Origin of the sequence: Marinobacterium maritimum (assembly GCF_039523155.1) — a bacterium.
Lineage (GTDB): Bacteria > Pseudomonadota > Gammaproteobacteria > Pseudomonadales > Balneatricaceae > Marinobacterium > Marinobacterium maritimum.
This window is the reverse complement of the sequence record NZ_BAAAET010000002.1, coordinates 813,076-870,746: the sequence shown is the minus strand read 5'-3', so window position 1 is coordinate 870,746 and position 57,671 is coordinate 813,076. Positions and strand designations below refer to the sequence as shown.

Annotated in this window: 46 protein-coding genes and 1 pseudogene (2 of these 47 only partly in view); 15 read left to right on the top strand and 32 right to left on the bottom strand. The window is 58.2% G+C overall.

Features of this window, described 5'->3' with window-relative positions; all coding sequences use genetic code 11:
• Positions 1–1,032, top strand: the 3' portion of a protein-coding gene (locus ABD013_RS10210) for a pilus assembly PilX family protein (RefSeq protein ID WP_343805489.1). It extends 219 nt beyond the left edge of the window; only the last 1,032 of its 1,251 coding nucleotides appear in the window; its start codon lies off the left edge, out of view; the stop codon is at positions 1,030–1,032.
• Between the two features lie 379 nt (positions 1,033–1,411).
• Here the strand turns inward: ABD013_RS10210 and ABD013_RS10205 are convergent, their stop codons facing one another.
• A complete protein-coding gene (locus ABD013_RS10205; protein ID WP_343805487.1) occupies positions 1,412–1,786 on the bottom strand; it encodes a pilin in 375 nt (124 codons plus the stop codon).
• A gap of 427 nt (positions 1,787–2,213) precedes the next feature.
• Positions 2,214–2,316, bottom strand: a pseudogene (locus tag ABD013_RS10200) (prepilin-type N-terminal cleavage/methylation domain-containing protein); the annotation flags it as partial.
• Positions 2,317–2,624: 308 nt separating this feature from the next.
• On the opposite strand from ABD013_RS10200, the gene pilB reads away from it, so the two are divergent.
• Genes pilB through ABD013_RS10175 form a run of 5 tightly spaced genes read left to right on the top strand, consistent with a single transcriptional unit; the run spans position 2,625 to position 7,267 of the window.
• Positions 2,625–4,325: a type IV-A pilus assembly ATPase PilB gene (gene pilB / locus ABD013_RS10195; protein WP_343805485.1), complete on the top strand. Its 1,701-nt coding sequence runs from the start codon at positions 2,625–2,627 to the stop codon at positions 4,323–4,325.
• A gap of 12 nt (positions 4,326–4,337) precedes the next feature.
• Entirely contained in the window at positions 4,338–5,573 is a 1,236-nt protein-coding gene (locus ABD013_RS10190; RefSeq protein WP_343805483.1) for a type II secretion system F family protein, read from the top strand.
• Complete coding sequence (locus ABD013_RS10185; protein WP_343805481.1) at positions 5,573–6,427, top strand: prepilin peptidase; 855 nt, start codon at positions 5,573–5,575, stop codon at positions 6,425–6,427. The genes ABD013_RS10190 and ABD013_RS10185 overlap by 1 nt, the downstream gene beginning before the upstream one ends.
• Positions 6,427–7,050, top strand: coding sequence for a dephospho-CoA kinase (gene coaE, locus ABD013_RS10180; protein WP_343805479.1), 624 nt, complete (start codon positions 6,427–6,429; stop codon positions 7,048–7,050). Before ABD013_RS10185 ends, coaE begins: the two co-directional genes overlap by 1 nt.
• The gene (locus ABD013_RS10175) at positions 7,043–7,267 is read left to right on the top strand and encodes a DNA gyrase inhibitor YacG (protein WP_343805477.1); all 225 of its coding nucleotides are present in this window, start codon (positions 7,043–7,045) and stop codon (positions 7,265–7,267) included. The genes coaE and ABD013_RS10175 overlap by 8 nt, the downstream gene beginning before the upstream one ends.
• A gap of 108 nt (positions 7,268–7,375) precedes the next feature.
• On the opposite strand, the gene ABD013_RS10170 is transcribed toward ABD013_RS10175, so the two are convergent.
• The 4 genes from ABD013_RS10170 to ABD013_RS10155 are packed head-to-tail and all read right to left on the bottom strand — an operon-like array spanning position 7,376 to position 11,059.
• Positions 7,376–8,806 carry a cryptochrome/photolyase family protein gene (locus ABD013_RS10170; protein ID WP_343805475.1) on the bottom strand — a complete coding sequence of 477 codons (1,431 nt, stop codon included), beginning with the start codon at positions 8,804–8,806 and terminating at the stop codon, positions 7,376–7,378.
• A complete protein-coding gene (locus ABD013_RS10165) occupies positions 8,807–9,775 on the bottom strand; it encodes a YbgA family protein (protein ID WP_343805473.1) in 969 nt (322 codons plus the stop codon).
• A 13-nt stretch (positions 9,776–9,788) separates the two neighbouring features.
• Positions 9,789–10,442 (bottom strand): ChrR family anti-sigma-E factor, encoded by a 654-nt coding sequence (locus ABD013_RS10160; RefSeq protein WP_343805471.1) that lies wholly within the window; start codon positions 10,440–10,442, stop codon positions 9,789–9,791.
• Positions 10,439–11,059, bottom strand: a complete 621-nt coding sequence (locus ABD013_RS10155; RefSeq protein ID WP_343805469.1) for a sigma-70 family RNA polymerase sigma factor — start codon at positions 11,057–11,059, stop codon at positions 10,439–10,441. Before ABD013_RS10155 ends, ABD013_RS10160 begins: the two co-directional genes overlap by 4 nt.
• Positions 11,060–11,208: 149 nt before the next feature.
• Between ABD013_RS10155 and ABD013_RS10150 the strand changes: the two genes are divergently transcribed.
• From ABD013_RS10150 to ABD013_RS10130, 5 genes are read left to right on the top strand one after another with little or no spacing between them, the layout of a single operon-like run.
• Entirely contained in the window at positions 11,209–12,585 is a 1,377-nt protein-coding gene (locus tag ABD013_RS10150; protein ID WP_343805467.1) for an NAD(P)/FAD-dependent oxidoreductase, read from the top strand.
• Entirely contained in the window at positions 12,582–13,379 is a 798-nt protein-coding gene (locus ABD013_RS10145; protein WP_343805465.1) for a DUF1365 domain-containing protein, read from the top strand. Before ABD013_RS10150 ends, ABD013_RS10145 begins: the two co-directional genes overlap by 4 nt.
• On the top strand, positions 13,366–14,628 hold the full coding sequence (locus ABD013_RS10140; RefSeq protein WP_343805463.1) for a class I SAM-dependent methyltransferase: 1,263 nt from the start codon (positions 13,366–13,368) through the stop codon (positions 14,626–14,628). Before ABD013_RS10145 ends, ABD013_RS10140 begins: the two co-directional genes overlap by 14 nt.
• Positions 14,628–15,878, top strand: a complete 1,251-nt coding sequence (locus tag ABD013_RS10135) for an MFS transporter (RefSeq protein ID WP_343805461.1) — start codon at positions 14,628–14,630, stop codon at positions 15,876–15,878. Before ABD013_RS10140 ends, ABD013_RS10135 begins: the two co-directional genes overlap by 1 nt.
• A 53-nt stretch (positions 15,879–15,931) precedes the next feature.
• A complete protein-coding gene (locus tag ABD013_RS10130; RefSeq protein WP_343805459.1) occupies positions 15,932–16,495 on the top strand; it encodes a DUF3833 domain-containing protein in 564 nt (187 codons plus the stop codon).
• A 43-nt stretch (positions 16,496–16,538) separates the two neighbouring features.
• On the opposite strand, the gene ABD013_RS10125 is transcribed toward ABD013_RS10130, so the two are convergent.
• From ABD013_RS10125 to ABD013_RS10095, 7 genes are all read right to left on the bottom strand, one after another.
• The gene (locus ABD013_RS10125; protein WP_343805457.1) at positions 16,539–16,982 is read right to left on the bottom strand and encodes a nuclear transport factor 2 family protein; all 444 of its coding nucleotides are present in this window, start codon (positions 16,980–16,982) and stop codon (positions 16,539–16,541) included.
• The gene (locus tag ABD013_RS10120) at positions 16,979–17,758 is read right to left on the bottom strand and encodes an SDR family NAD(P)-dependent oxidoreductase (protein ID WP_343805455.1); all 780 of its coding nucleotides are present in this window, start codon (positions 17,756–17,758) and stop codon (positions 16,979–16,981) included. Before ABD013_RS10120 ends, ABD013_RS10125 begins: the two co-directional genes overlap by 4 nt.
• Positions 17,755–18,459 carry a DUF6134 family protein gene (locus ABD013_RS10115; RefSeq protein WP_343805453.1) on the bottom strand — a complete coding sequence of 235 codons (705 nt, stop codon included), beginning with the start codon at positions 18,457–18,459 and terminating at the stop codon, positions 17,755–17,757. The genes ABD013_RS10120 and ABD013_RS10115 overlap by 4 nt, the downstream gene beginning before the upstream one ends.
• Positions 18,460–18,534: 75 nt before the next feature.
• Positions 18,535–20,217 carry a methyl-accepting chemotaxis protein gene (locus tag ABD013_RS10110; protein ID WP_343805451.1) on the bottom strand — a complete coding sequence of 561 codons (1,683 nt, stop codon included), beginning with the start codon at positions 20,215–20,217 and terminating at the stop codon, positions 18,535–18,537.
• A gap of 88 nt (positions 20,218–20,305) precedes the next feature.
• Entirely contained in the window at positions 20,306–22,528 is a 2,223-nt protein-coding gene (locus ABD013_RS10105; RefSeq protein ID WP_343805449.1) for a heavy metal translocating P-type ATPase, read from the bottom strand.
• A gap of 306 nt (positions 22,529–22,834) precedes the next feature.
• A complete protein-coding gene (gene phbB / locus ABD013_RS10100) occupies positions 22,835–23,584 on the bottom strand; it encodes an acetoacetyl-CoA reductase (RefSeq protein ID WP_343805447.1) in 750 nt (249 codons plus the stop codon).
• Positions 23,585–23,792: 208 nt separating this feature from the next.
• Entirely contained in the window at positions 23,793–25,163 is a 1,371-nt protein-coding gene (locus ABD013_RS10095; RefSeq protein ID WP_343805445.1) for an MATE family efflux transporter, read from the bottom strand.
• A 217-nt stretch (positions 25,164–25,380) separates the two neighbouring features.
• On the opposite strand from ABD013_RS10095, the gene ABD013_RS10090 reads away from it, so the two are divergent.
• Complete coding sequence (locus ABD013_RS10090) at positions 25,381–27,069, top strand: arylsulfatase (RefSeq protein ID WP_343805443.1); 1,689 nt, start codon at positions 25,381–25,383, stop codon at positions 27,067–27,069.
• 47 nt (positions 27,070–27,116) lie between these two features.
• Positions 27,117–28,103, top strand: a complete 987-nt coding sequence (locus ABD013_RS10085; RefSeq protein WP_343805441.1) for a porin — start codon at positions 27,117–27,119, stop codon at positions 28,101–28,103.
• A gap of 60 nt (positions 28,104–28,163) precedes the next feature.
• Here the strand turns inward: ABD013_RS10085 and ABD013_RS10080 are convergent, their stop codons facing one another.
• The 6 genes from ABD013_RS10080 to ABD013_RS10055 form a co-directional block, all read right to left on the bottom strand.
• Positions 28,164–29,114: a helix-turn-helix domain-containing protein gene (locus tag ABD013_RS10080; RefSeq protein ID WP_343805439.1), complete on the bottom strand. Its 951-nt coding sequence runs from the start codon at positions 29,112–29,114 to the stop codon at positions 28,164–28,166.
• A gap of 437 nt (positions 29,115–29,551) precedes the next feature.
• Positions 29,552–30,451 (bottom strand): SphA family protein, encoded by a 900-nt coding sequence (locus tag ABD013_RS10075; RefSeq protein WP_343805437.1) that lies wholly within the window; start codon positions 30,449–30,451, stop codon positions 29,552–29,554.
• A 65-nt stretch (positions 30,452–30,516) separates the two neighbouring features.
• Entirely contained in the window at positions 30,517–31,056 is a 540-nt protein-coding gene (locus tag ABD013_RS10070; protein WP_343805435.1) for a flavin reductase family protein, read from the bottom strand.
• Between the two features lies 1 nt (position 31,057).
• A complete protein-coding gene (locus ABD013_RS10065) occupies positions 31,058–32,302 on the bottom strand; it encodes a styrene monooxygenase/indole monooxygenase family protein (RefSeq protein ID WP_343805433.1) in 1,245 nt (414 codons plus the stop codon).
• Positions 32,303–32,377: 75 nt separating this feature from the next.
• Positions 32,378–33,166 carry an SDR family oxidoreductase gene (locus ABD013_RS10060; RefSeq protein ID WP_343805431.1) on the bottom strand — a complete coding sequence of 263 codons (789 nt, stop codon included), beginning with the start codon at positions 33,164–33,166 and terminating at the stop codon, positions 32,378–32,380.
• Positions 33,167–33,178: 12 nt separating this feature from the next.
• A complete protein-coding gene (locus tag ABD013_RS10055; protein ID WP_343805429.1) occupies positions 33,179–34,414 on the bottom strand; it encodes a dienelactone hydrolase family protein in 1,236 nt (411 codons plus the stop codon).
• Positions 34,415–34,628: 214 nt separating this feature from the next.
• Here ABD013_RS10055 and ABD013_RS10050 point away from each other — a divergent pair, with 214 nt between their 5' ends.
• Positions 34,629–35,639, top strand: coding sequence for an AraC family transcriptional regulator (locus ABD013_RS10050; protein WP_343805427.1), 1,011 nt, complete (start codon positions 34,629–34,631; stop codon positions 35,637–35,639).
• 43 nt (positions 35,640–35,682) lie between these two features.
• Here the strand turns inward: ABD013_RS10050 and ABD013_RS10045 are convergent, their stop codons facing one another.
• From ABD013_RS10045 to antA, 7 genes are all read right to left on the bottom strand, one after another.
• Complete coding sequence (locus ABD013_RS10045; RefSeq protein ID WP_343805425.1) at positions 35,683–36,942, bottom strand: TRAP transporter large permease; 1,260 nt, start codon at positions 36,940–36,942, stop codon at positions 35,683–35,685.
• A complete protein-coding gene (locus ABD013_RS10040) occupies positions 36,939–37,487 on the bottom strand; it encodes a TRAP transporter small permease (protein ID WP_343805423.1) in 549 nt (182 codons plus the stop codon). Before ABD013_RS10040 ends, ABD013_RS10045 begins: the two co-directional genes overlap by 4 nt.
• A gap of 54 nt (positions 37,488–37,541) precedes the next feature.
• The gene (locus ABD013_RS10035; RefSeq protein WP_343805422.1) at positions 37,542–38,531 is read right to left on the bottom strand and encodes a TRAP transporter substrate-binding protein; all 990 of its coding nucleotides are present in this window, start codon (positions 38,529–38,531) and stop codon (positions 37,542–37,544) included.
• 64 nt (positions 38,532–38,595) lie between these two features.
• Positions 38,596–39,519 carry a catechol 2,3-dioxygenase gene (locus ABD013_RS10030; RefSeq protein ID WP_343805421.1) on the bottom strand — a complete coding sequence of 308 codons (924 nt, stop codon included), beginning with the start codon at positions 39,517–39,519 and terminating at the stop codon, positions 38,596–38,598.
• Positions 39,520–39,559: 40 nt separating this feature from the next.
• A complete protein-coding gene (gene antC / locus ABD013_RS10025) occupies positions 39,560–40,579 on the bottom strand; it encodes an anthranilate 1,2-dioxygenase electron transfer component AntC (protein ID WP_343805419.1) in 1,020 nt (339 codons plus the stop codon).
• Between the two features lie 44 nt (positions 40,580–40,623).
• Positions 40,624–41,112: an anthranilate 1,2-dioxygenase small subunit gene (gene antB, locus ABD013_RS10020; protein WP_343805417.1), complete on the bottom strand. Its 489-nt coding sequence runs from the start codon at positions 41,110–41,112 to the stop codon at positions 40,624–40,626.
• A 3-nt stretch (positions 41,113–41,115) separates the two neighbouring features.
• Entirely contained in the window at positions 41,116–42,501 is a 1,386-nt protein-coding gene (gene antA, locus ABD013_RS10015) for an anthranilate 1,2-dioxygenase large subunit (protein WP_343805415.1), read from the bottom strand.
• A gap of 256 nt (positions 42,502–42,757) precedes the next feature.
• On the opposite strand from antA, the gene ABD013_RS10010 reads away from it, so the two are divergent.
• Positions 42,758–43,765, top strand: coding sequence for an AraC family transcriptional regulator (locus ABD013_RS10010; RefSeq protein ID WP_343805413.1), 1,008 nt, complete (start codon positions 42,758–42,760; stop codon positions 43,763–43,765).
• Positions 43,766–43,871: 106 nt separating this feature from the next.
• Here ABD013_RS10010 and ABD013_RS10005 read toward each other — a convergent pair whose 3' ends face one another.
• The 6 genes in view from ABD013_RS10005 to ABD013_RS09980 are tightly spaced (at most 22 nt apart) and all read right to left on the bottom strand, a layout consistent with a single transcriptional unit that may run on beyond the window.
• Positions 43,872–44,612, bottom strand: a complete 741-nt coding sequence (locus tag ABD013_RS10005; RefSeq protein WP_343805410.1) for an efflux RND transporter periplasmic adaptor subunit — start codon at positions 44,610–44,612, stop codon at positions 43,872–43,874.
• An 8-nt stretch (positions 44,613–44,620) separates the two neighbouring features.
• A complete protein-coding gene (locus ABD013_RS10000) occupies positions 44,621–46,600 on the bottom strand; it encodes a preprotein translocase subunit SecA (protein WP_343805408.1) in 1,980 nt (659 codons plus the stop codon).
• A gap of 2 nt (positions 46,601–46,602) precedes the next feature.
• On the bottom strand, positions 46,603–48,747 hold the full coding sequence (locus ABD013_RS09995; protein ID WP_343805406.1) for a PqqD family peptide modification chaperone: 2,145 nt from the start codon (positions 48,745–48,747) through the stop codon (positions 46,603–46,605).
• A gap of 1 nt (position 48,748) precedes the next feature.
• Positions 48,749–50,524 carry a GAF domain-containing protein gene (locus ABD013_RS09990; protein WP_343805404.1) on the bottom strand — a complete coding sequence of 592 codons (1,776 nt, stop codon included), beginning with the start codon at positions 50,522–50,524 and terminating at the stop codon, positions 48,749–48,751.
• Between the two features lie 22 nt (positions 50,525–50,546).
• Complete coding sequence (locus tag ABD013_RS09985; protein WP_343805402.1) at positions 50,547–50,855, bottom strand: DUF3467 domain-containing protein; 309 nt, start codon at positions 50,853–50,855, stop codon at positions 50,547–50,549.
• A 21-nt stretch (positions 50,856–50,876) separates the two neighbouring features.
• On the bottom strand, positions 50,877–57,671 hold the 3' portion of the coding sequence (locus tag ABD013_RS09980) for a two-partner secretion domain-containing protein (RefSeq protein WP_343805400.1). Its footprint extends 4,482 nt past the window's final position; only the last 6,795 of its 11,277 coding nucleotides appear in the window; its start codon lies off the right edge, out of view; the stop codon is at positions 50,877–50,879.

Genomic DNA, 57,671 nt, shown 5'->3' with positions numbered 1-57,671 from the left:
AAGCTGACCGACTGGGGTAGCTACATCTGCAATCCCGGCGACACCCTGGTCAGCGCCGACCAAAGCAATGGCGATACTTTCACTTACAGCGTGAGCGTACAGGACTGCTCAGGTGAGACTACAAGCCTGCTAAGCACCGGTGGGGTACTCGGCACTCAGGCAACTCGCCTGCTAGCCTTTGACCTGACACGCATGGCACCGGGGCTGAACCCTCCTGCCTCCATCAGCTGCATCGGCGGCGCCTGCACCGTTGAAGCCGGCACCGGCAATGGCGCCAAGGGCGCCCCCATCGATGGACGTAACCACCCTGTGCCCAGCAAGAACTGCTCGGGCAACTCCTGTTGGGAGACAGCCTATGTCGGAGCTGACATGATCCCGTCCGTTTACCTTGCCGATTACAATAACAGCTCACTTTTATCTGGCAATGGCAAAGGTAAAGGAAAGGCAAGCAGCGGCAGCAACAGCGCCTGCACCTCCAGCACAAAAGGCTATTCTTTTGTTGGTCTGGACAACAGCAACTCAGGCAATTGCGTCATGGGCACAGATAAAACTACCGGAGCCGTTTGGACTGATAGTGATTTCACCAATAACCAGATGGCCGCGCCCGACTGGGACAGCTACTTCGGAAATGATTCACTGCTCGAGAGAATTCTGAATGAATCCAATGCTTTTGATAGCAACCTGGGCACACCTGACGCCCCCAAGACCACGATTATTACTTCCTACAAGAAAGCCACAGGCCATTTTGCAGGTTTTGTGGTCGTTGATGGCACCACCTTGGAACTACATGGCACTGGTTTCTTCTCGGGACTTATTATCCTGACCAACTGCGGCAAGGTCAGTGCAAAAGGCAATTTCCCAATATATGGCGCAATCATTGCTGACGCCAAGGGCTGCGGCAGCGGCTATTCCCCCTTTGCTGCAAGCGGCACACCCGACCTCAAGTACAGTTTGGATGCACTGACCAATGCCAATAACGCCCTACTGGCAGGCATTGTGGTTGATGATTGGTATGAAGTGATTAACCCGTAAGCCGTCCAATAGACCAAGCCTACTTCGGCTTGGTCTTAACCCCCAACATACATTCCCTAACAGGGTGGCGTAAGCCACCAACACCAATCCTGTGGACAACACCACCTATCAGTATTGGTGTAACTGACGCAGTGCATTCATAATTTAAAAACTTAAAAAACCAAGGCTAAACTGAGTCATGGCGGCGGAAGATAAAAACAGCTGACATGCCTTGAAAGAGGCAAAGTTAGCCTTACGACTTTACGCCTTACCATGCACACTCGACACAAAGACGTCGAGCCTTATTCAAAACGAAGGAGAAATAGAAACACCGGATCTGGTATCAGGATATCTAGACAGGTTGAACCGAAAACACGAGCCAAACAAGCAGGAAAAAACTTCAGCCGCCCTCTACTGTCGGCACAGTATCACTCAGAACACAGGACGTATCCGCATTCAGATTGCAGACCGTACCGGTATCACCAGGACTCTTGGGATAGCCTGTGATTGATGTTCCAATCGAAAGACTGGCTAAAGCCGCTGCATCGGTAATCCAAGCACAAGCGGAGGTTGTTGGTGCCGACACTGAGGACTTACCCTCTGCCACTGCCACCAGCACACTCATGGTATAGCCCTTCACTTCGGCCGAGCAAGCCCTGTTGGAAGCTTTACGGGTGTAATCTATATAAGCAGGCAATGCAATTGAAGCAAGAAGACCAATAATAGCAACCACCATCATCAGCTCAATAAGAGTAAATCCTTCTTCCCTACTCATATCCAACTCCCTTAAGAACGCGGACACTATTTATCTATCAACCACATCAACTACTCAAAAAATCTTTAAAGTTATTTCCGCTCAAATCAACTGCCGCCCCCACAAAGAGGCCCCGCCATTGCGGGGCCTCTTCAGCTTCAAATCAGGACAAAGCTACCCTAATCCCAATTTTACATTTTGTCGTGAGTACAAACACCGGTCTTATCAGAACCAGTTTTACATGTGATAGTTGCATCACCTGGAGTTTTAGCTTTAACTGACAGATCGGTTGTACCAACATCAGCAACAGTACCACCCGCTGTCGGGGAGTCACAGGAAACCCAAGTGAACGTCGGAGTAGTACCTGAGGTGCCTTTCTCTGCGTACTCAATCATTAGAGTATTAGCAAAGCCTTTCGCCTCACCCAAGCAAGCATTGTTCTTACTCTTACGTGTATAGTCTTGATAAGCCGGCAGCGCAATTGCAGCCAAGATACCGATGATCGCTACAACGATCATCAATTCGATCAGGGTGAAACCCTTCTGATTCATCTGTTTTTTCATGGGTTATCTCTCCAGCGAGTTAACATTCCGTATTGAATAGCCAGCCGACCAACATCCTGTGGCAGCCAACTGCTTCACATAGTAGACAGCGGCCATCCAGCTTGTCCAGCCTGAATGTGAACTGAACGCCAAATTAGCTTGAGCCTAATCAACAAAGCAGCGTTTTGCCAGTGCCCGTTTACACTTTGGCTGCGCCTGTGTTTTGATTGCAGTACCATAAACTTTATTTATTTCATTTAGTATCCACTCTGTACTGATGTCTACATACGGCGACAGGAGTTCCGGTGTCTCAAGGTATGCAACCCCTTACAGGCTTGGCCAAACGGCTGGTCAATGACGGTGTCTTTTCAGCCGAAGTGGCGCAGGATGCGGTAGCCCAGGCGCGCGAGGCCAATCAGCCCTTTATCCACTACATTATTAGTCACCGCTTGGTCAGCGCTCACCGCGCTGCCACCGCCGCATCCGAAGAGTTCGGTCTGCCCCTGTTTGATCTGGATGCGATCAGCGACGAAGCGATCCCCCGTGATGCGATATCGGAAGCATTGATCACCAAGCACCATGCGCTGCCGCTGATGCAGCGGGATAACCGCCTCTATATTGCCCTGGCCGATCCAACCAATATTCAGGCATTAGACGAGATCAAGTTCAGCGCCGGCAAGACCACCGAGGCAGTCATCGTTGAAGAGGACAAACTGACGCGCAAGCTGGAGCAGTACCTCGATGGCGCCAACGATGCCATGGACGAGCTGGAAGATACTGATCTCGATAATATCGAGCTGGGTGAAGACAAGCCTGCCGATGATAAGGACGATGCTGAAGAAGCCGCCAACGAGACCCCGATCGTTCGCTTTATCAACAAAGTGTTGCTGGATGCCATCAAGAAAGGCGCTTCGGATATTCACTTCGAGCCTTATGAGAAGAGCTACCGGGTCCGTTGCCGTATCGACGGCATGTTACAGGAGTTCCACAAGCCACCATTGAACCTGGCCAGCCGCCTCACGGCCCGCCTCAAGGTGATGTCTCGCATGGATATTTCCGAGCGGCGTGTCCCCCAGGACGGGCGTATCAAACTTAAAGTGTCGGCCAAGCGCTCCATCGACTTTCGTGTTAACACCCTGCCGACACTCTGGGGTGAGAAGATCGTACTGCGTATTCTTGACCCCGGCAGCGCCAAGATGGGTGTGGAAGCCCTGGGCTTTGAGCCCGACCAGAAGGAAGCCTACCTGACCACTCTGCAGCAGCCGCAAGGGATGATTCTGGTCACAGGACCGACCGGTTCGGGTAAAACCGTTTCCCTGTATACCGGCCTGAACATCCTCAATACCGAGGAGCGCAACATCTCCACGGCGGAAGATCCGGTCGAGATCAACCTGGAAGGCATTAACCAGGTCCACGTGAACCCCAAGGTGGGTCTCACCTTTGCCGAAGCGCTGCGTGCCTTCCTGCGTCAGGACCCGGATGTGGTGATGGTGGGTGAGATCCGTGACCTTGAGACCGCCGAAATATCCATCAAGGCAGCACAAACCGGTCACATGGTCCTGTCCACCCTGCATACCAACAGCGCGCCAGAAACCCTGACCCGCCTGCGCAATATGGGCGTACCCGCTTTCAACATCGCCACCTCAGTCAGTCTGATCATCGCTCAGCGCCTGGGACGCCGACTGTGTGAAAATTGCAAGCAACCAGCCAACCTGCCGGAGGCTACACTTGTGGAAGAAGGCTTTGCGCCCGAACAGATCCCCGGCCTGCAGCTGTACGAAGCAAATCATGATGGCTGCAGCCACTGTAACCGTGGCTACAAGGGACGAGTGGGTATATATGAAATGTTGAAAATGTCTGGCGAAATCGCCCAGTGCATCATGGAGAATGGCAACTCCATTGATATCATGCGTGTGGCACAGCAACAGGGCTTCCGCACGCTGCGTCAATCAGGCCTGCTCAAGGTAGCAGCAGGTGTAACCAGTCTTGAAGAGTTGAACCGGGTAATTAAAACCTGACAGGGATAGAAGATGGCAACGGCAGCAGCAAAGAAAGCCCCAAAACGATTCACTTTTGTCTGGCAAGGCAAGGACAAGAGCGGCAACATCAGTAAAGGCAAGATAGACGCAGAAAATCTGGCGGCCGCCAAGGCACTGCTGCGCAAGCAGGGCATCAACCCCAACAAGCTGGCCAAGGAAAGGGTTTCTGTCTTCAGCTCCAAGCACAAACCGATCAAGTCCATCGATATCGCCTTTTTCATCCGCCAGGAAGCGACCATGATGAAAGCGGGGGTTCCCTTGATGCAGGGTCTGGAGATCGTTGCCGAGGGGGCTGAAAAGGTCAAACTCAAGGAGATGATCCTCGAGCTTAAAAACGATGTAAACTCGGGCAGCGATTTTTCGCAGGCACTAGCACGCCACCCTGAACATTTTGATGATTTGGTATGCTCACTGGTCCATGCCGGCGAGCAGTCCGGTGCGCTGGAAACCATGCTCGACCGCATTGCCACCTACAAGGAAAAAGTCGAGTCGCTGCGCAAGAAGATCAAAAAAGCCCTGACTTACCCCATCGCAGTCATCGTGGTGGGGGTGATTGTATCTGCCATCCTGCTGGTTAAAGTGGTCCCCCAGTTTGAAAGTGTATTCAGCAGCTTCGGGGCTGACCTGCCGGTGTTTACCAAGTGGGTTATCGGCCTGTCGGAATGGGCACAGGAGTGGTGGTTTGTGGTCTTGTTGGCTGCCCTTGCGGCTGGTATCGCCTTTTCCAAGGCCCGTTCGAAGTCGCAAAAATTTTCCGATTTCGTGGATAGAGCGGTACTCCGGATCCCGATTATCGGCCAGATTCTGCACAAGGCGGCAATCGCTCGCTTCTCCCGTACCCTGGCCACGACCTTTGCCGCCGGTGTTCCGCTGGTAGAAGCGCTGGATTCGGCCGCCGGTGCCGCAGGTAACGTGGTATACGAGAACGCCATCATCCAAATCCGCAACGGCGTATCGACAGGCCAGTCGCTGCAAAGCGCGACTAATATGACCGGCGTTTTTCCCACCATGGCGGTGCAAATGATCGCCATCGGTGAAGAGGCGGGCTCGCTGGATATGATGCTGGACAAGGTTGCCAGCTTCTATGAAGAGGAGGTTGATAATGCCGTCGACAACCTGTCCAGCCTGATTGAACCATTGATCATGGCGGTGCTGGGCGTACTGGTTGGTGGCTTGGTCATTGCCATGTACCTGCCAATATTCCAGCTGGGTCAGGTTGTGGGTTAATGATCGAACTATTGAATTCTGAGCCGCTATTGGCGACACTTTTTGCTTTGCTACTCTCGCTGCTGGTAGGCAGCTTCCTCAACGTGGTAATTCTGCGCCTGCCGGTGATGATGCAGCGCGAGTGGGACGCCATGCTCAAATCAGAAGCTGGCGAAACCGTCGAGGAACAACCCGCCTTCAACCTGATGACGCCCCGCTCTCGCTGTGGTGAATGTGGTCATCAGATCCGCTGGTACGAGAACATTCCAGTGATCAGCTGGCTAGTGCTGCGCGGCCGCTGCAGCGGTTGCGGCACCGGTATCTCCTTCCGTTACCCCTTCGTTGAGCTGGTCACCGGCCTCGGTTCCGCCTGGATCATCTGGCAGTTTGGCCTGACTGTTGAAGGCATGGCCCTGGTGGCCCTGACCTGGGCATTGATTACGCTGACCTTTATCGATCTGGACCACCACCTGCTGCCGGATTCCATCACCCTGCCTTTGTTATGGCTGGGCCTGCTGATCAACACCCAGGGCGTGTTTACCTCGCTGGAGAGCGCTGTCTTGGGTGCCGCAGCGGGATATTTGATCCTCTGGAGCGTTTACTGGGTGTTCAAGCTGCTGACCGGCAAGGAAGGCATGGGCTATGGTGACTTCAAGCTGCTCGCGGCAATCGGTGCCTGGGGCGGTGTAAAGATTCTGCCACTGGTCGTACTTTTGTCGTCTGTGGTCGGCGTGGTACTGGCAATGCTGCTGATTGCTTTTCGCCGCCATCAGGCGCAGAATCCTTTGCCATTCGGCCCCTATCTGGCCATTGCCGGGTGGATTGCCCTGCTCTGGGGTGAACCGATTATCTCTGCATATCTTGGGAGTTTCTGATGCTGGTTGCAGGTCTTACGGGTGGTATTGGCAGCGGTAAAAGCGCTGCTTCTGCATGTTTTTCAGCTTTGGGTATACCGGTGATCGATGCGGATCTGGTCGCCCGCCAGGTGGTTGAGCCTGGTAGTGAAGCGCTGTTAAAAATTGCAGCCCACTTCGGTCAGGACGTGATCCGGCCTGACGGTACACTCGATCGCGCCGCCCTGCGCCGTATCGTGTTCGACAAGGAACGCGAGCGCAACTGGCTCGAAGCCCTGCTGCACCCGCTGATTCGCGACTCCATTCTTGATGCGCTGGAGCAGTTTGATGTCGACGGTCATCCCTATGCCGTACTGGCTTCTCCCCTGCTGCTGGAAACCGACCAGCACCTGCTGGTCAACAAGGTCGTTGTGGTCGATGTTCCAGAGTCGGTTCAGATCGAGCGCACCATGCAGCGTGATGGCGTTGAGGAAGCACAGGTTCGACAGATTCTGGCGGCCCAGATGACCCGTGACGAGCGCCTGAGCCATGCGGATTTTGTCCTCGATAACGGCGGCAGCCAGGGTCAATTGACCGCCGCCATCGAAGCTCTGCACCCTCAACTGCTGGCACTGGCCGCCCAAGAGGATGGACAGGATGGCTGACAACAGCGTAAAGATGGTGAAGTGTCCTCAATGCGGCTCGCCGTCGCCCTACAGTGAAAGCAACAAGTGGCGCCCCTTCTGCTCGGAGCGCTGTCGATTGATCGACTTGGGCGAGTGGGCCAGCGAAGGCTACCAGATCGCCGCCGAACCTTCACTGGACGATTTCAGCTCCGGCATGACGCCAGAAGAGATGGCGTTTACGCCAACCAAACATTAAGAGTCATCGCCTGATGACCATCGCCCGTTGAGTGGGTGCCTGCACAAGACACAATACGCCTGGCTTTTGTGGGTGAGTATTCCGTGCGCGATGGTTTTAGCTTTCTACTCAGCCATTGTAATCATCCAGCGCCGCCTGGCGTGCCTTTTTATAGTCGATGATCGGTGCTGGCCGGCCGTATTGCTGCCCCGCCCCCGGCTTGTGTCGAGCCTTGGGCTCCAGGTGACGCAGTTCCGGCAACCACTCGGCGATAAACGCTCCATTAGGGTCGAACTTCTCGCTTTGCAGTTGCGGATTAAAGATGCGGAAGTACGGCGCTGCATCGGCACCGACAGAAGCGCTCCACTGCCAGCCTCCCAGGTTGGACGCGAAATCACCGTCGATCAGCTGCGACATGAAGAAGGCCTCTCCTCGCCGCCAGTCCACTCGCAACAGCTTGGTCAGGAATGAAGCGACGATCATACGCAGACGATTGTGCATCCAGCCGGTGGCCAGTAGCTGCTTCATAGCCGCATCAACGATGGGGAAACCGGTCTCCCCGGCTTTCCAGGCCTCGAAGGCCTGATCGTTATCCAGCCAGGTAATACGCGCTTCCACTTCTGGCCGGAAGGGCTTCATCCGGTTCAGCTCGGGGAAGGACACCAGCAGGTGGCGGTAGAACTCACGCCAGATCAGTTCGTTAAGCCAGGTGCTCTGCTGCCAGCTTTCATCCTCATGGGCCTGTTTGAGCGCCGCCAGGCATTGGCGGGCCGACAGGGCGCCGATGGTCAGGGCCGCTGACAGGCCTGAAGTGGCGTTGCGTGAAGGAAAGTCACGCAGACGCTGGTAATCGGGCTCCTGTTCATGGATGAAGCGCTGCAGATGGGCATGCAAATTTTCATCATCGACCGCATGGCACGGATCGCCTGCAGGCAGGCTCCTACCATGTATCGAAGACTCCTCACTTGCATTGCCGGAAGCTGCCTTGCAGGCGACTGATTCGACACATGCCTCATCGAGGCCGGCATGCGCTCTTGCAGCCAATGGTGATGGCAAGGGCTCATGTGCAATCTGCAACAGATGTCTCATCCACGCCTTGCTGAACGGGGTGAACACCTTGAAAGGCGTCCCCTGCCCGGTCACAACCTGCCCGGGCGGGATAATCAGATCACCGTGATAGCCCCGCGCCTTAACCCCTGCTGCTTCCAGCAGTTCACAGACTGCTCGATCGCGGTTGCACTCGTTAAGCGGGTACTCGTAGTTGAAGTGCAGTGCGGTTGTACCCTGCTTCCGTGCCAGGTCCAAAATAGCCTCGGGGCAATCGGAAAAACGCTGCAGAGGTAGCCGGATCAGCTCTATCCCTCCTTCAGCCAAAGCCTTCTCCAGCCACTGCAGTCGTGCTTGCCAATAGCCGATGCGAGCGTCGGATTCGTTGTGCTCGGCCCATTGAACCGGCGTGAGGCAGACCAAAGCCTTGACCGGCTCACCGGCGGCACAGGCCGCACTGAGCGCCGGATTATCCACCAGGCGCAGGTCGTTCCGAAACCAGACCAGTTGCATTCAGATGTAGTTCCTTAAACCGAGTTCATGCGGATGGGGGTTAAGGTAGGTTTGCTGACGAATATAGTCCGTGCCGAACCGTTTGACGTAGTGTTTCAACAGCGTCAACGGCACCACCAGATGCACATGCCCCAGGCGATACTGCTCAATGCTGTCCAGCATCTCCTGCTTGCAGTCGCTGTCGAGTTCCCGCTTCAGATAGCCCAGAATATGTTGCAGTACATTGGTGTGGGTCTTGCGTGTGGCCTTGTGCGCCATGTGGTGCATGAAGCGGCCAAGATAATGCTGCTTCACTTCCTCAATCGGAGTGTCGTGTGCTTCGGCCAGGTAGCGCCCCAACTCGCGATAGCCTTCGTAATGATGCGCCATCAGCAGGTATTTCTGCCGGCTGTGGAACTGCAGAATTGCGTGGTAAGAGGGCTCAGACGCAATACTGTTCATCCAGTCATCGTAGGCAAAAACCCGGGCAATGAAGTTTTCACGCAGCACGGCATCATTCATCCGCGCCTCCTCTTCCAGCGGCAGCTCGGGATAGAACTCACGCAGGGCACGTACGAACACACCACGATCTGCGTGATGAGGCACACCGTTAGGATGATAGACCTTCACCCGCTCCATGCCGCAGCTGGGCGAACCTTTCATCAGGATAAAGCCGCGCAGGTGGCGGTGGCGCTCGACAAAGTCCTTACCCACCCGCATCAGGTCATCCGTGACGTCCATCTCCGGGTCGGTCGTGCCCACCGCACGCGGGTGCTCCCCCTCCAGGCCAACCAGACGAATGGGGTCACGTGGAATGCCTAGCCCAATCGCCACCTCGGGACAAAAGGGCTCGAATGCGAAGCAGTCTTCCAGCACATTGAGGCAGTAGCGCGACTGTTTGTGACCACCGTTATAACGCACTTTCTGCCCGGTCAGGCATGCACTGATACCAACCGGGATTTTGGGTTCGAGCGGAACTTGATCAGACATGAAATGACTCCTGTCAGAGACCGATAAACGGCTGCACCAGCCGTCCCATCAGGCCGGTAAACTTTAGTGGTGCATCCGTGGCGATCAGGCAGATGCAGTCTTCGTCAGTATCGACAATCGGCTGATGGCTCACCTCGCCATCCAGATCCGCCACGTCGCCACGACAGAAACGTCCCATTTCATCACTGTAGGAGCCTCGCAGGATCAGGGTCAACTCGCTGCCGCCATGAGTGTGATGTGGCACAGAAACGCCCGGTGAGATGCGCAGCAGTCGGGTTGCGCCAGGGCCTTCCAGTGCCAGATCGAGCTGGCGTACTCCGTAACCGATCCGCTTCCAGGGCAGTTCATCAATGGGCTTGTTCAGTAGCTGGCTAAGCGGGGCCGGCATCTCTCTACTATCAGAGGAGGATGCAGATTGAACCGCTGCAAACTCCTGCTCAGGTTCGTCCAGTCGAGCCAAAACGGCATTGAGAGCGTCTTCTTTAAGGACCACCGGCTCAAGAGTGTCCAGCATTGCACCACCTACGGCATCCGTTACACGGGTACGCTCGCGGCAGTGTGGGCACCAGTGCAGATGGCAGGCAACCAGCAGTGCCATGCCCTGTGGCAGGCTACCGGCCGAATAGGCCATCAGGGTGGCGTCGTCAAAATGATGGCTTATCTTCACGCGTCTTCTCCCCAGTGAGCCTTGAGCTTACTGAATGCTAACCTGAGTCGTGACTTCACGCTGCCCAGCGGAATGCCCAGTTGATCGGCGATTTCCGAATGACTTTTGCCCTCATAGTAGGACAGGTGCAGAACCTGAGCCTGGCTTTCCGGCAGAGTGGCTATCGCCTCTTTCATGCGCCCCTCAATGACCAAGTGCTCGCCCATGTCACGGTGATCCGGATCAGGCTCTTCCTCTGGCAACTCGTATAACGGCATCTTGTCCCGCCGCATCCGGTCGATGCTTTGGTTACGTGCCAGGGTAAATATCCAGGTGCTGGCACTGGCCTTGGCGGCATTGAACAGATGAGCCTTGCGCCAGACCAGCAGCATTGCCTCCTGGGTCACCTCATCGGCAGTTGCGTCTGGCATACCCAGACGTAGAATGTAGGCTTTTACCCGAGGGGCGAAATAGCCGAACAGTCGAGAGAATTCGGACCTGTCCCGTGTTTCGGCTAGGGCTGTGAGACAGGCACTCCATTCATCGCGCACCTGCTTTCTCCTCTCCTCGGCGCTCGTCTCCTGCTGAGTGATGGCGGCAGCGTTCACATCGCCTCCTTCGGCATCGTTTTTTTGCATTTGCTCTCCATACGCATTAGAAGCGACAAAGGATCAACGGTTGCACCTGATATTCTAGTTACAAGATTACATGATCGCCCCCGATGATCTATAGAAAGGATCATCAACGTAACAGGGACATAACGAATTCCAGACAGGACGACCCACCCATGAATATCAACGTGATCAGGCCTCTGAAAATCGCGGTTGTCGGCTCCGGTATATCCGGATTGTCTGCTGCCTGGCTGCTCAACAAGCAGCACCAGGTAACGCTGTTTGAAAAGGATGACCGGCCCGGTGGCCACTCCAATACGGTCAGTGTTGCCACGCCCGGAGGAGAACTGGCGGTGGACACGGGGTTCATCGTCTACAACCCGGTCAACTATCCCAACCTGGTCGAGTTTTTCCAGGCACTGGGTGTTCCGAGCCAGAAAACCGACATGTCATTTGGCGTTTCGATTGATCGTGGCGCTATCGAATATAGTGGCTGCGGTCTGGGTGGCGTATTTGCGCAGAAACGTAACCTGCTGCGCCCCAGTCACTGGAAGATGCTGTCTGATCTGCTTCGATTCTACCGCGAGGCTCCCGGCCTGATCGCAGATCCTCAGGTGCAGAATCAGACACTTGGCGAAATGCTGGCCCACCGAGGTTACGGCAAGGCCTTTATCCACCGCCACCTGATCCCGATGGGCGCCGCGATCTGGTCCACCCCGGCCGACCAGATGCTTGACTACCCGGCGGTCACCTTTCTGCGTTTCTGCCAGAACCACGGACTGATGCAACTTAAGGACCGCCCTCAATGGCGCACGGTCACCGGCGGCAGCCGGGAATATGTCGGCCGGATCTGCCATGAGCTGGGCGACAGCCTGCGCTTGAACAGCCGCATCCACAAAATCCACCGTCGCGACGGCAAAGCGGTGGTCGAATTTCTGCACGGCGGCAGCGAGACCTTTGATCATATTGTGCTGGCCTGTCACGCAGATCAGGCACTTGAACTCCTGGCCGAGCCTACCGCCGAAGAGCAAAGACTGCTGAGCGTTTTTCCCTATCAGCGCAACCGTGCCCTGCTGCATACCGATGAACGCCTGATGCCGCAGCGCCGCGCAGCCTGGGCCAGCTGGAACTACCTGACCGACAGTCACAGGTCGTGCGGGGAACAGCCCGATGCCATCTCGGTCACCTATTGGATGAACAACCTTCAGCACCTGCCACCGGAGCACCCTGTATTCGTAACCCTGAATCCGCTGGAAGAACCCGCCGAGGGCAAGATTCTGCGCAGTTTTCTCTATGACCACCCTGTGTTCAGCCTCGACTCCATTGCCGCGCAAAAGGAACTCTGGTCCCTGCAGGGCCGGCACAATACCTGGTTCTGCGGCGCCTGGTTCGGCTACGGCTTTCATGAAGACGGGCTGCAGTCCGGTCTCGCGGTGGCCGAACAGTTAGGCGGGCTGCAACGTCCCTGGACACTGGCTAACCCGAACAGCCGCATCCATGTGCAGGACAACAGCAGGCCCCGTGTCGTCTGGCTGCCAGGAGCTGTGGCATGAACAGCTCCTGCCTTTACGCCGGCCAGGTAATGCATCACCGGATGAAACCAAACCGCCATCGGTTCATCTACCGGGTCACCTCGATGCTGGTGGATCTTGAAGAGCTGCCGGCGCTGTCTCAACGACTGAAACTCTTCTCACTGAACCGGTTCAATCTGTTCTCCTTCCATGAGCGCGACCACGGCGATGGCAGTGATCGCCCCCTGATCGAGCAGGTACGTGGCACCTTGTCTCAGCACGGCATGGATCTTGGTCGAGGCCATGTAAGGCTGCTCTGCTACCCCCGGCTGCTGGGGTACGTATTCAATCCGCTCAGCGTGTTCTATTGCTATGACGAGCAGGACCATCTGGCCGCCATCCTGTACGAAGTCAGCAACACCTTCAACCAGAAGCACAACTATTTGATTCCGGTGACAGACCCTGCGGCGCCGCAGGTCCGGCAGAGTTGCGATAAGGCGTTCTATGTTTCTCCGTTTATCAGCATGGCGACCCGCTATCACTTTCGCATGCAACCGCCCAAGGATCGCGTGGCGGTCTGCATCCGCCAGACCGATCAGGACAGCGCCGTGCTGCATGCCACCTTTACCGGCCAGCGGCGCGAACTGAGCGACCGCAGTTTGTTGAGCACCTTCTTTCGCTATCCGTTGATGACCTTCAAGGTGATCGCCGGTATCCATTGGGAAGCGCTGCAGATCTGGCGCAAGAAAGTACCACTGCAGCCCCGCCCGGCACCGCCGAGCGAACGAACCACTCTGGTAACAGATCGAGGGGATGAACGCCATGAAACCATCTGAGTACCGTCAACTGTCCCGTCTGGATACCCTGCCGCAGACCGGCTGGTTCAACCGCTGGTGCCTGAACACCCTGCTGGCCCATCTTCCCGAACTTGAATATGGCACCCTGGATCTGCAGCTGCCGTCGGGCCAATTGCTGCAGTTCGGCCACGCCCGTGATGGCGAGCCCCGTGCCGAAGTCCATCTGCGCCACTTCCGCGCGTTACGCCGACTGGTGCGTGGCGGCGCCATTGGCTGGGCCGAAGGCTGGATGGAAGGCGACTGGGACTGCCCCGACCTGGTCGCACTTTTTCGCTGGGCGCTCGGCAACGAGCGGCAACTGCAGGCACTGGCCAAGGGCAATGCGCTGCTGCGTGGTCTGAACCGTTTGCGCCACCTGTTACGTACCAATACCCGCCGTGGCTCGAGGCGCAACATCGCCTACCACTATGACCTGGGCAATGATTTTTACTCACTCTGGCTCGACCCGAGCATGACCTATTCGGCAGCCCTCTATCCGCAAGGCGCCGAAAATCATGGCCCCGATGCGCTGCATGCGGCCCAGCTACACAAATACCGCCAAATCTGCGAACAGCTTGAGCTTCAGCCGGGACAAACCGTGCTGGAGATCGGCTGTGGCTGGGGCGGCTTTGCTGAAGTGGCCGCGCGTGAGTTCGGTGCCGAAGTGCATGGCATCACCCTGTCGGTGGAACAGCTCAAATACGCCCGCGAACGGATCGAGCGCGCCGGCTTGAACGAGCAGTGCCGCTTTACCCTGACCGACTACCGTGACCTGGATTCCCACTACGATCATATCGTCTCCATCGAGATGTTTGAGGCTGTCGGGGAGGAGCACTGGCCTACCTACTTCGATCAGGTCAAACGCTGCCTGAAGCCGGGAGGAAGGGCGGTACTGCAGATCATCAGCATCGAAGAAGCTCGCTTCGAGCGCTACCGTAACGGCGCAGACTTCATTCAGACCTACATTTTTCCCGGCGGCATGCTGCCCAGCCCCGAACGACTGCGCACGGCCATCCAGGATGCCGGCATGACCCTGGACTTCGAGCAGACGTTCGCCAGCGGATACGCCGACACCCTGCGCGAGTGGCGTCACAGCTTCATCGCCCAGTGGCCCAGGGTCCAGGCGCTGAACGCGGGAAACAGCAGCTTCGATGAGCGTTTCCGTCGCATGTGGCTCTACTATCTTGCTTACTGTGAGGCCGGCTTTCGCCACGGCAGTATCGATGTGGGCCTGTATCGGTTGAGCTGATGGCCGCCCCGCTGCCGCTGCCACGGCTGCTGGCCTATGCATTGCCAGCCCTGCCGCTGGCAATACCGACCGTTGGGCTCTACGTGCTGCTGCCAAGCTGGTACGTTGAAGAGTGGGGCCTGACGCTTGGCCTGACCGGGTTGCTGTTGATGCTGGCGCGGCTCAGTGATCTGGTCACCGATCCATTGATCGGTTTCTGGCTGGACCGTGGCCGTTCCAAGCGATTTCGTCACTTCATTCTGATCGGCGCCCTGCTCTGCGTACCCGGTCTTTTGCTGCTGGTACAACCTGCCGTCGATGCGCCTGCCTGGTCACTATTGGTCGGGTCGATGGTGCTCTACCTTGGCTGGACACTGGTACAGATTCCCTACCTCAGCTGGTTGTCGGCATTGAGCACAGACACTCATCAGCGCGTTCGTGCTGCCAGCTGGCGCGAAGGGTTTGGACTGATGGGATTGCTGATCTCGGCGCTGCTGCCAGCCATCGGGCTCTGGCTGGGTGCCACAACGTCTCAGGTGCTGCTCGGGATCGCTCTGGTCACATTGCTGGCAGGCGTGCCGGCACTGGCGCTGCTGCTCAAACGAACCCCGTTACCGAAGCCTGCAGCCGAACATTCAAAACCCGGCCACTGGCGTGTGCTGCTGCATCAGCGTCCGGTGAGGATGTTGCTGGGCGGCTGGTTTTTCAATGGCATCGCCAATGGCGTGCCTGCTGTACTCTTCCCGCTCTACATCAGCCGCACACTTGCCGGTACCGAGCGTGATCGCGGTCTGATGATTCTGGTCTATTTCGGTGCTGCCATCCTTTCGCTACCGCTTTGGCTGCAGCTCAGTCGATATATCCCCAAGGTCGATATCTGGCGCTGGGCCATGCTGTTTGCGGTTGCCGCTTTTCTGCCCGCAGCTCTGCTCGGGGCCGGCGACCTGACACTGTTCATCCCGATCTGTGTGCTGACCGGGCTGGCACTGGGCGCCGACCTGTCTCTGCCGCACGCGCTGCAGGCAGACGTCTGTGACTGGGATCACAGGCAAACCGGCCTGCAGCGCCGTGGGCTGTTGTTCGCCTGCTGGAATGCCGCTAACAAGCTGGCGCTGGCGCTGGCAGCCCTGCTGGGACTGGGGCTGCTGCAACTCGCCGAGACGCTGTCTCCCGCTCAGGCCAACACCTGGTTGGCGCTGATCTATGCCGGTGTGCCCTGCGTAATGAAGGTGGTAGCGGTGGTAAGGCTGCGCAGTTACTCACTCAATTAAGCGACACCGCCTGATACCACCGTTGAACCCCGCTGCGCAGCCGAAGAAAGCCGATGGAGTTTCCCATGCGGATTACACAGGTTCTGTTTTGTATCCTATTGCTGACCGGATGTTCACCGATGAAGACTGACTCTCTGAGCCAACAAGGCCCCGCCCTCAAGATTGAAGAGTTCTTTCAGGGCAAGGTATATGCCTGGGGAATATTCGAAGATCGTTTTGGCAATCTGCGCCGCCAGTTTCAGGTCGAGATCGATGGTGACTGGAATGGCGAACGGCTGATCCTCGACGAGAGATTTCTCTACGGTGATGGCGAGCGCGACCAGCGCATCTGGACCATCACTCCTACAGGCGCTGGCCAATATGAAGGTCAAGCCGATGACATCATTGGCACCGCGCAAGGAGTCAGCGATGGTAATCAGCTCAACTGGCGCTACCGAATGGATCTCAAGGTCGGTGATGGCAGCTGGCGAGTGACCTTCGATGACTGGATGTATCTGCAGCCGGGTAATGTGCTGGTGAACAAGGCTGAAGTGCGCAAGTGGGGAGTCCAGCTGGGCGTGGTTACGCTGTTTTTCATTCACGCTGACCAGCTCAAGCAGGCTCCTTTCAGCCTTTGATATTGCCTGAGGAGCCAAAAGATAAGCTGGAGCTGTCCCAGACTCAATCCTGCATCGAGATACGCTGCCGAATGCGCCTTAGCAAAGCGCCCAATAACGGCAGCCTGAAGTAAATAGGAGCGCTGTCCCAATAATCCAGATGTTCGGTAATCAATCCATTTGGATCAAGGCTGACTCGACTACACCCCTCCACGTCCAGCTGACCAATCACCGGCAGCTGGGCACTGAAATGCCAGCGCAACCAGCCGACAGCTGTGTCCTCATGCCAATTGATCTCATCGACACTGAACGCCGGTCGCCCGGCACGTTCGAACATGTCCAGCAGCAGCGCACGCAGGACATCACGCCCGTACAGGTCGTTAAACGGATCTCGAAAGTGCACATCCAGGCTGACACGCCGACACAAGGCGTCGACACTGTGCGGGGTCAAGGTTGCAAAAGCCTGACCATAATCATGCAGGCATTGTTCGCGATGGCTGACGGTCAAAATCCGGTTCCCTTCTTTACCCAGCGGAAATAGAGACGGTACGGTAAGCGCCGCAGCAGCGCCAGCGTCCAGGCAAAGCCGCGCGGAAAACGGATCTCGAAACGCTGACTGTGCAACCCTTTGATCAGTGCCTCTGCCGCCTCTTCCGGCGTGATCAGCTGGGGCATGGTGAAGGTATTGCGGTCGGTCAGCGGTGTTTTGACAAACCCGGGGTTAATCACCTGCAGGCGCACGCCGCTGCCCTGCAACTCTACCTGCAGGGCTTCACAGGCGTTGACCACTGCCGCCTTACTGGCGCCATAGGCGGCTGCCGTGGGCAACCCTCGATAAGCGGCAAGTGAAGCCGTACAGGCGATATGACCGCGTCCCCGCCGGCGCATTTTGGGCAACAGTATCTCCAGCCCGGCCATCACGGCAAAGAAGTTGATCTCCATCAGTGAGCGACAGACACCTGTATCCAGGTCCGCCAAAGGCATCGGCTGGTGGTCGCCGGCATTGAGAATCACCAGATCCGGCAGTTTCCACTCGGCTTCGATTCGCTCCAGCGCCCGTTCGTAGGCTCCAGTCTCGGTCACATCCAGCACCAGGGGCAAAATTCGTCCTTCCAGCTGCAGTCCAGCAGCTTCGCTCTTTACCGCTTCCAGCGCTGCTGCACGGCGGCCACTGACGATGACATCCGAACCTTCCGCGGCAAGCCGCAGTGCTGTCGCACGACCAATGCCGCTGCCAGCTCCGGTAATCCAGATCAGCGGCCAACGTGGCGGTAGATTATTCATGGCTTCTCCCGCTCGGCCAGTTCGGCATCAGGCTGCAAGCGCAGGCGTATGCGACTGCCATCTCGCGCCGAGAACTCCATTCCCAGCCAGCGCCCCTGCTCGTCATACCAGCTCAGGGTATCCTCCAATTCGCCCCCCAGGTGATAGCGCCGGGCCCGCACCTGGCGAGCACCGATCTGAATGCGCTCCTCTCCCTGCAACACAACATTAAGACGGCTGACCTCGCCGGTCAGTGTATTGATCAATCGAGATTGCTCCACCAGCCCTGAATGCCAGTGGTTAGAGGTTAGCAGGGTATCCCCCAGCCGCACCGCATCGGTATCACCGCTCAGGCGGTAGAGGCCATCACTTCGACGTTCAATACGGTAGCTGTGAGTACCACCGTCATCATCGATACTGACTTGCATGGCAACCAGACGGTCAGCTGCCTGCCATACTTCTTCAGCACGATAGCTGAAGTCATATTTGAACAGCCCAAGGTATCGTAGCTGAAGCTGCATGGACACATTCACCACCAGCCTGTCATCCGGCTGCGCGCGAAACGCCAACCGATACTCACCAATGGTCTTGCCCTTTCGTTCGACAGAGTAGATCGCTTCGCTACCGTAAAGTCGAAACGGCTCTGTGGCTTCGGCCGGCAGCGACGCCAGCAGGCTCAGTAAAACGATCTTGAAAGAAAATACGTGCAGCCATTTACCCATAAAAAATCCCCCTTGGCTGTTACGCAGCCCGGACCGGGCTGGTTCAACCAAGGGGGATATGGGGTGACTTCAGGTTCAGATCTTGAAGCGGGACACCAACTGGTTCAGCTGACGTTCCAGCTCACTCATCCGGTTTGCCGTACCTGCCAGCTCTTCCGCATTGTGAGTCGCCTTGTCAGCGATATCCGCGATCTGCTGAACGCTCTTGCTGATCTCGTCCGCCACCGCGGTCTGCTCCTCGGCGGCACTGGCAATCTGGGTATTCATCTCGGTAATGTTGCTGACCGAGTGCGTGATCTGCTGCAGCGAGCTGCGCGCGGTATCAGCCTGAACAATCGTCTCCTGACTCTGTGCCTGGGAGTTTTGCATCTCGGTTACTGCACGACGGGCACCGTTTTGCAGGCTTTCGATCATGCGCTGGATCTCATCGGTACTCTGCTGAGTACGGGTCGCCAGCGTACGAACCTCGTCCGCAACGACGGAGAAGCCACGGCCTTGTTCACCGGCACGGGCAGCTTCGATCGCTGCGTTCAGCGCCAGCAGGTTGGTCTGCTCAGCGATATCACGGATCACGTTGATCACAGTGCCGATCTTATCGGCATCGGAATCCAGACTACCGATCACTTCGGCAGAACGGTTGACGTCATCCGCCAGGCGGTTAATCGAATCAATGGTCCGCTCCACGACCGTCTGGCCGTTAACAGACTCGTTACCCGCTTCGCGTGCCGACTCCGCTGCCTGAGCCGCGCTGCCCGCCACCTGCTGCACGGCGGCTGCCATTTCATGGATCGCCGCCGCGGCCTGTGAGGTTTCACCCTTCTGCATGTGAGCATCTTCATGGGTACGGGTGACCACCTGCTTCATCGACTCGGTGGATGTACTCAGCGAATTCACTGCTGTATGCACTTCGCGAACCAACTGCTGAATTTTTTCGATAAAGTCGTTGAAACAGCGCGCTACATCGCCCACTTCATCACTGGACTCGACCGGCAGGCGGCGTGTCAGATCACCTTCTCCCCGGGAAATATCACGCAGGGCTTCCGCTGTTTGCAGCAGTGGCCTAATAATGCGGCCGGAGGCGATCAGGGAAACCACGCTGACAATACCCAGCAAAACCAGGGCAGAGATCGCAATCAGGGTCAGCGTGCTACTGATTGAGCCATGTATCTGCTGTTCGGCATTAGCCACTTCGGCATCAATGTCATCAATGTAGAAACCGGTACCGACAACCCAGTCCGCACCCGGCAGGAGCGCGGCATAACTGAGCTTGGGAACCTCACGATCCAGCTGTGGCTTTTTCCAGATATATTCGACAAACCCGCCCCCCTGGCGACCGGCCTTGACCAGTTCCCGGGTAAACTGCACTCCGTTGGCATCCTTAAGGCCTGAGAGGTTCTTGCCGATCAATGCTGCATTGGCACCATGTACCTGCATGACGCCCTGAGAATCAAACGCAAAGATATAGCCGTCGGTACCATAACGCATGGCGTTGAGGATCTCGACCACCTGGCGTTCCTGCTCGGCAGCTGTTAGACCGGCACGCGCGTAAATCGGTTTGACCGCTGATATCGCTTGCTCAACATAATGCTTCAGTTCCGCTTGTTTGGTCGCCAGCATACTGTCCCGTATACGCTGGACTTCAACGTCACCCGTGGACTCCATTTGAGTGCGCACAATCAGCATGATTGCCACTACGACCAATGCCATAGGCAGCAGCGATAATAGCAACAGCTTGCTTTTGAGCTTCATTCCCGACATGGGCTGATACCTTCTGTATACAAGGAAGGCCCAGTATTCTATGCAAAACAGCGTTGCTTTTTAATAACATTATTAAAACAGGTGTTTCTTATTTAAGCCTTCCCCCCTTCAAGCGCCGGGCGTTGGTTACCACCGTCACCGATGACAGCGCCATGGCCGCGCCTGCGATTGCCGGATTCAGCAGCAATCCTGTCCAGGGATAGAGCACACCCGCCGCTACCGGAATGGCCAGGCTGTTATAAATGAAGGCACCAAAAAGGTTCTGTTTGATGTTACGTACCGTGGCGCGGGATATGCCGATCGCATCCACCACCGACATCAGGCTGGACCGCATCAGGGTTACATCGGCAGAACTGATCGCCACATCGGTGCCAGACCCCATCGCATAGCCGATATCCGCCTGCGCCAGTGCGGGTGCGTCGTTGATGCCGTCACCCACCATCGCCACGATCTTGCCTTCCAACTGCAGATCCCGAATCACCGCCTGTTTCTGCTCAGGCTTGACCTCGGCGATAACCCGATCGATCCCGGCCTCCTGTGCAATGGCATTGGCAGTCTGCTGGTTATCACCGGAGAGCATTACCACTTCCAGCCCCTGACAGTGCAACTGAGCCACCGCCTCGGCGCTGTCTTCGCGCAATGGGTCGGCAATCGCCAGCAACAGCTTCATCTGTCCATCAACCGCCACCCAAACCAATGAACGACCGGCCTGGCTGAAATCATCCGCCTTGTCATCAAAGAAGGCGGTCTCCACGGACTGCTGCTGCATCCAGTCCTGGTTGCCCAACAACACCTGCTGCCCTTCAACACGAGCACTGACGCCACTGCCCGCCGTAGCATCGAAGTCCTGACTATCGACCAGTTCCAGCCCCTTTTCACGGGTGTAGTTCACGACGGCCTGTGCCAAGGGGTGTTCCGAGTGTTGCTCGACACTGGCCGCCAGTTGCAGCCACCGAGCGGTATCGCCATCTGCATGCAGCGCTACCACCGCTGGTTTGCCTTCGGTCAGAGTACCGGTCTTGTCCACCACCAGAGTCGTAATCGCCTGCGCCTGCTGCAATGCATCGCCATTGCGAATCAGCACCCCCTGCTCAGCAGCACGCCCAACTCCTACCATCACCGACATCGGTGTCGCCAGTCCCAATGCACAGGGACAAGCCACGATCAGCACGGTCAGCGCGGCAACGATGGCATAGGGCCAGGCTGGAGCCGGAGCCAGCCAGAGCCAGAGTCCGACCGCCAGCACGGCGATCAGGATTACCACCGGCACGAAGATGGCTGCAATACGGTCAGCCAGACGTCCCAGCGCCGGCTTGGCATTCTGCGCTTCGCGCACCGTCGCTACAATCTGCGCCAGCACGGTTTTCTGGCCGACCGCCGATACTTCGATCAACAGGCTACCCTGGCCATTGACGGTACCGCCGGTCACCTGGTCACCCGCCTCGCGCTTAACCGGCAGGGGTTCACCGGTGAGCATCGACTCATCCAGATGGCTGCTGCCCTCGATCACCACACCATCTACCGGCACCCGTTCGCCAGGGCGGATACGCACCCGGTCTCCCGGCAGCAGCATCGCCACTGGCACTGACTTGCTCTCACCGTCACGAATACGCAAGGCCTCACGCGGCTGCAGGTCAAGCAGCTTGCGCAGGGCATCGTTGGTATTGCCGCGCGCGCGGCTCTCCAGTGCCTGCCCCAGCAGGATAAAGCCCAGAATCATTACGGCCGCTTCGTAGTACAGATGCATGGCCGCTTCCGGCAGCACACCCGCTGCCATAGCCGTCGCTATCAGCAACCCGGTGGAATAGATCCAGGCGGTACCCGTCCCCAGCGCGATCAGGGTGTCCATATTCAGGTCACCATGAAACAGCCCCTGCCAGGCCCCCTTGTATATATGACCCGCGCTGTAGGCCATGATCGCCAGCGTGATCACGCCCATAAAAGCCCCCTGCAGCATACCGCTACCGGTGTGCAGGTCGGGCATCCAGCCGATCAGCATCGCGACCATCAGCGCAGCCCCCAGTACCAGTGCCACCAGGCTCTTGCGCAACGTCGTTCTGAATGCCTGACGCTCCTGCTTAGCACGCTGATCATAGTCATCCTGATCCTGCATCAGCGAGGCGCCATACCCCGCCGCTTCTACCGCCTGGGTCACGACCTCGGGATCGGCCTCTGTCTGCACCGAAGCGGTACGGTCGGCAAAATTGATCGCAAAGTCGTCAATGCCATCGGTTTGGCGCAGCGACTTTTCCACACTGCGCACACAACCGGCACAGCGCACGTTATGCAGGGCAAATTGGTAAATAGCCATCACACATCCCTTGAGTACTTTTTGGCGTGGTTTTTCGTTAACTGAATGATAAACCCTGAAGTCGAGTACAGGGTCAAGTGGTTGATCGCCTGCAAGGCAGGCTGCTACACGAGGATGTGACAATCGACATGGATGTAGATGTAGGAGTTTGCTTCAAGGTGAATTGATGCGCAGCATCAAGAGAGGGTGGCCTGGGCCATGCAAGCGATTGGTGCTGCACAAGGCTATCGCCCACGAGGCGAGACCCTGCAAACAAAAAGGGCCGCCGAACGGCAGCCCCTGTATTTTCCCGCTCTCCGGTGGAGATCAGAACATGTGCAGACCACCGTTGATGGAGAAGTCGGCACCGGTGATGTAGGCAGATTCATCTTCCGCCAGGAAAGTCACGATGCGACCAATTTCGTCCGGTTCGCCCAGGCGGCCCACCGGAATGGACTTGGCGATTTTTTCCAGAACGGAATCGTCGATCTTGGCAACCATTGGGGTCATCACGTAACCCGGTGATACAGTGTTCACGGTGACACCCTTGGCGGCCACTTCCTGCGCCAGCGCCTTGGTGAAACCGTGGATACCGGCCTTAGCGGCCGAGTAGTTGGTCTGGCCGAACTGGCCCTTCTGTGCGTTAACAGAGGAGATGTTGATCACACGACCAAACCCCTGCTCGATCATCGGGTTGATTACCAGACGGGTCATATGGAACATGGAGTCCAGGTTAGCGCTCAGCACTTCATTCCACTGATCCCAGCTCATCTTTTTGAACTGGCCATCGCGGGTGATACCGGCGTTATTGACCAGCACATCCACATCGCGACCGGTCATCTCCTTGACGGTTGCGATACAGGCAGCGCAGGACTCTTCGCTGGTGACATCGCCGTAGGCCACATCGATTTCGTATCCGGCCTCGCGCTGCTTTTCCTGCCACGCCTTTGCCTTATCATGATTACCGCCGCTGTTGTAGCCGGCGACAACGTGAAAACCGGCGTCTACCAGCTTGCGGCAGATTGCTTCACCCAAACCACCAGTGCCGCCGGTGACCAATGCTACTCGTTTGCTCATGCTTTGCTTCCCTTTCCATGTTTGAAGCCTGCTCCATTCCCCTGATCTTATGTCGACCGTTTGGAAGGAATGGGGGCCGTCAGGCTTAGAGTACGATTTGTTATAGTGTCAGTTAGCGTTTTAACTTCATGCTCTAACTTCATTGATCATAGTCCTTTTAAACTATTGCAGAAGTATGACCTTGGTAAATCAGGGAAAACCCTAGCAATCAGGAAGCCGGCACAGCACCGTGCTCTGTATCAAGCGTTTTCAGGTAACGCTTAACCCAGGTGGAAGCCACCACAGCAGTGATCGCATTGGCCAGCACCAGCGCAGAGAACATGCCGGTCAGGCCGAAGAAATGGTTGCCCAGCCAGCCCAGCGGCACGTACATCAGGAACAACCGGAACAGGCTGATCCGCATCGCACGCATCGGCTGATGCAAGGCATTGAAGGAGGAGGCACTGAGGAAGGTAATAGCCTGGAAACCGAATCCGGCGGGTACGATCAACATCCACGTCTGCAGCCAGCGCGCCACTTCAGGATCTGTACTGAACAGCTTGGCTATGAAACCGGACGCCAGCACCAGCACGGCAAAGATCAGCAGCTGCCAGGCCAGCGCAAAGCGGATCGCCCCCTGATAGGCCGCTCTGACCCGCTCGACCTTGAGCGCGCCATAGTTTTGGCTGATGAACGGCGGCAGCGTCATCGACAGTGCCAGACACACCAGCAGTGACAGGGATTCTATACGGGCGCCGGCGCCAAAGGCGGCCACCGCCTCGGCACCATGAACGGCCACCAGTGCCGTAAGGATACCGTTGGCCAGGGGCGTCATCATGTTCGACAGTGCCGCCGGCAAACTGATCGACAAGACCTTTCGCCAGTTCCCCAGCATCTCGCCCACATCCGGCGGCGCCAACAGCAGCATCCCCTTGCGGTGGTACAACAGGTGCAGCGCCAGCAGAGTCGTCGAGGCCCAGGCGATCACGCTGGCAATGGCGGCACCGCGAATCCCCATGGCCGGTACCGGTCCCCAGCCAAAGATCAGCAGCGGATCAAGAATAATATTGAGCAGCGAGGAAATTAGCATAATCGTTGCCGATAACCGTGTATCACCCGAAGCGCGGAATGTGCTGTTGCACACCATGTTCAACACCAGGAACACCGAACCGGCAAACCAGACTTCCATGTAGGCATCGATCAACGGCATCAACCCCGGGTCAGCGCCCATCAACCGGAAGATCGGGTCGGCAAAGTGCTGTCCGGCAAAGCCGACTGTCACCATCAGCAGCACCGTCAGCAGCAGGTTATCGGTGGCCAGACGCGCCGCTTGCTCGCCGCCGCCATTGCCACTGCCAATCAGGCGCGCCAGCGTCGCCGAGGTTCCTATTCCCAACCCGATCGCCAGGCTGACAACCGAAAAAGAAACCGGAAAGGTAAACGCCAGCGCCGCCATCGGCTCGGTACCGAGCTGAGCCACAAACCAGATATCGGCCAGGTTGAACAGCATCAGGCTGACGATGCCGAACATCATCGGGATCGTCATGCGCACCAGGGTCTGGCGTATGGGCGCGTTAAGCAGATCGGGCCGCCTGGACATGCTGTTCCTGTGGTTGGAAGAAGGGCTGCAGAGTGTAACAGAAAAGGAGACCGCTTCGCTTTAGGCGATGCAGGCAAACTACAGCGCTGTTGCGCAATTTTGTTGCGCAAAAATGATACCCCCTGCGCAAACCGGTTAACGCCCCTGCGGCTGTGCTGAACATACTGCACAAGCTGCTTCGGCAGCCTGTCCCCATAACAATAATCAAGGGTACATCATGAAAAACAGACTCTCCCTTTTGCGCAAGACCGCCCTGGCGGCTGCCATGCTGACTTCCGCATCCCTGGTTTCTGCCGCAGACAACCCCAATATTCTGCTCATTGTCGCCGATGACCTTGGCTACTCCGATATTGGTGCTTTCGGTGGCGAAATCGAGACTCCCAACCTTGATGCGCTTGCATCGGAAGGCATCCGTCTGACCGATTTCCACACGGCACCGACCTGCTCCCCCACTCGTTCCATGCTGCTCTCGGGCACCGACAGTCACCGGGCCGGTCTTGGCAACATGGCCGAACTGCTGCAGCCGGAGCAGAAAGGCAAACCGGGTTACGAAGGCTACCTGAACACCTCGGTCGCCACGCTGCCAGAAGTACTGCGTGACAGCGGTTACAACACTTACATGGTGGGCAAGTGGCACCTGGGACGAAGTGAGGACAAGAGCCCGGCCGCACGCGGCTTCGACAAGTCATTCGCCCTGATCCAGGGTGGCGCCAGCCATTTCGACGACCAGCGTGCCATCATCGGCAAGGACCCCAGAGCGATCTATCGTGACAACGGCAAGAGCGTCGACCTGCCCAAGGGCTTTTTCTCGTCGGATTACTATACCGATCTGATGATGCAATACATCGGCGACGATCTGGAGCAGAACAAGCCGTTCTTTGCCTATGTCGCCTATACCGCCCCGCACTGGCCACTACAGGCACCGGATGCCTACCTGAAGAAGTACGAAGGCAGGTATGAAAAGGGCTACGAGCAGATCCGTCAGGCACGCCTGAAGCGCATGAAGGAGATGGGGCTGGTCAACTCTGCAGTCACCGCCAACACGCCGATGACGCAACTGCCTCGCTGGGAAGAGTTGACCGACGAGCAGCGAAGGATCGAAACCCGTCGCATGCAGGTTTATGCCGCCATGGTCGACAACATGGATCACAATATCGGTCGTTTGCTTACATGGCTGGATGAAAAAGGCGAGCTGGACAACACCGTCGTGATGTTCATGTCCGACAACGGCGCCGATGGCAACAGCCCGGAAGTACTGCCTGGTAACAAGGCCTGGTTCGCCAGCGACTACGACAACAGCTACGAAAATATGGGTCGTCCCAACTCTTATATCTGGTATGGCGCCCAGTGGGGCCAGGTCAGTGCCACACCCTTCCCGCTGTTCAAGGGTTTCCCCTCTCAGGGCGGCCTTGTGACACCGGCCATCGTACGTCTGCCTGGCGAGACGCAGAAAGGTCAGATCAATCACGAGTTTATCCACGTCAAGGATGTAATGCCCACCTTCCTCGAGCTGGCAGGAGTCAAAGAGATCACCAGCCCCTACAACGGCCGTGAAGTTCTGCCAATCCAGGGACACTCCATGCTGCCAATACTTCAGGGTAACAAGGCTGAAGAGCGCACAGTTGGTTGGGAGCTGTTTGGCCGCTCCGCGATCCGCAAGGGTGACTGGAAGATTCGCCTGCTGGAGCAGCCCTACGGTGATGGTGAGTGGCAGCTGTTCAACCTGAAAAACGACCCCACCGAGCGCCATAACCTGGCCGAGCACGAACCGGACAAAATGGCTGAATTGCTGGCCGACTGGGAAACCTATGTGCGTGATAACGGCGTCTTCCCTTCTGATCCGGAGAAGATGAAGAAGATCGGTTACAGCTTTACCACCTGTGTATTTGATCGCTGTGTCGAGTAAGGCCCACCCCATAAGTTACAGTCGGAGACAATAACAAGATGTTCGTGATGAAAAAAATGGCCTTCGCCATCGCCCTGGCAACCCTTCCATTGATGGGACAGGCTGCCGAATTCAGCAAGCCGGAAGCCTATGGCTTCCTTAGCGCCGGCGCACTGAAAACCGACAATCAGGATTTCGAGGCCGAAGCCTTCGAAATTGAACTGGGCCTCAAGGGCAAGGTTCAGGTAAAGGATCTGAACCTGCTCTATCAGCTGGAAGTTGATTTGGCCCAGGCCGCCAACCGTGCAGACAGTGGAGATCCGGGCAAGGATGGCGAGGATGATATCCACATCAAGGAAGCGGTCATGAGGCTGCCGACGCAGTACGGCACCTTTGTGCTGGCACCGCGCGGCACCTCCGGTCAGTGGGCGCAGCTCTATGGCCCGATCAACCATTATGAGTACAACGAGCCTCATGCTGCTTTGCATGCAGACGGTATTTTCGTCCAGCCGGACCGCACTTCCGGTACCTTTGCCTGGGCATCTCCCGCCATCGCCAATACCCGCCTGGTAATGGCTGCCATCACCCTGAAAGAGGATAACGGCGAAGATGCCGATGCAGCTTCCATCCGCATAGTGTACAACGATGGTCAGCTGCATCTGGGCGCCGGAACCACGCTGATCAAGGCGGAGCAGCTGCCGGCCTTTACCCAGGAAGACCTGTTGTTGACCGCTCTCAGCGCTGGCTACGATTTCGGTCAGGTACAGCTGGGTGCCGTCTGGGAGCACAGTGACAACCAGCCCTACCCATTCGCACCCAAGGGTGCGGCTGATTCCGATTCTTTCGGCATCTCAGCCAACATCAATCTGGGCACAGGTTACGGCATGGCTGTGGGCTACAAGGAGAAAGACCACGACTATGATGCTGCCGACGAGTCAGTGTACATGCTGAAACTCGAGAAACAGCTGGATGACCAGGTCAAGGTCTGGGCCGAAACCGGCCAGTATGACCGAGGTGACAGCAACTATGCCCTGGGGGTCAACCTGCGCTTCTAGACACAATTACCGGAGTAGCACCGGCAGGGTTCCCTTCCCCTGCCGTCACCACTCCGGTTATCACCGTGTAACAAGCGTATGCCGTTTCAGCGTCTGGGACGGCGTTTCGCCGTAATGGTCCTTGTACAAACGGGTAAAGTGACTGAGATGGTTGAAACCGCAGTGGTAAGCCACCTCGCTGACCGTCCCTTGAGTCTGTTGCAGACGCTGGTGCGCCAAATCCAACTTCTGCTGAAGGATATAGCGTGCGGGTGAGCAGCCAATGAACTGCTGGAAACCGTTTTCCAGCGAGCGACGACTGCAACCTGCAGCCTTCACCAGGTCACTGACGGTCAGCGGCTGTTCAATGTGAGCCTGCAGCCAATCGACAGCACGGCGAAGTTGCAAAGGCAGTATGTCGATATGATCAGGCGTTGGGTCGGCCAACTGGTTAGCGATTGACTCGATTAACAGTGACTCCCAGTGTTGCTGCATGACTGGCAGTATCTCGCCTTCGTTAATCTGATGCTGACTGGCCAGGCACTGAAGCAGGCTGAACAACGAGCGAACGTGTCGGTCCTGCGGTCGCAGTATACGCAAAGCCCCGGAATAAAAGGCTTCGCGCTCAAGGCCTGACAAATGCTGCAAAACTTCACGATCGAAAGTGATTACAATCGCCGAACAATCCGCTTCCCAGACCAGATCAGCCTCCGATCCCGGCATCATCAGCAGTATTTCATTGGGTCCAACAAAACGGTTGATACTGCGGACTTCTATGAAGCGGCTTAGCGGCAGGACCAGATGACAGGTGCTGAGTGCTCCCGAACGAATATGCACCCGCTCCCCCCAATGAGCTCCAAAGAGCAGTGTTTGCCGCAATGGTTGCAGGGTGAAACAGTTAGAACTGTTACCTTGAGCCGTCAGTGGTATGACTTCACGCTCATCAATACGCGAGTTCAAGAATGCCTGGGCTTCTTCAAAATCTCTGGACTCAAGGCAGGTGTTATATGAAAAGGGCAGTTCGTTATACATGACGGTCAAACGGTTGATTCTTTATGCTGTTTAACCAGCAAGAATCATACCTGTATTTCGTTTTTTTCCGAAAGCCGTTATGGTGCGCCCTTCCGCTTGTTGGCCGAGAATAGCCTCAGAGCGGATGTCACCCGATCATCAAAAATCGTCCTGGATAAGGTAAGAATGAATCATTTCATCACTTTTTCCAGTTTTCCCATTCCATGCAGCTAACTTGACTGATGGCCGATGCCTCCCATGCAAACGGCTTCTCCTGCTGCTGATCAACCTGGTACGAGCGCGGCAACGCTTTCACGCTGATAGTAAGAATATGGAGTACTGGTAAGGAAGCGTTAGCGGCTAAAGACCCCCAGCACACAGTGCCAGTGCCGAAGCACTGACGGGTGAGTTTTGCAGTATAAGGAACCGGCCCCGGGTTCAGGGCCGGCATAGACCGATCAGAAGGGGATGATGGTCTTGATCCAGAAGGCGTCACCTTCCGGGCGGTTTTCGACGGCCATTTCCTTCTGGTACTTCACCGAGAAGAAGAAGCCCTGGCCGTTGTCGTACTTGATGGACGGGCCAATCGCGAAGGCCTGGCCTTCATTGCCGATCTCGACACCGTTCACTTCATCCGGTGTTGTTTGCTTGTAGGCGTAACCACCGACACCCACGACCCAGTTCGGGCTGACACCATAACCGAGGGAGTAGTCGAAGTGCAGCTCCTGCCCTGACTGGTAATCGGTATCGTCATTCTCGAAGTTGTAGTCGTACATCAGCTTGATATCGGCGTTCCAGCCAGTCGGGTTAACCCAGGACGCCGCATAGGCCGCCTGTACACCCCAGTAGTTGCGGCCGATATTGGCCATCTCATCGACATCGTATTCACCAATGGGAATAAACACGTCCATGCCCACCACGGAGTGGAAGTTGGGACTGTGGTGATAGGCCAGTGCAAAGGCGGTCAGGTCAAGGTCACCGATACCCTGGTTGCTGTCCTTCATGCCGTTTACCGACACATCCAGATCAACCAGCGGCAGCAGGGCCGCGTGGAACAGCTGCCCACCGAGGATGGTCTTGTCGGTGACCCATACCAGGCGAGGCGCCAGCACATCAGCACGTAAGTTGAAGTCGATCGGCAGGCTGTCACCGCTGTCGCCCATGAAGTCATCCGCTTCATAGCTGTTGGCATAGATCAGCGGGTAGACCCCGGGTGGCGGCAGTGCCCCCATCAGGTAGTTTTCGGCGCCCATCGGATAGTTGGAGCCTCCCCCTTCTGTCGCCTGAGCTTCAGTGGTCAATGTCAGCGCCAGTGCGATGGCGGCCGCCAGGCTCGGTTTAGTCAACGCGTTCATCATGCATGAAATCCTGTGTTGTTATTGTTATCAGGGAGCGGTCACCAGACGGCTCCCTGTGGAACGAATTAGTTCTCCAGCTGTGCAAAGGCTCCGCGGTAGAACAGCAGCGGCTCACTTGGCTCGGTGTTCATCGCATCGACTCGTCCGACGATCAGCAAGTGGTCACCCAGCACGCGGGTAAACTCGACCGTGCACTCCAGCTGAGCCTGAGCGCCCTGCAGCAGCGGCACCTGGCGGCTGTTGAGCTCGTAGCTCACATTGTGGAACTTGTCTTCCAGCGGCCGGGCAAACTGCAGTGCCAGAGCTTCCTGTTCCCTCTGCAGGATATTGATCGCAAAGGGCTTACCCTCTTCGAAGGCGTCCAGGTTCGGCGATCTCATCGCCAGGCTCCAGAGCACCAGCGGCGGTTCAAGCGACAGGGATGAGAAGGAGTTCGCCGTGATACCGATGGGCTGGCTATCGGCACCCGGCGCGGTGACCACGGTCACACCGGTGGCAAACAGTCCCAGCGCATCACGCAGCTCACGCGGGTCAATCGAGGGCGCAAGGTTAGCAGCCGCCGTACTGTTTTCAACCGCGACATTGGCAGTATTTACGCTGGTCATATCAGGCCGCTCCCTGTTGCATGTGGCTGTTGATCAGATCCCGGCAGGCCGCTTCATCCAGCCACCAAGGCATGTAATCCGGCGGGTTGTCGAAGCCGTTAGCGATGCGCGAAGCCAGTGACGGTGACTGTTGTGCGGCGCCCAGCAGCTCCAGAATGTGCGGCGGAGGCGGCAGCAGCATGCTATTGGTCCACTCGACCACCTGAGAGGCATAGGACCAGTAGGTTTCGAAGGTCTGCTGCATCCACTCCTCGGTGAAGGGCTGGTCACCGCGGGCGATAATTTCGTTGAGGTAGATGCGGCTGCACTTGGCACCGTTGTTGGACCCCTGACCGGTGATCGGATCATTGACCACCAGCGCATCGGCCATACCAAATACCTTGCGGCCTGACGGCAGGGTCGCCACCGGCTTGCGCACGGTCGGCGGGAAACGGCCAGCCAGCACACCACCCTCATCGGTCAGCTCCACGTTATGGCAACGCTCGGCCTCCCAGGGCGCATAGGTCCGGATGATCTCCAGACTGCGCTGCAAATGCTCCTGCGGCGTAGTGATATCGCCCCAGCAATCCATGGGGCCGCCCGGGATGCCTTCGAACACCATGATCTCGCAGGGTCCGCTCAGGGTCAGTGCCGGGAACACAAAGTACTCGCCCACACCCGGGATCAGGTTGAACGCCACCCGTGAATAGGGCTCCTTCGGCGTCATGCCATGCACGTAGGTCAACGCCAGCGCACGCTGGGGCTTGTCGAAGCGAGAGCGCTGCTCATCACGCTCGAACATGCGCACGATCTCGCCCTTGCCCGCCGCCAGCAGCACCAGATCATTGGCTGCCGTCAGGTCTTCCAGCTCGGCGATACCCACATCACAGAGTTTCAGCTCACCGCCCAGACGCTCGAACTCGTCCATCCAGACCGGCATCTTGACGCGCTGATCCACTGACTGCGCCTTGTTGTCCAGCTGTGCCGACCAGTCGATCAGCTTCTCACCCGGCTTTTCGGGGTTGGGCACGGTCAGGCCGATCCCCTCCACCGGCGGGCAATCATGCTCCCAGAAGTTCAGGCCCAGGTCGCGCTCTGTCTGCAGCGCCTGATCGAACATGCACTGGCTCGACATCACCTTGCCGGCACGAATCTGGTCACCGGTGCGGTTCGACAGAATGGTGACTTCATAACCGGCCTTGAGCAGGCCGATACCGGTTTGCAGGCCGGACTGGCCGGCGCCAACGATTGCAATTTTGCGTGTCATGGAGTGGCTCCAATATTCTTTTTTTTATGGTGCCGACCGGGGGGCGCGACCGGCTGTTGGGTTACAACGAGGTTTTTATTCCGCCAGCTTGGGAATCGCCGGCTCCTGCTGTTCCGGCCCCAGGGCCGAGTAGCCGCCATCGACGGCATAGTCGGCCCCGGTGACGAAGCTGGCCCGAGGCGAACAGAGGAAGAGCACCACTTCGGCGACTTCTTCAGGCCCGCCCAGGCGCCCCAGCATGTGGAAAGGTGCGGCCACGCGGTCTGCCTTGGCACGGTCGCCGCCGCTGACCTCATCGATGACGCGCGACCAGGTCCAGCCCGGCGACACCGAATTGACGCGGATGCCCTCTTCTGCGAAATCCAGCGCCATGCTGCGGGTCAGGTGCTTGAGCGCGGCCTTGCTGGCGGGATAGATCCAGCGCCCGGTCTGAGCCGCCTGCGCCGAGATGCTGGTAAAGTTGACAATGGCACTGCCCTCTTCCCCCGCCAGGATTGGGCGTACCGCCCGTGCCGCCATCACCGCGCTGACCACATTGATATCCAGCGCCTTGAGCCAGTCGCCACGATTGGATTCGGCACCTTCATCGAGGTAGCTGCACGCCAGATTGATCAGATAGTGCAAGGTGCCGAAGTGATCCCGGGTCTGCTGCACGGCCGCTTCCAGCTGGGCGTCGTCGGTAATATCGGTCTCGATAAACAGGGCTGCAGGTCCCAGCCGATCCGCCAGCTGCGCACCCGCCTCGGCATCGATATCGAGAATGGCTACTCGGGCACCATTGCTGACGAAGGCTTCGGCTACGGCCGCACCAATCAGGGTGGCGCCACCGGTGATCAGCGCAACACGATTATTGAACTCGCTCATGGTCACGCCTCCTCAGTCCTTGCCAGCACTGCTGGGCCAGGTCGGCATCAGCTCGTTGGACGCCAGGCTTTCATCCAGCAGCTTGGTCGCGGTTTCACGCCCGGCCACCGGCAAGCCGGTCGGATCCAGCACGCCCAACTGCACCAGCACCGACGCCTGATCCCAGTAGATATGTTCGTGGTAGAGCTTGTCGCCACGGAACTTCACCACCGCCAGCAGCGGGATTTCGACATATTTTCCGGTGGGCGCGATGCCGGGCACCAGCCAGTCGATCTCGCGGTCATGGGTGAAGCAGAACAGCAGTTCATCCACGATCTGGGTGTCACCGATGGTGCGGGAGATCGGGATCAGGCGGGTGTCATCCGGGTTGACGTCAACGAAGTGGTGCTTGTAGAAGCGGTACAGGTCCTTGTACCCCACGCCACCGGTCAGCGTCGGGATATGGTTTACGTAGGGTTCAGCCACCATGGTCGCCATGGTGTCCTCTACATTACGGGTATCAAATTCGTATTCGCAGTGCTTGTCCCAAAGGTAGGACAGGTTGTAGTTCGGCCCGATAGTCTTGCGCAGCACCGCCACAGAGCGCTCGTGCGCCATCAGCGCCGAAGGTTTGTGGTAATGCTCGGAACCGGGACGGGCAAAGGCATGATCCACGCCAGGATAGGTATAGAGTTCCACGTTGTCGCGGGATTGCAGCGCCGCATGAATGTCGTTGCGTGCGGCAGCCGGGCAGTATTCGTCATTTTCGGCGAAGTGCAGCACCAGACGTCCGCGGATGTTGTCGGCCTCGTCCAGATGGTTCTCCATGCCCATGCCGTAGTAGCCGATGGCGGCATCCACATCACAGCGACAGGCGGTCAGATAGGCCATGCGGGCGCCCAGACAGAAGCCCAGTACGCCGACACCCGCCGTATGCTCATCGCGCGCTTTCAGGGCCGTGATGGCTGCATCGATATCCTCGACGCCCTTGTCCTGGTCAAAGCCCTGATAGAAGCCAAACGCCTTCTGCCAGGAGGCCTCATCGTAGCCCAGTTCCACATCGGCTTCCTGACGCCAGAACAGATCCGGCACCAGCACCACATAGCCCTCTTCGGCATAGTAATCGGCAATCTGACGCATGGTGCCGTTGACGCCGAAAATCTCCTGCAAAAGAATCAGCCCCGGCCCATTGCCGGCTGCCGGTACGGCCAGATATCCGCTAAAACTTCCTGAACCGTCTTTTGCATCAATTTGAATCTGGATTCCCATGAGTGGCTCCTTGTTATTATTTTCAATCTACGGAACCAATACTATTTAAAAGGCTTTTACTGATACGATCCGATGCCGGCAGCGACTATCCGGATAGTGCAAAAAAATATAAGCAAATATCCACTCTCGACACGTCCCCTGTTTATAATGTCCAAACCCCTGAGCAACCGCAGCTCTTAATGCGGACAGATAAAAATAAGAAGGGAAGTAGCCAATGCAATCCAAACAACGCCTTTCGCCCCTGCTGGCGGACGCACTGCTGGATCAGCCCGAGATGCGGGTGTTCAGTTCATGTGACGTGGACGAGGTGCACAGCAAGGTCGGCGAAGCTTTCAAGCCGCACCGGCTTGTTCCCTCGGGACACACCAGCGCTCTGAACTCGAGACTGCACCAGTTTTCCATGGGGCACGTTTCCTTTCATCGCCTGAAATATGGCGCCTCCGTGGAGGTGGATCCGGACTGTCTGGAAGATTTCTTTCTGATCCAGATGCCGGTCAGCGGCCAGGCCGAAATCAGCTGTGGTGACTGCTCACTGATCACCAGTTGCCATCAGGGTGTGGTACTGAACCCGACACAGCGTCTGAAGATGCACTATGACAGTGAATGTGACCAGTTGATGCTGCGTATCGACCGCCGCGAACTGGAGCAGATCTGCAGCCGCTATCTGGGCCACAGCGTCAAGCAGCCGGTGGAGTTTGACTGCCATCTCCACTGGCAGAACTCACCCGCCTGGGTGCATATGCTGGAGTACATCACACAGATGCAAAAGGACTTGCCCGGCTGTCTGCAGCAGCCGTTGATAACCCGGCAACTGGAGGAGCTCGTGATCAGCACCCTGCTGAGCCAGCAACCGAACAACTATTCACAGGAGCTTTCGGGCAACCATCGCCCACTGGCCCCGCGCCATGTGAAGCGGGTTGAGGAGTATATCGAAGCCCATGCACAGGACTCGCTCAGTCCCGCCATGCTGGCCGAGATCGCCGATGTAAGTGTGCGCACACTCTATGCCGGATTCCGTGAATTTCGGCACATGAGCCCGATGGAATTTCTGCGCAGTGTTCGCCTGCAACGTATCCACGAAGCGCTGTCCCGACCGGACAATCACGACTCGGTCACCGATGTTGCCATGTACTGGGGCTTCACGCACATGGGGCGCTTCAGCCAGGAATACCAGAAACTGTTCGGTGAAAAGCCCAGCGAAACCAAACGCAAAGCGCAGGCCTGATGCCTGCGCCTTGTCTTGTTCTTGTAGCCAGCCTTTTCAGCGATCAGATCAGCATCAGGACCAGCTCCGGGAAGGCACTGAGCAGCACCAGCGTAACCAGTGTCGCGGCCAGGAACGGCAGCAGTGAGCGGAAGATCTGCATGGGCGCTATGCCCGTCATCGCCGACCCGATGAACAACCCGGCGCCAACCGGCGGGGTCAACAAGCCCATTACCAGCGTCAGGCAGACCACAACGCCGAACTGATAGGGACTGATATCGAACTGCTGCTGGGCAATCGGCAACAGAATCGGCACCACCAGAATCAGCGCGGCAATACCGTCCACCAGCATGCCCACCAGGATCAGTACCCCCACCACCATCAGCAGGAACACAAAGGGATCCGAGGTCTGGTCCGCAATCCATGAGGCCGCCATCTGGGGAATCTCTTCATAGACAACCACCCAGCCGAATACGCCCGCGGCCGAGATCAGCATGATCACCATGCCGGAGTTCAGCGCCGTCCGCTTCAGGATCTCCGGCAGGTGGGAGAACTGCAAATCCCTGTAGATGTATTTGCCGATCAGAAGGGCCGCGAGTGAAGCCAGGGCTGCCGACTCGGTCGGTGTCGCCAGACCGGTCAGTATCCCGCCGATGATCACCAGCGGTATGGAACCTGCGGGAATCCCCATCAGCAGCCAGGACTTGATCTGCGCACGATCCGGCCACTCCCCCTTGGGGTATTCCTGCACCAGCCCCACCAGCGCAATCACGATAAAGAACAGTGCCGACATGATCAGACCGGGGATGATGCCGGCAATGAACATCTCCGCGATAGGCACCTGAGCCAACACCCCAAAGAGCACGAACAGCATCGACGGAGGAATGATCGGTGACAGCAATCCTCCCGCCGCCGTGATCGCAGCCGCATAGGAAGCGGAGTAGCCTTCCTTCTCCATCGCCGGCACCATGGCACGGGACATGATGGCAATTTGTGAAGCCGCCGATCCCATGATCGCCGCCATCATCATATTGGCCACCAGGTTGATATAGGCCAGGCCGCCCTTGAAGCCACCGACCAGAATACGCGCCATATTGATCAGCCGGGTGGTCAGGCCACCTTCGTTCATCAGTTCACCCGCCAGCATGAACAGCGGAATCGCCAGCAGGCCATAACTCTCGATGGCACCAAACAGCTGCTGAGGATAGGACTCGAACAGAACCGTGTTACCCGAAGTAGCGATATACCCGAGGGCCGTCAGCGTCAGTACAAGCGCAATTGGCACGGCACAAAACAACAGCACAAAAAACAATATAAACGTCATGCACCTGCCCCCTTTAAATTAAACGCCTGCTTGAAACTGGACATCAAGTTATTCAGGGCATGAAGCGAAAGCGAAATAGAAAAAACCGGTAAAATCAGCCATGGCCATATTTTTTTGATACCCAGCGTATTGGTTTTTTCCGAGTAAACAAAATTAAAGGTATCCCCCTGAAAAGCTTTAATATCGAGATTAAATGCCGCCAGAGTGGCAGGATCAAGCCAGCGCCAGCAGAGCACCAGCAGGCTCAGTGAAAACACCAGGATCATCAGATCTGAAAAGCACTGCAGCCAGGAGCGACTGCGCTCTCCCATCATGTCCACCAGCAGCGTCACTGCTACGACCTGACGTTTTTTCAAAACGACCGAAGTTGCCAGAAAGGTGGTCCAGACCATGGCATAGATGGCCAGTTCATCCACCCAGTAAATCGCCATCCCCAGCGCGCGGCTGGCGATGTTCAGCAGAATCAGCAGGGTAACCGCGGCGGCCAGCATGGCGGCCAGTGCCGTTTCGACCCTGACGATCCTGTCGGAAAGGGTATTCAGCATAGTGTTGTCCTCAACCCGCGAGGGGGGCGCTCGCGGGTCTACACGCGATCGGCGTTAGCTGCCTTTGATTTCGGCGGCTGCCTGGCGCAGGCCCGGCAGCGATTTGGCTTTTTCAGACCAGATCTTTTCCCATTCCGCGATCGCAGTGGCGAAGTCGTCCTTACTCACTTCCTGAATCACCACCTTGTCCAGCGCTCTCAACTGCTGCTCCTGCAGTTTTTCCTGTTGCTGGAAATGGTCGATCACACCATCCAGATGCTTGCGCATGCTGGTCTGCAGCAGCTGACGCTCTTCCTTGCTCAGGTCTTTCCAGACTCGACCCGATACCACACCGACCATCGGGAACATCATGTGGTTGGAGATCATCAGATTCTCGGCATGGTCGTAGAATTTGAAGATCAGGATGGAGTCGAAGTCCATATCGATAGCGTCGATCTGACCGTTGGCCAGAGCGTCATATACCGCCGGCAGCGGCAGAGGTGTCGGCGCAGAACCTGCCGCCTTGTAGAAGTCGCGAATCGGCTCGAACGGGGTGATGCGCAGTTTCTTGCCCACCAGATCTGCCGGACCTTGTGCGGCATCACGGCTCATCACCTGGCGCATGCCCGCCATGCCATAGCCGATCCCCACGATACCGGCTTCAGATGGCAGCTGGTTCAAAAGCTCACCAGCTTCATCAGATTTCAGCAACGCAGCTGCCTGATCGATGTTCTCGACCAGATAGGGCGCGTAGAGAGCACCGAAATCCGGCACACGGTTGGAGATTTCCGCTATGGTCAGAAACGCCATATCCAGCGCACCGGTTTGCAGCTGCTGAACCATCTGCGCCTCGTTACCCAGCTGTCGAGCCGGGAAAACCGAAATGTTGTGCTCACCACCGGATTTTTCCTTCACCTCTTCAGCAAAGGCGTAGGCCGCCTGAGTCCACTTGTGTGGTGGAGGTGTAATCAGTCCCAGGCGGAAGTCACGAGCCTGGGCCGGCAACACCATCATCAGCGTCATCGCGCCGGCCATAACGGAGGTCAGTAATCGTTTGATAGACATGGGCTAACTCCAGTGCATTATTATTCTAATAATGGGCTTGGGCCGGGCACGCCCGGCCCGGACTTCAGGTCAGAGCTGTCAGGAAACGCTCATTGAGCTGGCGGTCGTGATAGAAAATCGCCTTGCCCAGCTTGTCCGCATCCCAGGTGATCGGCTCGTGGTCCGGGTAGAAGTAATCCCCGCCACAGAACACTTCGTTGCGGTTACCGGACGGATCGAAGAAGTAGATCGTCTGGCCATGGGTGATGCCATGTCGCGTCGGGCCAATATCGATGGAGGTATCGGTCATCGAGATCAGGTCACCAGCGCGCAGCACGTCTTCCCAGGTTTCCAGAAAGAAGGAGGCGTGGTGGAACTTGCCCGGTTCCGGGTGATCGATGAAGGCAATATCGTGCGCCTTCATGCTGGTGGTCAGGAACTGCGCCACCCGCTTGCCGTCCGGCGTCATTACCTGCTCGCAGAGGTCAAAGCCGAGCACCTCGCGGAAGAGGTCATAGGTCTTGTCCAGGTTCGGCCCGTACAGCAGGCAGTGGTCAAAACGCTGGGCCTTCATGCCCTTGAGATCGCGCGGCCAGGCTTCAGGGTTGTGGTTGCCGACGCCGTAACGACCGGTCTGCACCTTGTCGGCAAATAGTTCAAAGCTGTGCCCGGTCGGTGCCTGGAAGCGGATGCGACGGCCACAACCGTCCAGTTCGCCGGCAGGAACCTGCTCCACCTCGACTCCGTAAGCCACCAGTTCACCGTGCAGCTTTTCCAAAACAGCTTCGCTGAGTACCTTGAAGCCCATGAAATCCATGCCCGGCTGGTCAGCTTCACGCAGTACCACCGAGAAGCGGTCCACTTCGGTCCAGCCCTTCAGGTAGACCCGTCCCTGAGCGTCGCGGTCCACCTCGATCAGGCCGAGCAGGTCGCGGTAATGGGCCAGAGCCTCATCGATATCCAGCACCCGGATCTGTACATGTCCGGGGCGCATTACGCCTTTTTTCATTGTGCGGTCCTCTTTGTTGTTATTGTGTTGGGCTGTTGGGTTAGCTGGCCGAGAACTTCTCGAAATAGATGCTGGCGTTTTCCATCTGGCGCTGGTCGAGCCAGCTCTTGACTGCCTCGACCATCGGCGGCGGTCCGCAGAGGTAGGCATCGACTTCGCCACCGTTGAAATGCGGCTCCTCGAACAGGTCGGTCACCACGCCCTGCGGACCCTGCCACCCCTCATCCGGTTGCATCACGATGCTGTGATAACTGAAACCGGGGATGGCTTGCTGGTAACGGTCCAGTCGCTCCAGTTCACAGAGATCCTCAGGTCTGGTGACGCCATAGAACAGGCTGACCGGCTGATCAACGCGGCTCGGCTCGGATTCCATCTGATCCAGCATGCCGAGGAAGGCGGCCAGACCGGTGCCACCGGCCACCATTATCAGGGGGCGCTTGACCTGCTGCAGGTAGAAGGCCCCCAGCGGTGCTTTCAGGCGGATACGATCACCGGCCTGGGCACGGTCGCGGAGGTAGTTGCTCATCACGCCATCCGGCAGCAAACGGATCAGCAGCTGCAGCTGGTTGTTCTCGTTGGGCTGACAGGCGAAGGAATAGGAGCGCCACTCGTCGGTACCCGGCACCTGCACATGGGCGTACTGCCCCGGCAGGAAGTCCAGCTGCCCTTCGCGGGAACTGGCATCCAGGTGCAGGGCTGCCGTTGAATCGGACAGGACCTCGACCTGAGTCACTACCGCCTCGACCTCTTCCGGACCGGCACTGGTACACAGCGAAGAATCGAAATCGAAGCGTACCGCGCAGTCGCTCTCAACCCGCATCTGACAGGCCAGGATACCGCCCCGGGCCAGGTCATCCTCACTCAGCGCATCCTCGTCGACGTAATCAAGATCATACTTGCCGGACTGGCAGGTACCCTTGCAGGAGGCGCAGACCCCTTCCCGGCAGTCGACCGGCAAGGTCAGGCCATGGCGCAGGGCGGCATCCATCAGGACCTCGCCCGGGTTGATGCCGATGAAATGCGTGCGCCCATCGCTGAAGTTAAGTGCTACCTTATGCATACTACTCACCACTTGTGTCGAGAATCATGAGCACCCGAAGGTGCTCAGACATGGTAGAAATCCAGCACGTGGCGGATCTTGTCGTTCAGCACGATGGCGCGCTTGCTCATGATCTTCCAGCTGTCACCCTCGGCCCGCATCAGGTACTCGGACCAGCCAAAGAAACACTCGGATTCACCGAAGCGGAAGAAGTGGGTCGCCCAGTTCGCCTTCACTTTCCACAAGCCATCTTCCTGCTGCTCAGCCTGGACATTGTCGACCAGGTGCATGGTGCGCGGCATCGGAGTACAGGCGGCGCTTTTGCCGGTACGGATGCGGAAGACGCGGTCTTCCAGGCCCGCGCGTGTCGGGTAATAGATCAACGACATCTCGCGCTTGGGGTTGGTGGTGTAAACATGCTCGCTGTCCCACTGCGGAATGTGGAATTCAGACTCCGCGTCGAACATGTCGAGGTATTCATCCCACTGCTGGCGGTCGCAGTATTCGGATGCACGGTAGAGAAACTGCTCGATGCTCTGGATAACATTGCTCATTGCTTAAACCTCCTTCTTCGCCTTGGCTGCCAACCCTTCGAGCAGATAACGCTGCCAGTTGGAATGCTGGTTCACATACAGACCTTCCTGGGTGAACTCGGTACCGGTAATTGCCGGTTCGATATCCAGGGCACGGGTGTTAGCGGTCGGACCATAGGCCCAGTTTTCGCAACCTCGGGAAATGTCATTCCAGCGCTCGGCACGTCCTTCGAAGCCTTTCTGGGCTTCACGGAACTCCACCAGGTCATCCGGGGTACCCATGCCGGATACGTTGAAGAAGTCCTCGAACTGGCGGATGCGGTTTTCGCGGTCGGCGTCGGACTCGCCCTTCACGCCCAGGCAGAAACTGTGCACCTCGGTCTTGTTCCAGGCCACAGGGCGCACGACGCGCAGCTGGGAGCTGATCTGGTCCATGAAGAACAGGCTCGGATAGATGTTCAGGTTACGCAGACGGTGCATCATCCATTCGGCACGCTCCTGGCCGTATTCCTCGATCAGTCGCGGCATCACAGAAGCGTAGCCCGGGCGAACTTCGGGGTTGGGCATGTCACTGAACAGAATGGTGTGGCCGTTTTTGAACGCGAACCAGCCGTCATCGGTCTCCTTGTCACCGGCACCGAGCTTGCTGTAGTCCAGTGTCTTGCTGGCGCCCCCCGCCTTGGCCGCATCCTGCTGCTGACGGTGCTGAACAGTCGCCACGTAGTTGTAGTGCACGGTGCTGACGTGATAACCATCGAGGCCGTTTTCGTTCTGCAGCTTCCAGTTGCCGTCGAAGGTGTAGGTGGACGAGCCCGGCAGCACCTCCAGCTCACCGGTCGGTGACTGGGCAGCCATCATGTCAAAGGCGATTTTGGCATCGCCGAGGAACTCTTCCAGCGACTGGGTGGACTCGGTATTCAGGTTGATAAACACGAAGCCCTTGTAGCTGCTAACCAGCGCCTTGCGCAGGCCACGGGTGGACTTGTCAAAGTCGGCCGGGTATTCATCCGGCGCCTTGACCTTGACCAGCTTGCCATCAGTCTTGTAACACCAGGCGTGGAACGGGCAGGTAAAGGTTGACTGATTGCCCTTGCACACACGCGTCAGAGTCGCACCACGGTGCTGACAGGCGTTCAGCAACGCATTGATCTCGCCCTTGGCATCGCGGGTGATGATCATCGGCTGACGGCCCGCTTGCATGGTGAAGAAGTCATGGTTATTGGCGATCTGGCTTTCGTGACAGGCGTAGATCCAGGTGTTCTCGAAAATCAATTCCATTTCGAGGTCGAAAAGCTCAGGATCAGTGAAGATTTCGCGGGCAACCTTGTAGGTCTTGTCATTCGGGCGGAAGTCGAGTGCCGACTCAACCTTCTCGCGCCAGTGTTCCAAATTCTGCTTGTTATTATTCATTGTTGGGTCTCCATTGGCGGCGGGCAGATCACCTTGCCCTCCTGTCTTGTCGTGATAACCATGAGACCAGAGCCGCACCATCCGCAGCTATCCACTTTTTTCAGAAGCGCTATCCCCTTTTTCCCATCCGCTGGCCGGATTTAACCTGTGCCGAGAAAACGTTGACCACAACTTGCAACCGGTGCTAGTTTGAAAGGTGGCTTCAGCCATAACCCAACAGGCCTGAATATAAATAATAATTAAAAATGGTTGTTCCATGCTGGAAACAGACAATATCCTTGGTTGCGAACCGGCCAAGAAACTAATGGCCGATATTCACGATGCCGGCGATGCCGTATCCTGGATGTCAAATATATGCGGCCCACATGATCTGACAGTCCATGATGCAAATAAAATGCATTTCAGACATGTTGGAAATATTCTTAATTCGACAACAACGGCCATCGGCTATATCGAGTACGGCACCGATGTAACCGTAAAAGTCGAGGACCTGAGTAACAGTTACAGTATCAGCCTGCCCATCAGCGGATACCAGGAACTGAGCTGCGACGGTGGCAATGTTCAGTCCAACATCACCAGCGGTGTGATCATCTCCCCTGCGGCACCTTATGAGCTTCACATCAGCGGCAACTGCCGTAAGACGCTGGTGCGCATTTCGCGCCAGGCGATGGAACTGGGACTTGAAGGCCTGATCGGCAAACCGGCCACTAAGCCACTGATTTTCGATGCAAAAATGGATGCCAAGGTGGGGTCATCCAGTGCCTGGTGGCGCACCGTTCGCTTTATTGAAAAGGAACTGTCCTGCCCGGACAGTCTGTATAACAGCCCCGCTTTTATCCGCGACATGGAACAGGCCCTGATCAAGGGCGTGCTGACCTCTCAACCGCACAATTATTCGGATGAGATCAAGAACGCCATCAAGAACAACCTGCCTGCCTACCTGATAAAAACGATCGATTATTTGAAAGAACATGCCAAGGATGAAATCCACATGGATGATATTGAGTGGATTTCCGGAGTTTCAAGAAACAAGCTGTATGCCGATTTCAAGCGTTATATTGGCGTTCCACCGACCGCCTATTTAAAACGTATTCGCATGGAAGGCGTACGTACCGATATTATCAGAGCCTTGGGAGAAGAGAGCATTTCCACCCTGGCACTGAACTGGGGGTTCAACCATTTAGGGCGCTTTTCTACAGAGTATAAGAAGTTTTTTGGTGAAACCCCGTCCGAGACGTTGGCAAAAGCCAGGCTGAGCCTATAACTGAGCCAGCCTGGCCCTCTCTCCCTGCCCCAGCACCGCATCCAGAACCACCATCGCGGCAAAGCGGTGCTTCAGAGCTTGCCCCCTGGCTACCGCCCGACAGCATTCATTCAGCAGCCAGGGTCTCCGAGGGTAGCAACAGGCACTTCAAGCCCGACGGAATCCGGTATTCCGGGTTGGCCATTTGCAGGCGTACCCGGAAGGTGCTGCTCGCGGCATCAATAATCGCATCCACATTGACCACCTCGGCGTCATGAACCGTCTCCAGGTGCTGCAGTTTCACCCGATAGCGGTCACCTTTTTTGAGGCTACCGAAACGCTCCAGGGGCATGACCGTTTCCACATACAGCGGGTCGAGGCTGACGATGCGGGCCACTTCACCGCCCGTGAGCAGGTCTCCCTCAGCCACCATACGCTCCACGATCACTCCATCGATGGGGCTGGTGATCTTCTTCAGTTTCAGCTGCTCGCGACGCTCGCGCAATTCCAGGTTGGCGACCGACTTCTCGGTCTTGATGTCATCGACCTCCTGGTCGGTGATCAACTTGGCGGCGGTCAGGTCCCGGATGCGCTCCAGGCGACGACTGGCATAGGCGGCCTGGGCCGACTTGGTGTTGACCGCGGCGTTCTCCAGCCCCGACTCCAGTTCGGCCAACAACTGGCCCTTTTTGACATGATCAGAGCGGTCCACCAGCATCCGGGTCAGCCGTCCTTCGGCAGTGGTGCCGACAGTCACGTCCGCCGAAGGCTCCAGATAGCAGCTCAGGGCCTGTAACGGCTCAGCCTGTACCACGCCGGACAGACATCCGATCAACACGCCAAGCAGGGGATAATTGTGTTTCGACATCTGTATGACTACTCCGATTTTCCGGTAAATGACAATGAACGGCGGGTATGGAATTCAGCCTTGAGCAAGCTGCGCCGGATCCGTTTGTGGTAACGCTCGACTTTCTTCTGTGCCAGCCAATACACCTTTCGCGCCCCCCACTGCAACAGGCGATTGTCAGGTGCCTGTTGCAACATTCGGCTCAACCCCACCAACACACTTCGCGGCAACACTTGCAGCAGCTCATCCTCCAGCGACAGCATCTCTTCCCAGCTGCCAGGCTGTCCCTGACGGGCACTGCGACCCACCAGCTGGCGATCCACGCGGGCACTGTCATGCAGCTCGGTCAGGATCACATGCAGGCCACCCAGCGCATCAACGCCCTCTGCCAGCTTGATGTCCGTGCCGCGACCGGCCATGTTGGTGGCGATGGTGATGCGCCCATGCTTGCCCGCCTCGGCCACAACCAGGGCTTCTTCCACATCCTGGTCGGCATGCAATACCTGGTGCTCGACCGCCTGCTGCGTCAGCCGTTCTGACAGCTCATCGGCTGCGCTGATCGTACGCGTGCCCACCAGCACCGGCTGCCCCCGGCCCTGAAGCTGCGTAAGCGTTTCGACCAAGGCTTGCCATTTGAGGTCCGCGGTGGCAAAGACCCGGCTCCCCTGACGCACACGCCGGCTGGGCCGATGCGGTGGAATGCGGACCGACAACAGATCATAAACATGCCCCATTTCGGCAGCCACTTCGCGCCCGGTCCCGGTCATGCCGGCCAGCCCCATATAGCGGCGGAAGAAGAGCTGGAAACTGATTTTGGCCAGTGTGACCCTTGGTGGCGTGACAGGCACTTCTTCTTTCAGCTCAATCAGCTGGTGCAGCCCCTTTTCCCAGGACCGATCCGGCATGATACGCCCGGTGTGCTCATCGACGATCATCACCTTGTCGTCACGTACTATGTAGTGCTCGTCACGGACAAAGTTATGCAGTGCCGTCAGCGCCTGAATGACCGCTTCCTCACGACGAAACTGGTTGTGCCAGATGGGATCAGAGTCCTGCGTCAGCGCCACCAGGCGCTCACGGCCCTGACGCGTAAATTCAACGCGTTTGCGCTCATCCACCACAAAGTCGGTGAAGGGTTCCAATGCCTTGGCCAGCATCAGCGCATGGCCGTAGTATTCTTCATGGCGGGCACTTTCGTCGCTGGCGGAAATGATCAACGGCGTTCGCGCTTCGTCGATCAACACACTGTCGATCTCATCGACAATGGCAAACTGCAGCCCCGGCAACAGCAGCTCGCCGCCAGGCTTGTTGCGCACGAAGTCCTTCAGCCGGATGCCCATTTGCGACAGTTGCTGTCCCAGTACCAGACGATCCTTAAGGTAATCGAACACCAGCGTCTTGCCGGTGCAGTAGACGATCGGGTGCCGATAGGCCTGCTCGCGTGCTTCACGCGGCGCATCCTCGGCCACCGTTGCCGTGGTCAGACCGAACCAGTCGTACAGCGGTGTCATCTCGGCGGCGTCACGCCCGGCCAGATAGTCATTGACCGTGACCACCTGTACCTGACGCCCGGCCAGCGCCATGACGATGGCCGCCAGCGTCGCGGTCAGGGTTTTGCCCTCACCGGTATCCATCTCGGTGATGCAGCCATGCACCAGCACATAGCCGCCTCTCAGCTGGACATCATGGTGACGCATGCCCAGGATTCGCGCCGACACCACCCGGATCAGCGCAAAGGCCGGGGCGACCTGAGCGTCCTGGATGCCATCGCGGCGCAGGCCAAGGCGGATGGTCTGCAACTGCGTCTTGAGTTCAGCCTCGTCCAGCAACTTGAAGGCGGTTTCATGCGCCTCGACACGCTTTACGAAGCGCAGCTGACGCCGAGCTGACAGCCCCACATGTCGCGTCCAGTGCAGTACCAGCCAGTTCCAGGTCCGCTCCAGCCTGGGCAGCTCGCTCCAGTCCAGTTTCTGGGGATAGCGTTCGGCCGACGTCAGCAGGGAAAACATGCTCAGACCCCGAACTTGCGAATGAACAGGTCACGCAGAATGCGGTACCACTGCATCGCCAGCGGCTCGGGCGTATGCTCGAAACGGGCGTATACCCGGCCACCCAGGGTCGTACTGATCGGCTGGTCCGACACTGCCTTCAGTTCCAGCAGGAACAGGGGCTCCAGCGCCAGCGGTTGCTGTTCTCCGGGCTCGACCCCGATGGTGCCGCCGCCCTGTAATGCCAGCGCCAGGCTGGGCAACCGCCGGGTCGCGGAGGGAACCGCTCGCAACACCCGGGCCGTCACTTCACGCTCGATATCATCCACCGGTCGCAGGCGAACGCTCTGACTATCGGCACGCACGCGGTCAATACTCATCTGAGGTACCGCGCTCATCACCGTATAGCGCTGCGGATCGATGATATGCGCCACCACTTCGCCGCGCTGGAACCAGCGCCCCACCAGATCGGACGAACCCGGTACCACGAAACGGCCATCCATCGGCGCTACCAGCGTGAAACGGGCGATACGCAGCTCCAAGTCGTCGATCTGGGCCTGCACGCTGATCAGTTCTTCTTCCAGCAGGCGGGCTTCAACCCTGTCCGTTCGCTGGGCGATCACCTGCCGGGCCAGCAGCTCCTGCTTGCGCTGCTCGAGCACTTCGCGTCGCGTCGGTAACAGTTCGTCCTCACAGCGGATCAGGGGCTGTCCCTTGCTAACCATCCCCTGGCTGTGCAGCAGATCCCGTACGAAGCAGGCCTGAGGCGCACGGATACGGGACTGCTCCGGCATCCAGACGACCCCTTCAACCAGCGTCGCGGACGGCACCGGCGTCAACACCAGGCACCAGACCAGTCCTGCCAGTGCCAGCGCCGTCACACTGTACAGGCGCAGGCGTCGTTCCATGATGAGCGGATCGTTGAGAATGTTCTTGACCAGCTTGATCAACGGCAACAGCAGCATCATGTAGATCGCCCAGAGGGCCAGCAGTATGCCGATGACGAAGAACTGGGTGGCAACAAAGGTGACGATGGTGAACACCAGCACCATGCGATAGCAGAAAGAGCCGATGGCATAGACCGTCAGCCAGGCCGGCTCTTTCGGCGTTGTCCGGGGCGGCTGCAACCCGCGGCGAATACGCAGCAGATAACGCTTGCTCAGGTAACCCAGATACTGGTTGGCCTTGCTGCCGAGACCGGGAATTTCCAGCCAGTCCGACAGTATGTAGTAACCATCGAAGCGCAACAGCGGGTTGATGTTGAAGATCAGCGTGGTCACACCAGCCAGAATGACCACATCGTGCAGGAATACGCGCAGCAGCCCCGGCTCGGTCCATGTCCAGATCCACAGTGCGACAGCGGCCAATGCCAGCTCGATCATCATGCCCGCAGCACCCACGATCATGCGCTGGTACTTGCTGACAAAGCCGGTGGCATGACTGGCATCGACATAGGGCACCGGCATCATCACCAGCAGCATCACGCCCATCTCATGGCACTGCCCGCCAAACAGCTTGATCGCGATGCCGTGCCCCAGCTCGTGTATCGCCTTGACGATGGGAAACACCAGCAGCAGGGTCAGCACATATTGGGGCGTGAATACCAGCTGGCCGACATCTTCGGTCAGTCCCTCCCAGTGAGCGAACGCCAGCCAGCCGCCAAAGGCGATCAGCAGCGCCCAAACGCCCAGAATGACCGAGCGCATCCAGACCGGCACCCAGCCAACCAGAGCACTGAGAAAGCGATCAGGATCGACCAGTGGGATTCTCAGTGCCAACGGGTTGGACAGATACTGCTTGATCCGGTTGCGGCGCGACTCCCGGGTGCGCTCCTGCAGCTCATCCAGGTCGGGCACCTGGCCGCTGCTCAGCACGCCGGCGTTATGCAGCTGAGTCATCAATTGCAGGATTTCATCCTGCCCCGGCACATCATCACCCATGGTTTCACAGGCCAGCTGCCAGATCTGTTCCAGGTTCCGATGCCCATCCATCAGGCCCAGAATGCGGTAGGCCTGAGCATTCAGACGCAGGAACTTGCCACTGCTCTGGTCCTGAACAACGCGCCAGACCTCGCCACGATAAACGTGGCGAAAAATCCGCGCCTGGGTTCTGAGTCGGGGAACCAGTTCTGCCGTACGATACCAGGAGGCCGAAAACAGTGCCGACATGTCAGATCCCGAACCATTTCCAGAGTGAAAGACGTACCCAGTGGCGCAGCTCACGGGTCCAGATCCAGATCAGCTTGCGTTCATCCACGCTTACCTTGCTGACCCCTTCCAGCCCCGGACGCATGCCCTCAGTCACCTCATTCAGCCGGGCCTCGACCCGGAACAGGTTTTGCCCGTCGCGTGCTTCCGCCAGCGGGGTGATCAACGACACTTCAAACCCGGTCGGCTGATCGGGGAAAGCTTTCAGCACCAGCTCACCGGTCTGGCCAACGCGCAGGTAACCGATATCACTTTCCGGCACATCCAGCACCAGCCGGTAGTCCTCCAGAGGCGCCAGTTCGAACAGCACCTGCCCCTTGGAAATGGGCAGCCCCAAATCCTGCGACAGGTCGCCACTGGTGATCAGCGCATCAAAGGGCGCACGGACCTCCGTCCGCTGCAGCATGGTGTTGACCAGCTTCAGCTGGGCCTGTACCTGGGCCAGCTGGGCCGACACCACACCCGCCTGGGCCGAGTCCCAACTGGCCTGTGCCAGCTGCAGCTGGCGCGTATACTGCGCCTGCTGGCTTTCCAGCTTGGCCAGTTCCAGCCGCATGTCACGGTCATCCAGCTTGGCCAGCATGTCACCGGTCTTCACGACCTGCCCGGCACGAAAGATCGCCTGTTCCAGGTAGGCATCGAAGGGCGCTGCCAATGAACGGTTAAGTGCGCCCTCGAGTCGAGCATCGGTATCGATTCTGAAATCACCCGTGGCAAGGCTGAAGAAGAGCACCAGTGCCAGTGCGGTCATGGCCAGCATTTTGGTGCCAAGATAACCGGCCCCGAGCAGTCGCTTGAAAGGAGCCAGGGAGTAGCGACGCAGCATCTCCACAGGCCCGTGATCCAGAGCGCGCCCCTTGAGCAGTACCTGCCCCAGAATTGGCGCCACGGCCGTGGCCAGTTCAATATTTGCGTTGTCCGGTGCCTCCGCCCATTCGAAGGTCAGGACACCATAGTGTTCGGCATCGCGAATGAAAGGAATCGACATCAGGGTATGGTTGCCCTGACGCTCGGCCAGTGCCTTGTGGGCATCCCGTATGACGAGGCTGTCGTCCTCACCTGGCCAGCTGATCGCCTCGCCCTGATCAACGGCCTCTTCCATCGCCGCTTCCAGGTCCTGCACCAGGTCGATCTTGCGCGAGAACTCGGCCACATTCGCCAGCGTATAGAGTCTGACCCCCTGCTTGTGGGCAAATCCCAGGGCGATACGGTCACAGCTCAGGCTAACACTGGCCTGTGCCAGGACCCTTTGCGCAGCCTGCTCCAGATCGTCACTGTCGAGCGAGGACATCAGCAGTTCCAGCAGCAGGATCAGCCGCTCATTGAGCTCACCGTCGCCACTGCCCGTCTGTACGGAAGCATGACCCAACAGCCAGCCAAGCCCCCACTGCATCCAGTTTTTCTGCTGAATAGACAACCCCGGCGAGCTGGGCGAGATAGCCAATACTCCGAGGAGGTCATTCTGATGCACCACCGGCATCGCAAACAGCAGGCGAGCGCCTGCCCGCTGCATCACGGGACGGCACAGCTCCATGGCCTGCTCGGCGACCTGCACCAGCGCATCGCTGCAGGGAGTTTTGTAGGGCCAGGATGCCCTGGGTTCGAACGGCCCCGTATTGGCCGGCCCCAGAACCAGTACCCCTTCCTGAATGCCACCCAGTCCATCGTTAAGCAGGTTGAACCAGGCCGAAAAAAACACCGGATCAGACTCATCATGGAGGAGCCTGAACCAGTGCATGTATTTTTCCGGATTCGGCGTATCAGAGCTTGATTTCACCGAATCGTTTTTCATATTCCTTCAGTCCCATATCCAGCATGATCTGCAGACGCTTGGCAGCATAGGGGGTCAGCAGAATACGCTGAGACAGCGCGACTTCCACTTCTTCCTGGTTACCCTGCCAGTTTGTGTTGGAACCGAACAGTACCATGATCTCTTCACGGGTGCCCATGACATTGCAGACATTGGCGTAGGTGGACTGCATGTTCTCGTCATTCCACTTGATCTTCGGCATCACCGGCTGCTGAGCCGGCTGTTCATTCATGGTTTTCTGTTCTGCAACTTCAGACATTTTTAACTCCTTGGTTTCAAGTCACACACGGGTTGTTTCCAGTGTGATCTCATCTTCGTCAGATTCGACAGGTACGATCAACAGCTTCAGGGTCTGCAGGGCTCCCGTCAATGGGTGCCGGGTCTCAATCTGGATCAGGAAGGGCTCCCACCCCTCTGGAATGACTCCCGACAAGCGTGCTGACAGGCCAGTGCCAATCAGCTCGACCCACTCCGGCAGCGCGCCACCGTCAACAGTAACGCCGACCAGCTCCGATTCCCCGACCAGCTCAGCCAGCGGAATGCGGAATTCTTCACCCGTGTTCAGGTTGATGATGGGCATGTCGATGCTCAGGTTACCCAATGCCAGTGGATCGGTCGTGAGCAGAGCATACCCGCCCTCTCCTGCTTCATTGATGACAGTCTCACCAAACACTGTATCAGCCGCGGTTTCCAGCAGTGCTGGCGGGAATACCTGCTCGGTTTCAGACACCTGAATCAGCGGGTCTGTCGCGCTTTGGCTCGGAATGCCACTGCCGGACGAAGACTCCTGGTCGATACCGCTCACCACACGCAGATAGGTATCCGGATCCAGGATGGTCGTACCTGTGTAGTAGCCATTACCGGGGCGTGTCACCTGATCCGCCGGCATGTCGTTATACAGTGTGCTGAATACCAGGTAATCCGGCTCCAGCCCCGCCATGCGCTGGGTGTAGTTGTTGGAAGTGCGATCGTAGATCAACCAGTTGCTGTCGGCAGCCGCGATAGCATCGCTGCCGACACCGGTCCGGTTGTAGAACCAGCTGCCGGCTGCCAGCACGGCCGCATTGGCCGTATTGCCATGCACCGTCATCGGCGCATCCAGGAAGATCTCGTTGCCGCTGCGGATCCAGGCGGTCGACAGGTCCGTTGCCCCCTGCAGCGTGATGCGACCACCTGCCTGAGCCAACAGATCAGCGCTCACGCCGTTCACCTGACCCAGGATAATGTTGCCACCCGCGCTCAGGTTGGCACTGTCAGATACGGACAGCAAGCCGGTATGCGTCAGAGTTCCATCTGCACTCAGTGAAGCCGCACGCGCGCTGTTGTCACCTGTCATGGTCAGATCGCCGGTCACGCCAGCCACCAGGGTGCCGGTGTTGATACCGGTACCAACTGCCTGCAGCAGCTCTGCAGCCGTAATCAGGATCTGCGCCGTATCGATGGTGGCCAGGTCCGCATTCAGCTGCATCAGACCGGCATCAGCACCCAGTGTCAGGTTGCCGCTGTCACTGCTGACCATCTGCGCCAGGATCAGGTCGCCGCCCAACGCCTGGACATCGATATCACCAGCTGCATTCAGGCCACTCAGCCCATCCACGGTAGCCACTGTCAGGCCATCGCTGTCCACGTAGCTGATGCTGCCGTTCACCGAGTCAGCCGCCAGCGAAGCGATGGCGTTTTCCGGGTTGTTCAGCGCGATGTCGTTGGTCGCCTGGGCTTTCAGAGAACCGGCGGTGACCGCCTTGCCGCTGTCGAGCACCTGACTGATGCTGTCGGCCGCGAAGCGGATCAGACCAGATGTACCTGCGATCTGAACGCGGTCGTTCAACTGCAGGGCACCGGTCGCCACCAGGTCAACGGTCTCATCGTTACCGGCGGTCAGGCCGTTCAAATCGGCGGCCGTGTAGTCGGTCGTGTTGGCTGTATTGACTGCCGCCACCTGATCCACGGTCATATCCCCGCCGTGCGCCAGGTACTGGCTGCCGGTGCTGTCCGCCGCCAGCTGATCCACGTTGGCCAGCTCGATGCGGTTGCTCAGGCTGCCGAAATCGCCGCCGCTTTGCAGCAGCAGATCACCGGTGGTGTCCAGCTCGGTGGTGGTTCCAGTGGTGCTGTCGGTGCTGATATCACCACCTGCCAGGATCTGCAGCGTGCCGCTGCCGGAGGTGATCTGCGCGCCGCTGTTCAGCGCGATATCACCCGTGCCGCCGGTACGCAGGTCCACGTAACCGCTGGTATCCGCGGCCACGTTTTCGACCAGCGTCAGATCACCGCCCTGAGTGGTCAGAGTGATGTTGCCCGCGCTACCGCTAGTCAGACCGGCATAGCTGCCGTTGAAGCTGCCACCGACGTTGTCAGCAGTATTGAAGGCTTCAACACCGCCCAGCTGCAGAGCATCGCTCGCGCCCAGCTTGCGCAGCCAGAGACTGCCGCTGTCCGCGTTGGCCGCCAGTGCCGCTGCACCGCCGATCTCGATGCGATTGCTGTCACTGCCGACGTTACCCGCCGCCTGCATCAGCACATTGCCATCGGTGCTGATGGAAGCGCTGTTGCTGGTTGCCTTGCCACTGATCAGGTCGTTACCGGCCAACAGCTGGATGTCGCCAGTAGTCGAGCTGACCAGAGCGGCCGCGCCGAGGGTCAGATCGGAGTTGCCGGAACGGATATCGATCCAGCCACCGTTGCTGGCCGTGACGTTGGCATTCAGCGAGATCGCGCCATCGGTGGTGCGCAGGTTGACGTTACCATCGGTACCGGCCACGACCGCCGCATTGGTGGTCAGGGCGCCGCTGTTCAGTGCCCGCAGGTCGATATCACCGTCATCGGTCATTACTGCCTGTGCCACGCTCAGGTCACCGCCCAGAGTCTGTACACTGATGTCACCGGCGGCGTTCAGGCCGCTCATGCCATCCACGGTGCCGATAGTCAGGCCATCGCGGTCCACGTAGCTGATACTGCCGTTGACGGAATCAGCCGCCAGTGTATCGATGGCGTTTTCCGGGTTGTTCAGCGCGATATCATTGGTTGCCTGCGCGTTCAGGAAACCGGCCATCATCGCCTTGCCGCTGTCGAGCACCTGGTTGATGCTGTCTGCCACGAAGCGGATCACGCCCGTAGTGCCGCCGATCTGAACACGGTCGTTCAGCTGCAGCGCTCCGGTCGCCACCAGGTCAACGGTCTGGTCAGTACCGGCGGTCAGGCCGTTCAAACCGGCGGCCGTGTAGTCGATCGTGTTGGCTGTATTGATTGCTGCTACCTGATCCACGGTCATACCACCGCTGTGCGCCAGGTACTGGCTGCCTGTGCTGTCCGCCGCCAGCTGATCCACGTTGGCCAGCTCGATGCGGTTGTTCAGGCTGCCGATGTTGCCGCCGCTCTGCAGCAGCAGATCACCAGTGGTATCCAGCTCGGTGGTGGTTCCGGTAGTGCTGTCGGTGCTGATATCACCGCCTGCCAGAAGCTGCAGGGTGCCGCTGCCGGAAGTGATCTGGGCACCGCTGTTCAGCGCGATATCACCAGCTCCAGCCGACCGCAGATCCACGTAACCGCTGGTATCCGCCGCCACATTCTCGATCAGCGTCAGGTCACCGCCCTGAGTGGTCAGGGTGATGTTGCCTGCGCCACCGGTGGTCAGACCAGCGTAGCTTAGGTTGTAGTCGCCACCTGCCGCTGTATCGGTCAGGTCGTCGGTGACGAAGGCTTCCACGCCACCCAGCTGCAGGGCATCACTGATACCCAGCTTGCGCAGCCAGATGCTGCCATTGGCGGCGTTGGCCGCCAGGGTCGCCGCGCCGTCGATCTCGATGCGGTTGCTGTCGCTACCGATGCTGCCGCCGGCCTGCAGCAGAACACTGCCGTCGTTGGTAGCGAGAGTCGCACGACCGGCTGCATCGGTCACCCGAGTGGTCAGCAGGTCACGTCCGGCCAGCAGCTGGATGTCACCGCTGTTCGAGCTGAGCTGCGCGTAATCAGCGCCGAGGTTGCCCACCGTGATATCGGAGGCAGCACCGCCGGAACGGATATCGATCCAGCCATCACCACTGGCGGTGACATCGGCATTCAGCGTGATCGCCCCATCGGTGGTGCGCAGATCCACGTTGCCGTCAGTGCCGGCCACGACCGCTGCGTTGGTGGTCAGGGCTCCGCTGTTCAACGCACGCAGGTCGATGTTGCCACTGTCTGTGCCGACAGACTGCGCCACGGTCAGATCATTGTCGATACCGGTACCCAGGGTCTGCACATCGATATTGCCGGCGGCGTTCAGGCCACTGAGTTCACCGGCATTGCCCAGATCCACGGTACCGATGGTCAGACCATCGCGGTCCACGTAGCTGATACTGCCGTTGACGGAGTCGGCGGCCAGCGTATCGATGGCGTTTTCCGGGTTGTTCAGCGCGATGTCGTGGGTCGCCTGCGCACGCAGGAAACCGGCGGTCATCGCCTTGCCGCTGTCGAGTACCTGGTTGATGCTGTCCGCCACGAAGCGGATAACGCCCGTAGTGCCGCCGATCTGCACGCGGTCGTTCAGCTGCAGCGCACCGGCCGCCACCAGGTCGATGATCTGGTCAGCACCGGCGGTCAGGCCTTTCAAACCGGCGGCCGTGTAGTCGGTCGTATTGGCTGTATTGACTGCCGCTACCTGATCCACGGTCATATTACCACTGTGCGCCAGGTACTGGCTGCCGGCGCTGTCCGCCGCCAGCTGATCCACGTTGGCCAGCTCGATGCGGTTGCTCAGGCTACCGATGTTGCCGCCGCTTTGCAGCAGCAGATCACCGGTGGTATCCAGCTCGGTAGTGGTACCCGTGGTGCTGTCGGTGCTGATATCACCACCGGCCAGAATCTGCAGTGTGCCGCTGCCGGAGGTGATCTGCGCGCCGCTGTTCAGCGCGATATCACCGCTGCCAGCCGTACGCAGATCCACGTAACCGCTGGTATCCGCCGCCACGTTCTCGATCAGCGTCAGGTCGCCGCCCTGAGTGGTCAGGGAGATGTTACCTGCACCACCGGAGGTCAGGCCGGCATAGCTGGCGTTGAAGCTGCCGCCAGCCGCGGTGTCGGCCAGGTCATCGGTGACGAAGGCTTCCACGCCACCCAGCTGCAGGGCATCGCCCGCGCCCAGCTTGCGCAGCCAGATGCTGCCGTCGGCTGCGTTAGCCGCCAGAGTCGCCGCACCGTCGATTTCGATACGGTTGCTGTCGCTGCCGATGTTGCCTCCGGCCTGCAGCAGTACACTGCCGTCGTTGGTACTGATGGAGGCGCTGCCGTCGGTGGCCTTGCCGCTGACCAAGTCGTTACCGGCCAGCAGCTGGATGTCGCCCGTGGCCGAACTGATCAGTGCAGCATTACCGATGGTCAGGTCAGATACACCGCCGGAGCGGATATCGATCCAGCCATCACCACTGGCGGTGACGTTGGCGTTCAGCGTAATCGCCCCATCTGTGGTGCGCAGATCCACGTTGCCGTCAGTGCCGGCCACGACCGCTGCGTTGGTGGTCAGGGCGCCGCTGTTCAGCGCACGCAGGTCGATATTGCCGCTGCCCGTACCCACGGCCTGAGCCACAACCAGGTCACCGCCCAGCGTCCGAACATCAATATTGCCCGCCGCGCTCAAACCATTCATGCCATCCACGGTGCCAACGGTCAGACCGTCAGTGTCCACGTAGCTGATGCTGCCGTTGACGGAATCGGCGGCCAAAGTGCCGATGGCGTTTTCCGGGTTATTCAGAGCAATGTCGTTGGTCGCCTGTACCTTGAGCGCACCCGCCGTCATCGCCTTGCCGCTGTCCAGATTCTGGGCAACGCTGTCAGCATCCAGCTTGATGATGCCGTCAGCGACCTGAACCTGCTCATTCAGCTGCAGTGCACCGTCCACCAGCAGGTCGATTACCTGGCTGGCACCGGCTACCAGGCCGAAATAGCTACCCGGCAGCGCCAGCAAGGACGCGGCGGTATCCAGGGTATTGGCGTTCACCACATCCACTTCGGCCACGGTCATGTCGCCGCTGTGACGCAGGAACTGGCTGCCGGTCGCCGAACCACTCTGCGTGGCCACGCCGGTTGCACCGGCAATTTCAATGCGGTTGGTCTGGCTACCGATGGCACCGTCCGCGGCCACCAGCAGCACATCGCCACTGGTGCTCAGCTCGGTGGTCATGCCGGTTGCCGTGTTGGTGCTGATGTCCGCCGCAGAGACCAGTTGCAGCGTACCGCTACCGGATGCCACCTGTCCGCCGTCGACACGGATAGACCCCGTGCCACCGGTGCGCAGGTCGACATACCCGTTGCCGTCCGCTGCAATGCTGTCCACCACGACGATATCGCCGTCGACCTTGGTCAGGGTGATATTGCCGTTACTACCTGCCAGCGTGGTCAGGCCCGACATGACGCCGCCGGTCTGACTGACGGTGCCACCGAAAGTCTCGGTGGTATTCAGCGCGGTCGCCTGTCCGATCTGCAGATCTGCGCTGTCCAGATGGCGCAGCCAGATACCGCTGGCACCCGCTTCCGCCGCCAGGCTATTCGGCACGGAGACTTCGATGCGGTTGCTGTCACTGCCAATCGCATCACCGGCCTGCAGCAGCACAGTGCTGCCGGTGGAGTCGATCAGCGCCTCACCGTCGGTGGCCTTGGTGGTAGTAATGCTGCCACCGGCCAACAACTGGATGGCGCCGTTTTCACTGTTCACCAGTGCGGTCTCGGGAGCGGCCTGATCGATGATCAAGTCGGAGCCCAGGCCACCGGCACGCAGGTCAACAGTACCGGTTCCGGTTGCCGTCACCGCCTTGTCCAGCGTCAGGGAGCCATCCCCGGTCGCGATGCGGATATTGCCATTGGCGCCCGGGGTTACGCCGTTGACGGAGCCTGCGCCGATCAGGCCGGTGTCGATACCGGTCACTTCACCGATAGTCAGATCACCGGCATTGAGCAGTGTGACATCGAAACCATCGCTGTTCAGGGCCAGCGCGGCCAGATCAATCTGGTTTGTCTGGTTGTCCAGCTGTATTGCGCCACCGGTCACATCGGCTGCCAGCACGCCGGCGTTGATCTGAGACTGGGCGGCATCCGCCGACTG

Excerpts from the sequence above, each read along its gene's own strand:
- ABD013_RS10205 (WP_343805487.1), bottom strand. The coding sequence starts at position 1,786 with ATGAGTAGGGAAGAAGGATTTACTCTTATTGAGCTGATGATGGTGGTT.
- pilB (WP_343805485.1), top strand. The coding sequence starts at position 2,625 with ATGCAACCCCTTACAGGCTTGGCCAAACGGCTGGTCAATGACGGTGTC.
- ABD013_RS10190 (WP_343805483.1), top strand. The coding sequence starts at position 4,338 with ATGGCAACGGCAGCAGCAAAGAAAGCCCCAAAACGATTCACTTTTGTC.
- ABD013_RS10185 (WP_343805481.1), top strand. The coding sequence starts at position 5,573 with ATGATCGAACTATTGAATTCTGAGCCGCTATTGGCGACACTTTTTGCT.
- coaE (WP_343805479.1), top strand. The coding sequence starts at position 6,427 with ATGCTGGTTGCAGGTCTTACGGGTGGTATTGGCAGCGGTAAAAGCGCT.
- ABD013_RS10175 (WP_343805477.1), top strand. The coding sequence starts at position 7,043 with ATGGCTGACAACAGCGTAAAGATGGTGAAGTGTCCTCAATGCGGCTCG.
- ABD013_RS10170 (WP_343805475.1), bottom strand. The coding sequence starts at position 8,806 with ATGCAACTGGTCTGGTTTCGGAACGACCTGCGCCTGGTGGATAATCCG.
- ABD013_RS10165 (WP_343805473.1), bottom strand. The coding sequence starts at position 9,775 with ATGTCTGATCAAGTTCCGCTCGAACCCAAAATCCCGGTTGGTATCAGT.
- ABD013_RS10155 (WP_343805469.1), bottom strand. The coding sequence starts at position 11,059 with ATGCAAAAAAACGATGCCGAAGGAGGCGATGTGAACGCTGCCGCCATC.
- ABD013_RS10150 (WP_343805467.1), top strand. The coding sequence starts at position 11,209 with ATGAATATCAACGTGATCAGGCCTCTGAAAATCGCGGTTGTCGGCTCC.
- ABD013_RS10145 (WP_343805465.1), top strand. The coding sequence starts at position 12,582 with ATGAACAGCTCCTGCCTTTACGCCGGCCAGGTAATGCATCACCGGATG.
- ABD013_RS10140 (WP_343805463.1), top strand. The coding sequence starts at position 13,366 with ATGAAACCATCTGAGTACCGTCAACTGTCCCGTCTGGATACCCTGCCG.
- ABD013_RS10135 (WP_343805461.1), top strand. The coding sequence starts at position 14,628 with ATGGCCGCCCCGCTGCCGCTGCCACGGCTGCTGGCCTATGCATTGCCA.
- ABD013_RS10130 (WP_343805459.1), top strand. The coding sequence starts at position 15,932 with ATGGAGTTTCCCATGCGGATTACACAGGTTCTGTTTTGTATCCTATTG.
- ABD013_RS10120 (WP_343805455.1), bottom strand. The coding sequence starts at position 17,758 with ATGAATAATCTACCGCCACGTTGGCCGCTGATCTGGATTACCGGAGCT.
- ABD013_RS10115 (WP_343805453.1), bottom strand. The coding sequence starts at position 18,459 with ATGGGTAAATGGCTGCACGTATTTTCTTTCAAGATCGTTTTACTGAGC.
- ABD013_RS10110 (WP_343805451.1), bottom strand. The coding sequence starts at position 20,217 with ATGTCGGGAATGAAGCTCAAAAGCAAGCTGTTGCTATTATCGCTGCTG.
- ABD013_RS10105 (WP_343805449.1), bottom strand. The coding sequence starts at position 22,528 with ATGGCTATTTACCAATTTGCCCTGCATAACGTGCGCTGTGCCGGTTGT.
- phbB (WP_343805447.1), bottom strand. The coding sequence starts at position 23,584 with ATGAGCAAACGAGTAGCATTGGTCACCGGCGGCACTGGTGGTTTGGGT.
- ABD013_RS10095 (WP_343805445.1), bottom strand. The coding sequence starts at position 25,163 with ATGTCCAGGCGGCCCGATCTGCTTAACGCGCCCATACGCCAGACCCTG.
- ABD013_RS10090 (WP_343805443.1), top strand. The coding sequence starts at position 25,381 with ATGAAAAACAGACTCTCCCTTTTGCGCAAGACCGCCCTGGCGGCTGCC.
- ABD013_RS10085 (WP_343805441.1), top strand. The coding sequence starts at position 27,117 with ATGAAAAAAATGGCCTTCGCCATCGCCCTGGCAACCCTTCCATTGATG.
- ABD013_RS10080 (WP_343805439.1), bottom strand. The coding sequence starts at position 29,114 with ATGTATAACGAACTGCCCTTTTCATATAACACCTGCCTTGAGTCCAGA.
- ABD013_RS10075 (WP_343805437.1), bottom strand. The coding sequence starts at position 30,451 with ATGATGAACGCGTTGACTAAACCGAGCCTGGCGGCCGCCATCGCACTG.
- ABD013_RS10070 (WP_343805435.1), bottom strand. The coding sequence starts at position 31,056 with ATGACCAGCGTAAATACTGCCAATGTCGCGGTTGAAAACAGTACGGCG.
- ABD013_RS10065 (WP_343805433.1), bottom strand. The coding sequence starts at position 32,302 with ATGACACGCAAAATTGCAATCGTTGGCGCCGGCCAGTCCGGCCTGCAA.
- ABD013_RS10060 (WP_343805431.1), bottom strand. The coding sequence starts at position 33,166 with ATGAGCGAGTTCAATAATCGTGTTGCGCTGATCACCGGTGGCGCCACC.
- ABD013_RS10055 (WP_343805429.1), bottom strand. The coding sequence starts at position 34,414 with ATGGGAATCCAGATTCAAATTGATGCAAAAGACGGTTCAGGAAGTTTT.
- ABD013_RS10050 (WP_343805427.1), top strand. The coding sequence starts at position 34,629 with ATGCAATCCAAACAACGCCTTTCGCCCCTGCTGGCGGACGCACTGCTG.
- ABD013_RS10045 (WP_343805425.1), bottom strand. The coding sequence starts at position 36,942 with ATGACGTTTATATTGTTTTTTGTGCTGTTGTTTTGTGCCGTGCCAATT.
- ABD013_RS10040 (WP_343805423.1), bottom strand. The coding sequence starts at position 37,487 with ATGCTGAATACCCTTTCCGACAGGATCGTCAGGGTCGAAACGGCACTG.
- ABD013_RS10035 (WP_343805422.1), bottom strand. The coding sequence starts at position 38,531 with ATGTCTATCAAACGATTACTGACCTCCGTTATGGCCGGCGCGATGACG.
- ABD013_RS10030 (WP_343805421.1), bottom strand. The coding sequence starts at position 39,519 with ATGAAAAAAGGCGTAATGCGCCCCGGACATGTACAGATCCGGGTGCTG.
- antC (WP_343805419.1), bottom strand. The coding sequence starts at position 40,579 with ATGCATAAGGTAGCACTTAACTTCAGCGATGGGCGCACGCATTTCATC.
- antB (WP_343805417.1), bottom strand. The coding sequence starts at position 41,112 with ATGAGCAATGTTATCCAGAGCATCGAGCAGTTTCTCTACCGTGCATCC.
- antA (WP_343805415.1), bottom strand. The coding sequence starts at position 42,501 with ATGAATAATAACAAGCAGAATTTGGAACACTGGCGCGAGAAGGTTGAG.
- ABD013_RS10010 (WP_343805413.1), top strand. The coding sequence starts at position 42,758 with ATGCTGGAAACAGACAATATCCTTGGTTGCGAACCGGCCAAGAAACTA.
- ABD013_RS10005 (WP_343805410.1), bottom strand. The coding sequence starts at position 44,612 with ATGTCGAAACACAATTATCCCCTGCTTGGCGTGTTGATCGGATGTCTG.
- ABD013_RS10000 (WP_343805408.1), bottom strand. The coding sequence starts at position 46,600 with ATGTTTTCCCTGCTGACGTCGGCCGAACGCTATCCCCAGAAACTGGAC.
- ABD013_RS09995 (WP_343805406.1), bottom strand. The coding sequence starts at position 48,747 with ATGTCGGCACTGTTTTCGGCCTCCTGGTATCGTACGGCAGAACTGGTT.
- ABD013_RS09990 (WP_343805404.1), bottom strand. The coding sequence starts at position 50,524 with ATGCACTGGTTCAGGCTCCTCCATGATGAGTCTGATCCGGTGTTTTTT.
- ABD013_RS09985 (WP_343805402.1), bottom strand. The coding sequence starts at position 50,855 with ATGTCTGAAGTTGCAGAACAGAAAACCATGAATGAACAGCCGGCTCAG.